Source organism: Pantoea sp. EEL5 (assembly GCF_049892805.1).
Taxonomy (GTDB): domain Bacteria; phylum Pseudomonadota; class Gammaproteobacteria; order Enterobacterales; family Enterobacteriaceae; genus Pantoea; species Pantoea ananatis.
Genome location: NZ_JBNDNJ010000001.1, coordinates 1,478,336 through 1,535,225, shown reverse-complemented (window position 1 = coordinate 1,535,225; position 56,890 = coordinate 1,478,336). Strand labels below are relative to the sequence as shown.

The following is a 56,890-nucleotide window of genomic DNA, read 5'->3' as shown; positions in this document are numbered from 1 at the left end:
AGCATCCCAAAGTGCGCGAAGCGGCTGCGATTGGCGTGCCCAGCGAACTGTCGGGCGAGGCGGTGAAGGTCTGTGTGGTGAAGAAAGATCCCTCGCTGACCAAAGAAGAGTTGCTCGATCACTGTCGTCGTCAGCTCACCGGCTACAAAGTGCCGAAAATCGTTGAGTTCCGCGATGAACTACCCAAAACGAATGTAGGAAAAATTCTGCGTCGTGAACTGCGCGACGAGGTGAAAACCCACACGGGTTGATTCACCGTCAGGATTCAGGTTGAACGCCGGCTCTGTCCGGCGTTTTTATTGCTTTTAACATGGAGCACCGCACGTTGTCGGCTGCGGTGAAAACTGAACGTGAACTATTCCCTGATCGATAACGATGATCGCCTGGCCGAGGTGTGCAACAAAGCACGCCAGCATACGGCCGTCGCCCTGGATACGGAATTTGTCCGTACCCGTACCTACTATCCACAGCTGGGACTGATTCAGCTGTTTGATGGCGAACAGCTGGTGTTGATCGATCCGTTACCTGTCCGTGACTGGTCACCGTTTATCGAACTGTTAACGGATACCCGCGTCACGAAATTTTTGCACGCGGGCGGCGAAGATTTGGAAGTCTTCCTGCACCGTTTTGCGGTACTGCCACAGCCGATGATTGATACACAGATTCTGGCGGCCTTTAGCGGTCAACCGCTTTCCTGGGGATTTGCCTCCATGGTGGCGCACTTTACCCAGGTCGAATTAGATAAGAGTGAGGCGCGCACGGACTGGCTGGCGCGTCCGCTGACGGAACGGCAGTGCCAGTATGCCGCTGCCGACGTGCATTACCTGTTGCCGATTGCTCATCAACTCATGCAACAGGTTGAGCAGGCAGGGAACATGGCGGCGGCGCTGAGCGAATGTGAAAACCTGTGCCAGCGTCGGCTGGATAGCTTAGCGCCGGAAGATGCCTGGCGCGATATCACCAATGCCTGGCAGCTGCGTCCGCGCCAGCTGGCGGCGCTGCAACGTCTGGCGGCCTGGCGGCTCAAGGTTGCCCGAGAAAAAGACATGGCAGTGAATTTTGTGGTGCGGGAAGAGAATCTGTGGAAAGTCGCCCGTTTCATGCCGGGCTCGCAGGGTGAGTTAGATCACCTGGGCTTATCTGGCCATGAGATTCGTTTTCACGGCAGGGCGATGCTGGCGCAGGTCGCAGACGCAGCCGGACTGGCTGAAAGCGAGCTGCCGCCGCCGTTAAGCAATCTGGTCGATCATGTGAACTATAAGCGGGCGTTTAAAGCGATCAAAGCACTGGTGCAGCAGGTAAGTGAGCAGAGCGGGTTTAGTCAGGAGCTGCTGGCATCGCGCCGACAGATCAATCAGGTACTGAGTCAGCACTGGGGGCTGAAGCCACAAAACCGCGAACCTGAACTGTTAACAGGCTGGCGAGGCGACGTGCTGAAACCCGGCATTATGACCATCCTTGCCGAGATGTAAGAAATTTCCCCTGCCAGTACAGCGCAGGGGAAAATCAGGAAACGGTCGACGTCATTTAGGCACGTCTTCCGTTTCAGGTAGCGTGACGTTCAGTTCCAGAATGGAGATATCATCCCCTTTCTGGTCGAGTTGAACCGTCACCATGTCCGGATCAATCTTCACGTACTTGCAAATCACTTCGAGAATGTCGCGCTTAAGTTGCGGAAGATAGTGGGGCTCACTGTCGCCCCTTCTCCGTTCTGCCACAATAATCTGTAGCCTTTCCTTGGCTATGTTGGCAGTGTTCTTCTTCCGGGATAAAAAGAAATCAAGTAATGCCATGGTTTATCCCCCGAACAGGCGTTTCAGGAAACCCTTCTTCTCTTCTTCAATAAAGCGGAAGGGGCGACTTTCACCGAGTAACCGGTCAACGGTATCGGCATAGGCTTTACCAGCATCAGACTCACCATCGAGAATTACCGGCTCACCCTGGTTAGAGGCACGAAGAACCGACTGGTCTTCCGGGATGACGCCGACCAGAGGAATACGCAGGATTTCCAGAACATCTTCCATGCTCAGCATATCGCCACGATTCACGCGGCCAGGATTGTAACGGGTCAGCAGCAGATGCTCTTTAACCGGTTCCTGGCTGGTTTCCGCACGGCGGGATTTGGAAGAAATAATACCGAGAATACGGTCAGAGTCGCGTACAGAGGAAACTTCCGGGTTCGTGGTGATGATGGCTTCGTCGGCAAAATAGAGCGCCATTAACGCACCGGTTTCGATGCCGGCCGGCGAGTCACAAACGATGAAGTCAAACGCCATCTCTGCCAGATCGTTCAGCACCTTCTCAACACCTTCGCGGGTAAGGGCGTCTTTGTCGCGGGTCTGCGAGGCAGGCAGAATATAAAGTTGTTCTGTGCGCTTATCACGAATCAATGCCTGGTTCAGCGTGGCATCACCCTGAATGACATTAACAAAATCATAAACCACACGGCGTTCGCAGCCCATGATTAAATCAAGGTTACGCAGGCCGATATCAAAGTCGATGACAACCGTTTTTTTGCCTTTCTGCGCTAAACCGGTGGCGATGGCCGCGCTTGACGTGGTCTTACCAACGCCCCCTTTACCGGATGTAACTACAATAATGCGTGCCATAAATGTTGATTTCCTTAACGAAAGAAAAGGGGCCTAATTAAGTGTCTGGATAGTCAGCGCGCCGTCCTGAAGGCAGAGGCGTGCCGCTTTAGCAAAAAACGCTTCGGGGATTTGATCCATGATCCAGTACTCCCCGGCGATAGAAACCAACTCTGCTGCCAGGTTGGTGCAAAAAATCTGGCAATCTCTGTCACCGCTGGCACCCGCCAGCGCGCGGCCGCGCATCATGCCATAGATATGAATATTGCCATCGGCAACCAGTTCCGCGCCGGCGCTGACGCTGCTGGTGACAATCAAATCCGCATTGCGGGCATAGATTTGCTGACCAGAACGCACCGGCGTGTTAACGATGCGTGTTTTCGCCACCAGCGCTTCCGTCGCAACGGGTTTTGACTCCGGCTCCGGCGCTTCGCGCTTGTGGCTCTCTTTACCTTCGGCCAGCACCGGAAGACCGACGCGGGCGATCATTTTTTTCAGCGCCTCGTCTTTGCATCCACTGACGCCGACGATACGGAGCCCCGTTGCGCTGACGGCCTGCTGCATCTGTTTCCAGTTTACGGCCGCATCAAGGGCCGCAACATTCAGCACCACGGGTGCGTTTTTCAGGAAATCTGGAGCCTGGTCAATTTTGTCCTGTAGCGCTTTGCGGATCACCTCTGGCTCATGGTGATGCAAATGAACAACGGACAAGGTAAAACTGCTTCCCTTAAATTCGATTGGCGATTGCGGCATCTGTCCCGACTCAGTCCTGTTTTACTACCCTGTGCTAAGCGATCATAAAAGCATCGTTAAAGCGCGATCGGCGAATATTCGAAGTACTGCAAGCATGTTATAGTTACCGCTATATTCAAACAAGCCTCACGGCTGGTTAATTCGAGTAAAAAATATGTTTTGTGTGATCTACAGAAGTCCCGTCCGCGACCAGACTTATCTCTACGTTGAAAAAAAAGACGATTTTTCGCGCGTTCCTGAGGCCCTGCTAAAAGGCTTTGGTAAGCCTCAGTTAGCGATGGTGGTGAACCTGGCCCAGCGCGACAAACTGGCCAATGCGGACATCAATAAAGTGAAGCAGGGGTTAAGCGAGCAGGGATATTATTTGCAAATTCCACCACCCATCGAAAGTTTGTTAAAAACGCATCTCGAACTGGATAGAAAAGATTAACTCGGATTGTTCCTTTAATATAAATTTTGCAGGGCCGTCATCAGCAAATTTATATTCCCGTGAGGCTGAATAATAATTGCACAGTCGCGCCGCTGCGGCGCGCTGTTTGCAACCTGACCGGTCAGATGAAGGCGGCGACGCACAAATAGCCTGGCTGACTTATTGACAATTCTCGCGCATCTGTCAGGTTTATGCATCTCAGTGATAGCTGGCAGGCTGGCTTTAGGTGTTGTCTGTCAGTAACGTCAATCCGCCGACATGACTGGCATTTCGGCACTCTAAGCAGGGGATTAGCATGTATCAGCATCGTAACTGGCAAGGCGCTTTGTTAGATTATCCCGTGAGCAAAGTGGTTTGCGTGGGCAGCAACTATGCGAAACACATCAAAGAAATGGGCAGTGCGACACCGACCGAGCCGGTTATTTTTATTAAGCCGCAAACGGCCTTGTGCGATCTGCGCCAGCCTTTATCTGTTCCCGATGCGTTTGGTGAAGTGCACCACGAAGTTGAGCTGGCCGTACTGATAGGCACCACCCTGAAGCAGGCTTCAGAAGCGCACGTGGCGCAAGCGATCGCCGGTTACGGTGTGGCGCTGGATTTAACCCTGCGTGACCTGCAGGCAGGCTTAAAAAAAGCCGGGCAGCCGTGGGAAAAAGCGAAAGCCTTTGATAACGCCTGTCCGGTGTCGGGATTTATTCCGGTCGCTGAGTTCTCAGGCGACCCGCAGAATACCGAGCTGAAGCTGGTGGTCAACGGTGAGGTTCGCCAGCAGGGCAACACCGCCGATATGATCCACAAAATTCTGCCACTGATTGCACATATGAGTCAGTATTTTACCCTGCATGCGGGTGATGTCATCCTGACCGGCACGCCTGAAGGCGTGGGGCCGATGCGCTCGGGCGATACGCTTGAGGTTTCTGTTGCGGGCCACGGCATCAGCACGCGCGTACTCTAAAACTTGCATCATCGCGTCAATATCTTTATAAGGTGCGGTTTAGGCTAAATCTGGACAATCATCATGACTGAAACCCCTTTCTGGCAACATAAGCGCCTGGCACAAATGAGCGATGAGGAATGGGAATCCTTGTGTGATGGTTGTGGCCAGTGCTGCCTGAACAAATTACAGGACGCCGATACGGATGAAATCTATTTCACCAACGTCGCCTGTAATCAGCTCAATATAAAGACCTGTCAGTGTCGCAATTACGAACGTCGGTTTGAATTTGAAGAAGACTGTATCAAGCTGACGCGCGAAAACCTGACCACCTTCAACTGGCTGCCCCGTACCTGCGCCTACCGGCTGCTGGGCGAGGGGAAGCCGCTCCCGGCCTGGCATCCGCTGCGCGCGGGCTCCAAAACCGAGATGCATGCTCAACGTATTTCGGTGCGTTATATTGCGGTGCGGGAAAGCGAAGTGCGTGACTGGGAAGATCACATTATTGATCGGCCGGATCGTAACGGCTGATGCACATACATTAAAGGCTGCCAGTGGCAGCCTTTTTAACGTTAGCGGCCAAATAGATCCCGGCGCTTAGGTTTTAACGGCTGCGCGATCAGAACCAAAATGCCGACCAACAGATAGGCAGCGAAAACACCGATCATCCACTGTGGCATGCTGAGCGACAGGAATTCCCACCCACGATCTGAGCAGTCTCCGCTGGCGACGAACACCGACGGTAGCCATTTATCCAGCGGCAGCCACGTTGGAAAACGGGCCGCGAAATCACAGGTCACAAAAGGATTGGGATGCAGCAGGATCATCGTGTGTTCGTAAGACAGCCGCAGGCCTTCCCAGGCGCTGTAGATCCAGACCAGAATGGCCACCAGCCGTAACAGTGAACGTGGTAGAAGTAACCCGATAAGCCCTGCAGCCACTACGCCAAACAGCGCACAGCGCACATAAATACACATTACACAGGGTTTGAAGCCCAAACCATACTGGAACCACAACGCCGTAAGCTCCAAGGCCAGTGCAGAGAGGGCCAGTAATAACCAGGCCCCGCGACCACGCGAACATTGGTTTAAATATCGCAACATATTGCATTCCCTGTAAACGTTAATGCCCCGCAGTGTAAACCAAAAGTCGCTGCGCGCCATCCTGCGTTGGGTAAAAATTATGTACAAACATGACCTGGCACTGATCCAGATTAATGACTTAACAAAAATTCTGATAACCGCGTGATATTGATGTTCTTTTGCGCGTCACATCCCGCAAGCAAGGGAACCGCGTGGTGGCAATGCGCCCGCCCAAAACGCTGAGGTAAGGCTGGCGTAAATACGGCCATAATGATCGCGGTAATCTGTCTTAATTTTGTGCTAAACCGCGCTTTTAATCGTTGTGCAGTCTGTATCCGCTATAGGGCGTCTGGTATGATGAGTCCCCATTACGATCCAGAAAGCAATGAGAACACACAGTTATGGTTATTAAGGCGCAGAGTCCAGCCGGATTTGCTGAAGAGTATATAATTGAAAGCATCTGGAACAGCCGTTTTCCGCCTGGATCTATTCTTCCTGCTGAACGTGAGCTTTCTGAACTGATTGGTGTAACACGTACCACATTGCGCGAAGTGCTGCAGCGTCTGGCGCGTGACGGCTGGCTGACGATTCAGCACGGCAAACCTACTCGCGTGAATAATTTTTGGGAAACCTCGGGTCTTAATATTCTTGAAACCCTGGCGCGTCTCGATCATGACAGCGTACCCGCCCTGATCGATAACCTGTTATCTGTCCGAACCAATATTTCTTCGATCTTTATCAGTCGCGCCTTACGCCATTATCCAGAGAAGGCACGCGAGGTGCTGGAAGCCGTAAACAGTGCTGAAGACCAGGTAGACAGCTATACCGAACTGGATTACCGGGTGTTTCGCGGGCTGGCGTTCGCATCAGGCAACCCAATTTATGGCCTGATCCTGAATGGGCTGAAAGGGCTTTACACCCGCGTTGGACGCCACTACTTTTCTAACCCGGAAGCGCGTAAGGTGGCACGCGATTTTTATCAAACGCTGCTCAACCTGTGTGACAAAGAGCCTACCCAGGACGAAATCGTTGAATGTGTCCGTCGCTATGGTCGTCAGAGTGGCGATATCTGGCATTCGATGCAAAAAACGTTGCCGGACGATTTAGGCAGCAAACGTTAATAAAAAACCGGACATGGCGTCCGGTTTTTTTTATTCCGCTTAAAGCGGGGCGTTGCGCGGTGGATTACGGTCCAGTAGCTCAACGCTCCCGTCTTCGTTTTGCTGTTCCAGAATAACGTCAAATCCCCATAGTCGTTGCACGTGTTTAAGAACTTCCCGGCGGCTTTTGTCCAGCGGCGCACGGCTCTGCGGGACATAGCGCAGCGTCAGGGAACGATCGCCGCGCAGGTCGACGTTGTAAACCTGAATGTTGGGCTCCAGGTTACTCAGGTTGTACTGAGCGGAGAGCTGTTGACGAATCGCACGGTAGCCCGCCTCATCGTGGATGGCAGCGATCTCCAGAAAGTTATTACGATCGTCATCCAGTACGGTAAACAGGCGGAAATCGCGCATAACCTTTGGCGACAGGAACTGACTGATAAAACTTTCATCCTTGAATTCCCGCATCGCGAAATGCAGGGTTTTTAGCCAGTCAGAACCGGCAATATCCGGGAACCAGTAACGATCTTCTTCGGTTGGCGACTGGCAAATGCGCTTGATGTCCTGGAACATCGCAAAACCTAATGCATAGGGGTTAATCCCGCTATACCACTGGCTGTTATACGGTGGCTGATAGATGACGTTGGTATGGCTGTGGAGAAACTCCATCATGAAGCGCTCGGACACTTTGCCTTCATCGTACAGGTGGTTCAGGATGGTGTAGTGCCAGAAGGTGGCCCAGCCTTCATTCATGACCTGGGTTTGTTTCTGGGGATAGAAATACTGGCTCACTTTACGCACTATGCGCAGAATCTCCCGCTGCCAGGATTCGAGCAGGGGTGCGTTCTTTTCCATAAAGTAGAGCAGGTTTTCCTGCGGCTCTGAAGGGTAACGCGCGGCCTCAACCAGCGTGGCTTCTTTCTCTTTGCGCGGCAGCGTACGCCAGAGCGTGTTCACCTGACTCTGCAGATACTCTTCACGGCTTTTTTGCCGCGCTTTCTCTTCCTGCAACGAAATTTTCTGGGGACGCTTGTAGCGATCAACGCCGTAGTTCATCAACGCGTGGCAGGAATCAAGCAGGCGTTCCACTTCTTCAACCCCGTAACGCTCCTCGCAGTCAGAAATATAATTCTTTGCAAACAACAGATAATCCACGATGGAGCTGGCATCGGTCCAGCTACGAAACAGGTAGTTATTCTTGAAGAAGGAGTTGTGCCCGTAGCAGGCGTGCGCCATCACCAGCGCCTGCATGGTCATCGTGTTCTCTTCCATCAGATAGGCGATGCAGGGATTGGAATTGATCACGATTTCGTAAGCCAGGCCCTGCTGGCCGTGCTTGTAGCGCTGCTCGGTCTCAATAAATTTTTTGCCAAAAGACCAGTGCGAGTAGTTAATGGGCATCCCTACGCTTGAGTAGGCGTCCATCATTTGCTCTGAGGTGATCACTTCTATTTGGTGCGGGTAGGTATCCAGACCGTAGTGTTTGGCTACGCGGTCGATTTCAGCGAGATAGACATCGAGCAGGTCGAAGGTCCAGTCGGGTCCATCGCTGATGCGTTTGCTGTCCATGAGTGAATCGTCAAAGATTGTTGTCATAGCGCACCTCTGTTTTGGCGAACGGACTCACGCGGTGGGGTTGCCCGTTGCGATTTATTTAAGGCTCTTCCTGAGAAAGGGAACCCAAAAAAACTGAGTGAACATATCAATGATAGTTCACTGTCGCTTATCCGATCCGGGAACTCAAACGAATTCTTTGGCAGAAAAATCATTTCAGGTTTAAGGGGTTGGGATTAAATAGCTCTACCGACTACATTGCAGGTATTTATTAGCACAATATTCTGGAATTGGGCCAAAAGGCGCGCTTTGAATGATTCTCCTGAAAGTGGTGGAATTAACTATAGACAATGTCATTTATGCCTGATTTTTTCACTATTGGCGCATAACTCTCTGAATTTAAGTGGGTCAAATGATTTTAGTTACCTACGGATGAAAAAAGAGGTGAAATAGTTGAATTGTTTAGAGGATGTTTCCACTTTGTGATCACACTGAATGTAAACCATTGCACAGTGGATTATGCTTTTTAATTTCGCGGGGGACTTATGCACGTAGTGATTCTTGGGAGTGGCGTAGTAGGGGTAACGAGCGCATGGTATCTGGCGCGTGCCGGACACCAGGTCACCGTGATCGATCGTCAGCCTCAGCCTGCGATGGAAACCAGTGCCGCCAATGCCGGGCAAATCTCCCCCGGTTATGCTGCCCCCTGGGCGGCGCCGGGCGTGCCGCTTAAAGCGATGAAGTGGATGTTTCAGCGCCATGCGCCGCTGGCTATCCGTCTGGACGGCAGTCGCTTCCAGCTCGAATGGATGTGGAACATGCTGCGCAATTGCGATATGCGTCACTACCAGCAAAATAAAAGCCGTATGGTCCGCCTGGCCGAATACAGCCGTGACTGTCTCAAAGCGTTGCGTGCGGAAACCGGCATCGCCTATGAAGGTCGTCAGGGCGGCACGCTGCAGCTGTTTCGAACCCAGCAGCAGTTCGACAGCGCCAGCAAAGATATTGCGGTGCTACGCGAGGCCGGTGTGCCCTATGAATTGCTGGAGGCGCACCAGCTGGCCAGCGTGGAACCGGCACTGGCAGCAACACAGCATAAACTCACTGGCGGCTTGCGCCTGCCTAACGATGAAACCGGCGATTGCCAGCTTTTCACGCAGCGTCTGGCCAAAATGGCTGAAGAGGCTGGCGTTGTCTTCCGGTTTAATACGCCGATCGATCAGCTCCTGCGTGACGGTAATCGTATTTATGGGGTGAAGTGCGGTGAGGAAGTGATCAAAGGTGACAGCTATGTGGTCGCGCTGGGATCCTACTCAACCTCATTGATGAAAAACATCGTCGATATTCCTGTTTACCCGCTCAAAGGCTATTCCCTGACCATACCGGTGACCAATCCCGATGCCGCCCCGGTTTCAACGATCCTCGATGAAACCTATAAAGTGGCGGTGACACGCTTCGATAACCGTATTCGCGTCGGCGGTATGGCGGAGATTGTGGGTTTTAACACCAAACTGCTGGAGGCGCGTCGCGAAACGCTGGAGATGGTGGTCACAGATCTTTATCCTGAGGGAGGAGATGTCAGTCAGGCCAGCTTCTGGACCGGTCTGCGTCCCATGACGCCAGACGGGACGCCGGTAGTCGGTGCCACGCCGCTTTCGAATCTTTTCCTGAATACCGGCCACGGCACGTTGGGATGGACAATGGCGTGCGGCTCCGGTCAGTTACTGGCTGACGTCATATCCGGTACCTCATCCGCGATAGCCGCGGACGATCTTACCGTCTTTCGTTATTTACCCGGTTTTGCGGCGACCCGATCGCCGCTTCGTAACGTTAACGCAGTACGTTAAGCCTTCAGGGAGAGGAATATGTCACGTCCAATTGTCGCGACCATCGATCAACAGGCGTTGCGACATAATCTGGCGATTGTGCGCCGGGCGGCCCCGACGTCACGCGTCTGGTCAGTGGTAAAAGCCAACGCTTACGGTCACGGCATCGCCCGCGTATGGGAAAGCCTGTCCGCCACGGATGGTTTCGCGCTACTCAACATGGAAGAGGCCATTTTGCTGCGCGAGCAGGGTTGGAAGAAGCCGATATTGCTGCTTGAAGGCTTTTTTCACCCTGACGATCTGGCATTGATTGATCGCTACCGGCTGACGACCAGCGTGCACAGCAACTGGCAAATTCACGCCCTGGCAAACGCCACGCTCTCTGCGCCCGTTGATCTCTATCTCAAGATCAACAGCGGCATGAACCGGCTGGGGTTTCGTCCTGAACAGGTCAACGGAATCTGGCATAAGCTGCGTGCGCTCGAAAATGTCGGAGACATTACCCTGATGGCGCACTTTGCCGATGCGGAAAATCCTGACGGGCTCGTCGAGCCGCTTAAACGCATCGCACAGGCTACGGAAGGGCTGGACAGTCCGGTGTCATTATCCAATTCGGCCTGCACGTTGTGGCATCCTGAAGCGCATTACGACTGGGTACGTCCGGGCATCATCTTGTATGGCGCTTCGCCAAGCGGGAACTGGCAGGATATCGCCAGCAGCGGACTAAAACCGGTCATGACGCTGAGCAGCGAGATTATCGGCGTACAGCAGTTGCAGGCCGGTGATGGCGTCGGCTATGGCTATCGCTATCATGCAACCCAGCCGCAGCGTATCGGCGTGGTTGCCTGCGGTTATGCGGACGGCTATCCACGTCATGCGCCGACAGGAACCCCGGTTGCCGTTGACGGGATAATGACGCAGGTTGTCGGCGCGGTTTCGATGGATATGATAACGGTGGATCTCACGCCGTGCCCGCAGGCTGGCATTGGTTCGTCCGTGGAGTTATGGGGGGAAAATGTCAAAATCGATCAGGTGGCGAAAGCAGCCGGAACGGTGGGCTATGAGCTGATGTGCGCGCTGGCCCCACGCGTTCCGGTTAAAATCAGTTAACGGCGGTAATCCGGCTTTGCATTTTCTTACTGCAGCGCCAGGCCAGGAAGGCCAGCGCTGCGCCCAGCAGCATCATCAACGTTAATGACAGTTTCTCCGCTACCGGCAGAGCCACCACGATCAGGCTGCCTGCTGCGCCTCCCGCCATCTGGATAAATCCCTGCAGCGCCGAGGCCACGCCTGCCTGCTGCTGATAGGGTTCCAGCGCATAGCTGGTGGCTGGCCCAACGGTGAAAGCCAGCCCGGCTACGGCGACCGCCACTGGGAACATATACAGCGCCCAATGGAACTGCAGGCTGTCAGGCAACAAGGTCATTCCCGCCACAAGCAGAACGGCACCCGTCAACATGGTGATAAAACCGATGGCAAGGCAAAATGGTCGGCCCGCTTTGCGAATCGCTTTATTCACCACCACGCTGACCAGCATGATCCAAAAACCATTTGCACCAAAGGCAAACGAGAAGGCCAGAGGCGAAAGTCCCCCTTCGGTCATTAATACCTGCGGGGCCAGCGAGACATAGGTCAGCACCATCCCCAGCGCGCCGGCATTGGCAAAGGCAAACGCCAAAAAGCGCGGCTGGCGGAGAATCGCGGCGTACTGGTTTATCGGAAGGCCCTTCACGCGCAGCGTATCCGCCGGACGCGTTTCAGGCAGCCAGATGATGACCATTAGCATCACGACTGCCGCATAGGCACACAGGAACCAGAACGGCGCGCGCCAGTCGAAGGCGCTGGCCAGAATGCCACCCAGCAACGGCGCCAGAGCAGGCACAATATTCAGTGCCCCGTTCAGGAAGCCGTAAGCCCGGGCGGCGTCATCACCACTGAGTCGGTCACGCACGCCGCTAAAAGCCACCACCGCGCTGCAGCAGACCGCGCAGCCCTGAACCAGTCGGGCAATTAAAAATAGCGGGAAAGTGGTCGCCGTCGCGGCAATGACGCTGCCGGCGATGTACAGCGCCAGGCCCAGTAAGGCGATGGGCTTACGGCCATAGTTGTCCACCAGCGGGCCACTGACCAACTGTCCCAGCCCCATAATCAGTAAGAAAAGCGGGATCGTGGTTTGTACCAGGGCGACGGGCGTCGATAAGCCTTCAGCAATCTGCGGCAGCGTGGGTAAATAGAGATCAATGCCTAAAGGTGCCAGCAGCACCAGGCTCAATAGCAATAAGGTATATTTTTGCATAGCAACCAGAGGGTAAACGTTCGATAAAGCGAGGAAAGAGGGTAATGATTAACAGCGAAAAAGGAAAGCAAATTACCGGGAGCAAATGGCGATGCCTGCTGAAACAGGCATCGCATGCTAAATCAGTAGGCGCCGTCGCGGCGGAAAACCACACCGGCCGTTTTAAACAGGATGGCGATGTCTGTCCATAACGCCCAGTTTTTAACATACCAGGAGTCGAAATAGACGCGGGTGTCGTAATCGATATCGTTACGTCCGCTGACCTGCCATAGCCCAGTCATACCCGGTTTCGCCATCAGGTAGTAATCCACATCGCCGGCGTAGCGCTCTAGTTCAGCCTCAATTACCGGACGCGGTCCCACCAGGCTCATCTCCCCGCGGATCACGTTCCACAGCTGCGGCAGCTCATCCAGGCTGGTTTTACGCAGGAAGCCGCCGATGCGGGTAATACGCGGATCCTTCTTGAGCTTAAAGTCTTTGTCCCATTCCCGACGCGCTTCTTCACTGGTTGCCAGCAAGCTTTCCAGCACCTCTTTGGAATTGGTCACCATTGAGCGGAACTTCAGACACTTGAACTTTCTGCCATCCTGCCCGATACGTTCGTGACCATAGATGGCATTGCCCCCATCACGCTTGACCATATAGCAGAGCAGGGCAAAGACCGGCGCCAGGAACAGCAGCAGTAACGACGCCACAACAATATCGAAACTGCGCTTCAGGAAACGTGACGAATGCTTTGCCAGGTTATTACTGACGCGCAAAATCATCACTTCATGGCTAAAGATAAACGACATATCCGTGCCGTAAAGCGGGACGCCACGCAGGGTTGGGATCACCGATACTGACCGGCAGTTCATTTTTGACAGAAACTTCAACCAGCGATCGCGCTCCGGCTGCTGCTCGTACTCCATCGCGACAATAAACTGCACGTTGTCGCGATCGATGGTGCTCCAGTTAATATCGTTGGCAGAAATGACCGGTACGCCATTCACGCTCTGCTGCAGCGGCGCATCTTCTACGGAAATAAATGCCTGAACGTTATATCCCAGGATTTCTTCACTTTGTAAGGCCGCATAGGCTTCGGTAGCGTTACGGCCAGAGCCAATAATGATGGTTTCTTTTTGCCACTGACCGGCTTTATTAATGGCACTTTTAACGCCTGCGCGCAGCAGCGGCAGCAGTAGCAGGGCATAGCTCCAGCTGAACACCCACACCATGCGGGAGAAGTCCCATTTAGAAAACGCGATTAATGCCAGATCGAGCAGGGAGAAAACAACCAGTGTTTTCACAATTTCTTTCAGTTCGAACCAAAAGGGTTTGCGGTAGGTGTAGTGACGCAGGCGCATCCAAAACCAGCCGGTACATAATACCGACATAATAAACTGCGCAATAAAACGGTTTTCAATTTGATGCGGCGGAATAAACGCATCCAAATCTCCCCAAATACCCTGCACGGTAGCGGCAGAGAGAAACAGCGCCAGGTTCAGCGCAATAAGGTCTGAAAAACTCAGTGCAAACTTTACCAGAATATTCTTACGAAGACCGCTCCATGAGCGACTCGCATTGTTTATTACCATTGTACTTGCCATAAAACCTGCTCTCTTAATTAAGTAAAAGATGGCCTGACCAGAATCAAGTACGCGTTCAGGGGTTAACGACTGAAAACCCGAAACCGGGATGTTTTCAGTTTGTTACAGTCATTAGAGCCATTGATGCTACAAATAAACCGTTACTAAGCGTGATTTGAGTCACGTAAAATTGCAGCACTGAAAGAGAGTATGCAGGAGATATTTGACGGAGTTAATACGGAAGAATTCTTAAAAAACCAGGTGAAAATTGCGCAGAATTGGCTTAAATGGCTGATTTGGAAAATAATATTTTAAAAGTATAACCTATAAGCCGTGCGGCCAGGGCCACTTTTTAGGAATTACCGCCAAATCAACTGACTGGCGGTAATACTCAGGCTCAGGCCGGTTCTTTTAATACCCACCGGTCTTGCTGCTTATCGTAGTGAGCGATATGTAAAATGACCTCTTTATCGTCGATCCATGCCGGAACGCTGGTGTCGTGATCCCAGCCGTCGAGCTGATAGCTCAGTCCGGGGTTGGTGTGGCAGGGAATACTCACTGTCAGCGGTTTTTCGCTGCTGAATTCTGCATCGACAATTTCGTAGCGACCAATTTTAACCACGTGACCCATGGATAACTCCCGTTTTCACTGAATGTTATAAAAGCGTAGTGCAATTCAGCCCATTTAACGCGCCAGCGAAGTAAGATTATTCTTTGTCTTCACTTGGGCGCACACCAATTTTCACAATCTGATTATCTTCTTTTTCCGCCACGGTCCAGGTCAGTTGATTCCATTCAACCTGATCGCCCACGACGGGCGTGCCACCCAGCATGCCAAGCATCAGCTGCCCGAGCGATTGTTGAGCATTGGTCTGTTCGTCCAGTTCAAGGCCGTAAATTTGCGCCACGTCGTTCAGGCGCGCGTCGGCATCCAGAATAAAGTCACCAAAGAAACGCTGATCCAGCGCGACGGGCGGCGACTGACTGAACATTTTTCCTAGCGCAGGCAGGTCACGCTCGCGTCCAATCACGCAGATAACGTCGTTTTCTTTTAATCGTGTCGCCCCGTTGGGATGCATCAGCACATTATCCCGAAACAGGGCAGCAATGCGGGTTTCACGCGGCATCTGTAAATCACGCAGCGCAGCGCCCACGCACCATTTGTCGGCACTGAGCTGGTAAACAAACTGCTCCCAGGGATTTTCCGGGTGGATATCTAACCCAATTCGGCTGACAGGCGATGCCGTGGGCGGTACCACCACTTTGGCTTTTTTTGCCGCATAGCCCAGCGAGGTGCCCTGCAGCATCAGGGAGACCAGCACGACAAAGAAGGCGATGTTGAAATAGAGTGATGCGTTTTCGAGTCCGGCCATCATCGGGAATACCGCCAGGATGATCGGAACCGCGCCCCGCAGGCCTACCCAGCTGATAAAAATCCGTTCACGGCCTGTAAAACCGCGGAAGGGCAACAGGCCGATAAACACGGAGAGGGGGCGCGCAACCAAAATCAACCACAGGGAGAGGATCATTGCCGGAACCGCAATATGCCAGAGATCGGAAGGTGTGACCAACAGGCCCAGCACGATAAACATCCCTATCTGACTGAGCCACGCCATACCGTCAAAGGTTTGCAGAATGCCAAATCGGTTACGGATGGGGCTGTTACCCAGTAAAAAGCCGCACAGATACACGGCCAGAATGCCGCTGCCTTCCAGCACCGTTGTCAGGGCGAACACCAGAATCCCGCCGCTGAGTGCCAACAAGGGATACAGGCCGGGTGCCAGGTTGATGCGGTTTATGAGCTGCTGCAGGGCCCAGCCGCCGCCCAGTCCAAGTACGATGCCCAGGCCGAACTGTTGGATGAGATGCACGAGAAACATCCAGTCAAGACCGGTTTTGCCCTGCTCGATCATTTCAATCAGCGTGATAGTGAGAAACACGGCCATGGGATCGTTGCTGCCTGACTCAATTTCCAGCGTTGAGCTGACGCGTTCGTTCAGGCCTTTATCCCCAAGCAGTGAAAAAACGGCTGCCGCATCGGTAGAGCCAATAATGGCACCGATCAGAAAGCCCTGCATCATATCCAGCCTGAAGAGCCAGGCCGCGGCCACGCCGGTCAGGCCAGCCGTAATCATTACGCCTACCGTTGCCAGTGACAGGGCCGGCCCCAGCGCCACCTTGAAGGAGCTGGCTTTGGTACGCATCCCACCGTCCAGCAGGATAATCGCCAGAGCAAGGTTAGAGATAAGGTAAGCGGCGGGATAGTTATCGAAGGCGATGCCGCCAATGCCATCCACGCCGGCCAGCATGCCCAGTGCCAGAAATATCACCAGAATAGGAATGCCAAGACGGGATGAAAAAGAGCTGAGTAAGATACTCGACGCAACCAGCACGGAGCCAATAATAAAAAGACTATAAACAATAGTGTGGTTCAAACGCGGTCTCCTGAGATTCGGCAGTCAATGTCAGCTAATGTGTAGAAACATCCATGCTATCTCTGCAAGATAATGTTTTATCAATGAGTTGTCATGGTCATTTTGCAATTTATATCAATTGCTAATGCCTTGGTTAATCCGGTTAAACGATATTAATAGAGGAGTTGGAGGAGTTGTTGCAGGAAAGGCCATGTTTTAACAGGTTATTACGCAAAAAAAAAGCCGACAGAGCGTCGGCTTGATGTGTCAGGCTTCCATCGCCTGCTTGTGAAACAGTTCACGGAAGACCGGATAGATATCCTCCGGCTCGCGAATGTGCTGGATCGCAAAGTTATCAAATACAGACTGCAGATGTTCATATTCGCGCCACAGTGTCTGATGCGCGCGACGCGTGATTTCAATGTAGGTGTAGTAACGGACGACCGGTAAAATGTTCTTTGCCAGAATCTCATGGCACAGGGGGGAATCGTCGGCCCAGTTGTCGCCATCGGAGGCCTGCGCGGCATAGATATTCCACTGTGCCGGATCGTAACGCTCTTTCACCACGTCATCCATGAGCTTAAGGGCACTCGACACGATAGTGCCGCCGGTTTCCTGTGAGTAGAAAAACTCCTGCTCATCAACTTCTTTCGCCTGAGTATGGTGGCGAATGTAGACCACCTCGACATTTTTATAGGTTCGACTCAGGAACAGATAGAGCAAAATATAAAAACGTTTTGCCATGTCCTTGGTGGCCTGGTCCATTGAACCCGAAACGTCCATCAGACAGAACATCACGGCCTGGCTGGACGGCTCAGGGCGTTTTTCAAAATTTTTATAGCGTAAATCAAACGTATCAATGAAGGGCACCCGATCGATACGTGCTCGCAGCTCGGCAATTTCTTTGCGTAAGCGCTCCTCTTCGAGCAACTGAGCCGGTTCAGATTTTTCAACCGTCGTCAGCGCATCCTCAAGCTCATGCAACTGGCGGCGCTTACCTGCGGTCATCGCCGTACGGCGCGCCAGCGAGTTCTGTAGCGAGCGTACCACGCTGATGTTGGCCGGTACACCATTAGACGTAAAACCGGCGCGGTGGGTTTTATACTCATTCAGCTGGCGATGCTGGTTTTTACGCAGGTTGGGCAGGGCCAGGTCTTCAAACAGCAGGTCCAGATATTCGTCTTTAGAAATCTGAAAAACAAACTCGTCCTGACCTTCACCGTCCTGACCGGCGTTGCCCTGGCCTGAACCGCTGCCACCGCCGCCCTGCGGCCGCTCCACGCGGTCATTTTGCACAAAGTGGTCGTTGCCGGGATGGACGCGATGGCGCTGCCCGCCGCGTCCCTGATGGAAAATCGGTTCGTTGATGTCATCAATCGGAATAGAAACGGATTCGCCACTGCTGACGTCGGTGACCGAGCGTTTGTTAATGGCCTCGGAGATCGACTGCTTAATCTGAGACTTGTAACGACGCAAGAAGCGCTGGCGGTTGACCGCGCTCTTGTTTTTACCGTTTAGTCGGCGATCGATAAAATAGGCCATGATGTTCCCCCAAACTACATTGCAAGCAGGCCGGGTTGTCCCGACCTTAAGAGACCGGTGCTATCCCGCACCGGTTTGCTTACAGACTCTGATCAGGACGATTTACGCACGCGCAGATACCATTCACACAGCAGGCGAACCTGTTTGCGGGTATAGCCTTTTTCCATCATGCGATCGACAAAATCATCGTGTTTCTTCTGCTCATCCGTAGAGGTTTTCGTGTTAAACGAAATAACCGGCAACAGCTCCTCGGTATTCGAGAACATTTTTTTCTCAATCACCGTACGCAGTTTCTCATAACTGGTCCAGTTTGGATTGCGACCGTTATTGTGCGCACGCGCACGCAGCACAAAATTGACAATTTCATTACGGAAGTCTTTAGGATTACTAATCCCGGCAGGCTTCTCGATTTTCTCCAGTTCCGCATTGAGCGACTCGCGGTCAAAAAGCTGTCCGGTGTCAGGGTCACGATATTCCTGATCCTGGATCCAGAAGTCGGCATAGGTAACATAGCGATCGAAAATATTCTGACCGTATTCGGAATAGGATTCCAGATAAGCCGTCTGAATCTCTTTGCCAATAAACTCAGCGTATTTCGGAATTAAATAACCTTTTAGGTGCTCAAGGTATTTTTCCGCCTGCTCCTGTGGGAACTGCTCGCGTTCAATTTGCTGCTCCAGCACATAAAACAGGTGAACAGGGTTGGCTGCCACTTCAGTGTGATCGAAGTTGAAGACGCGGGACAGAATCTTAAAGGCGAAACGCGTTGACAGCCCGTTCATCCCTTCGTCGACGCCGGCGTAATCATGATACTCCTGCCAGGACTTCGCCTTAGGATCGGTATCTTTCAGACTTTCACCGTCATACACACGCATTTTTGAGTAGATACTGGAGTTATCCGGGTCTTTAAGTCGCGAAAGGATAGAGAATCTCGCCAGCGTTTCCAGGGTGCCTGGTGCGCAAGGCGCGGTAGACAACTCACTGTGGTTCAGCAGCTTCTCGTAAATCTTAATCTCTTCGGACACGCGCAGGCAGTAAGGCACCTTAACAATATACACACGGTCAAGGAACGCCTCGTTGTTTTTGTTGTTGCGGAACGTCACCCACTCCGATTCGTTCGAGTGGGCCAGAATGATACCGTTAAACGGCAGGGCGGAAATGCCTTCGGTACCGTTGTAGTTACCTTCCTGGGTGGCGGTCAACAGGGGATGTAGCACTTTAATCGGTGCTTTAAACATCTCCACAAATTCCATGATGCCCTGGTTAGCCCGGCACAGCGCGCCCGAGTAGCCGTAAGCATCGGGATCGTTCTGCGCATGGTTTTCCAGTTTACGAATGTCCACCTTGCCGACCAGCGCGGAGATATCCTGGTTGTTTTCGTCGCCCGGCTCTGTTTTAGCAATAGCTAACTGCTCCAGAATCGACGGCCACACTTTCACCACTTTAAAGCGGGTGATATCCCCGCCGAAATCATGGAGGCGTTTAGCCGCCCATGGCGACATAATGGTGCCAAGGTAGCGGCGCGGCACGCCGTACTCTTTCTCCAGAATATGGGCGTCTTCCTGAGGATTGAACAGGCACAGTGGATGATCGTTAACCGGGCTCCGTTCGCCATCGGCGCTCAACACATAGATAGGAACGCGTTGCATCAAAGATTTGAGACGTTCCGCCAGCGAGGATTTACCGCCCCCGACCGGACCCAGCAGATAGAGAATTTGTTTCTTCTCTTCAAGGCCTTGTGCCGCGTGTTTCAAATAAGAGACGATCTGTTCAATCGCTTCTTCCATACCGTAAAACTCTTCGAACGCCGGGTAACGGCCCATTACCCGGTTAGAAAAGATTCTGGAAAGACGTGGCTCCTGAGCGGTGTCCACCATCACGGGTTCACCGATTGCCATTAACAGTCGCTCTGCGGCGTTGGCGTATGCACTGCGATCCTGTTTACAGATTGTCAGAAATTCCTGCAGTGTGAACTCTTCGTCCTTGGCAGCTTCATAACGCTGACGATAATGATCGAATATATTCATAGCGATGCCCGTCCTTTCGTTTTTAGCACAGGTAAAGGAGCAATAATCAGTGCTCGTACAGCTCCCGGAAGATATTATCTGTTAGTACAGCAACCCTTATGCCAACCTGATCATTGTTATCGGGATGCACAACATTTATGACGACACTCTTGCAACAAAACCTCGGGTATTAAGTTTAACTGTAGAAGGCATTCAGAAAATTTCATCATAGATTTTTGATTAGTGAGCCACATATCAATAACAAAATCATTTTGTTGCGAAACCTTTTTGACAGGGTAATGGCGAATTTGTGATGCCTCCAACCCGGTTATGCCACATTCCGCCATAAATGCGGTAGATGATTTTCATATAAGGTTAATTCAGTCTGTAAAAAGCGTTAGACTGTATGAGTGATTGTTATATTTATGGAATGAATAAATTGTGAACCAATTCAAACTTAACACGCTTATCGCGCTTATCCCTTGTTATTTTCTGGGGCATTCAGTACAGGCCGCACCTTTATCGCTTGGCGCATCAGTGATTTATGCCCAGTCGCCTTACCGGGGTGGGCAGGACCGCTATTTGCCGGTGCCCATCATCAATTATGAAGGAGAAAACTTCTGGTTTAACACGCTGCAGGGCGGCTATTACCTGTGGAAAGACCCGCAGGATCAGCTGTCTCTGACCCTGCTCGGCTCGCCCCAGGAGTATGACCCCGGTGATAACGATCTGGGGGATATGAAAGGGCTGGATAAGCGCCGTATGACGCTGATGGGCGGGGCAACCTACCGACATACTGCAGACTGGGGGATTATCCGTACCTCACTGCTGGGCGACCTGCTCAACAACAGCAACGGGATCATCTGGGACCTGACCTATCTCTACCGCTTCAACTTCGGTGACTTTACCCTGACACCGGGCATCGGGGCGATGTGGAACAGCGCGAACCAAAACCGCTACTACTATGGTGTTTCCGGCAATGAGAGCGATCGCACCGGCATCAGCCGCTACCATCCTGATGACAGCTGGTCGCCCTATGCTGAGCTGAACGCCAGCTACAGTATTACGCCGCAGTGGAATGCCAACCTGTCCGGTCGCTATACGCGTTTTGCCAGTGAAATCAAAGACAGCCCTATGGTCGATAAAAGTGGGCAGTTCACAATCTGGACCGGTGTTAGTTACAGCTTCTGATTTGCACCCTAAGAGGGCAGGCGTTGCCCTCTGATCGTTTGTCTGCTCTAAAACAGTGCAGGAGAGTCAAATGGCACAACGTCTCGATGTTGCGGGTCACCAGGGCATCCCGGCTATTGGCCTCGGAACCTGGTACATGGGCGAGGACAGCGCTCGCCGTCAGCAGGAAGTCACAGCGCTTCAGGCGGGTCTGGATGCAGGCCTGAAAATTATCGATACGGCAGAAATGTATGCCGATGGCAGAGCGGAAGAGGTGGTCGGCGAGGCATTAAAAGGGCGCCGCGATAGCGCGCTGCTGGTATCGAAAGTCTACCCATGGAATGCCGGTGAAGATGATGCGATAGCGGCCTGCGAAGCCAGCCTGCGCCGTTTGCAAACCGACCGTATTGATCTCTATCTGCTGCACTGGCGCGGCAGCGTCCCGTTGGAAGAGACGATTCGCGCCATGCAAAGGCTCCAGCAGCAGGGGAAGATTGTTCACTGGGGCGTTTCAAATTTTGACAGCGATGACATGGACGAGCTCTGGGCGGAACCCGGTGGCGAAGCATGTGCGACGAATCAGGTCCTTTACCATCTCGCCTCTCGCGGTATTGAGTACGACCTGTTACCGCAGTGTCAGCAGCGTGCTGTGCCGATCATGGCATACTGTCCGTTGGCACAGGCAGGGCGGCTGCGCAGCCATTTGTTTTCTGAGCCCACGCTGGTCGCTTTGGCTCAGCAGAAAGGCGTGACGGTTGCACAGCTGCTTCTGGCGTGGGTAATCCGCGCTCCCGGCGTGATGGCTATTCCTAAAGCCAGTTCCCTTCAGCACGTCCGGGAAAATGCCGCGGCACTGGATATCACCCTGAGTGATGAGGCGTGTTTCCTGATCGACAAGGCTTTCCCGCCACCGCGGCATAAAATGCCCCTGGACGTGGTGTGAATTAAGCGTTAATTCACTTTCCCTTTCAGACGGATCGTGGTGGCCAGCCGGGCCGGTTTTTCGCCCGCGCTGCGTAACGGCTTGCTGATTCGCGCCGTTTCCACGCACACCATGGTTTTATACCCTTCGTTGGGCATGTCCGTCATACTGCAGGAGAGTTCGACGCCGGGGTTCCACGTGACAACGTCACTATGATGGTGGTGATAGACTTCAATCTGGCGCTTTCCAGCCTGATCGTTAATCACCGAACAGTCATTGGCCGAGGTGAAAATACGGTCAACCCGGGTGGTAAAGCGCTGTTTGCCGTCGCCCGTGCCTGGCTGATTGTCGTTAACCTTGTCGATATAGTGCTCACCCAGACCCGACACCCCTACGCCGTTGATATCCGCCACGTTAAAGTAGCTGTGCAGGGCGGCGGTGGACGTGTAGTCGCCATAGGCTTCCAGTTCGATCTCACAGTGCTGCCCCAGGCGGAAACGGGCGATTAACGTGAATTCATGTGGCCACAGCTTTAAGGTTTGCGGATTACTTTCCAGCACCAGCGTCAAGATAACGCCATCTTCGTTTTCGTCATGGGCGGAAAGCGTCCACGACTGGTTACGGGCAAAACCGTGTGCGGGTTCACCTGCGGGGCCAAACCAGGGCCAGCAAATGGGAATGCCGCCTCGAATCGCTTTGCCTGGTGAGAAGGGGCTTTTGTCACTTAGCCACAGGACAGGTTTCTCCCCGCTGGGCTGCCAGGCGATGAGATGCGCGCCCTGTAACGTGATGGCGGCCCGCACGCGGGGATGACTGACGACGATAGCCGGAAGTTCGCCCACCTGACGCTGTGACAGGTAAGGCGTAATCTGTTTAATGACGGGAAGAGAAAAAAGTTTGTCTTGCATGCCCGACTCCTTACGAAAGGGATCAAAAAAAGGGTGACCGAAGTCACCCTTATTCTCTAGTGTCTGGCTGCCTTATTTAGCAGAAACCAGCGCAATCAGGTCGAGAACTTTGTTTGAATAACCGGTCTCGTTATCGTACCAGGAAACCAGTTTAACGAAGTTGTCATTCAGCGCGATACCCGCTTTCGCATCAAATACTGAAGTCAGCACTTCGCCGTTGAAGTCGGTAGAAACCACGTCGTCTTCAACGTAGCCCAGCACGTCTTTCATTTCGCCCTCTGCTGCTGCTTTGATGGCTGCACAGATTTCTTTGTAAGATGCGGCTTTTTCCAGACGAACGGTCAGGTCAACAACGGAAACGTTTGGCGTCGGAACGCGGAACGCCATACCTGTCAGCTTGCCATTCAGTTCTGGCAGCACTTTACCTACGGCTTTGGCCGCACCGGTAGAAGAAGGGATGATGTTCTGAGACGCGCCACGACCGCCACGCCAGTCTTTGTGAGACGGGCCATCAACGGTTTTCTGCGTTGCAGTCGTTGCGTGAACGGTGGTCATCAGACCTTCCACGATACCGAACTTGTCATTGATCACTTTAGCCAGTGGTGCCAGGCAGTTAGTGGTACAAGAGGCGTTAGACACGATGTCCTGACCCTGGTATTTGTCGAAGTTTGCACCACGAACAAACATTGGGGTGTCATCTTTAGACGGACCGGTCAGAACGACTTTCTTAGCACCCGCAGTGATGTGCTTACGTGCAGTCTCGTCGGTCAGGAAGATACCGGTTGCTTCAGCAACAACGTCAACGCCGACTTCATCCCACTTCAGGTTAGCCGGATCTCTCTCAGCAGTAACGCGGATTTTCTTACCGTTAACAACCAGAGCGCCGTCCTGTACTTCAACGGTGCCGTCGAAGCGGCCGTGAGTAGAGTCGTACTTCAGCATGTACGCCATGTAATCAGCGTCCAGCAGGTCGTTGATAGCAACGATTTCGATGTCAGAGCGCTGTTGAGCAGCACGGAAAACGATGCGACCGATACGGCCAAAACCGTTGATACCTACTTTGATAGTCATATATTCCACCAGCTAGTTGTTAGTGAATAAAAGGTTGGCTGTAAAATTACAAAAACCTTACCAGGCGTCAAGCGGAATCGTGTCAATTGTTGCGACAGGTCAATCCACCAGACAGGAATTATTGGGGCCGCAACCGCTTGCGCTCAGCGGTAAACGGCGTGCTCTGTTGAATCCTTCGCCGAATATATAGGGATATACCAGAGAAAAGGTGATCGAGTTCACAAATCCACCTTGTGAGATACTGACTGAAGGGTTGAGCACAAAAAAAGACCCGATTAATGTTGATCGTTTGTTAGAATACTAGTCGATTTTTACAGAATGACATCCCGGAATTGCTCAAATGCCTAAAGAAACCGCACCCGAAGCAAAAATTGCCCAACTGACTGAGATGCAACGCTATGTGACTCAACAGCGAGGAACGGAGCCGCCTTACAGCGGTGCCCTGCTGCATAACAAGCAGGAAGGGATTTATCACTGCCTGGTCTGCAATGCGCCGTTGTTTTTGTCTGATACCAAGTACGATTCAGGTTGTGGCTGGCCGAGTTTTTATCAGCCGGTAAGCGATGAGGCCATTCGCTATCTGGAAGATAATTCCCATGGTATGCAGCGCATCGAAATCCGCTGTGGCAGCTGTGATGCGCACCTGGGGCATGTTTTCCCGGATGGCCCCCAGCCGACAGGCGAGCGTTACTGCGTCAATTCTGCCTCGCTGAACTTTACAGATCAGCAAGGTGAGGAGACCCAAGGATAATCATGAAACAGCAACTTGAAGCCATGCTTGAAGCCCTGACGCCTGAAATTTATGAGCGTCTGGTTGTGGCCGTGGAAACCGGAAAATGGCCGGACGGCGTAGCGCTTACCCAGCAGCAGCGTGATAACAGCCTGCAACTGGTGATGATGTGGCAGGCACGTCATAACGATGCACCTCAGCATATGACCATCGGAAAAGACGGTGAGATGGTCACCAAATCGAAAAGGCAGCTGAAAGAAGAGTTTGGTATCGAACCAGACGTCACGCGTATCAACCTGCATTAAGTCTGATAAAGTGCTTCTGTCAGGGTGCTGACAGAAGCGTTTAGCGTGGATGACGGGCTGGCACGCTGCCAGCCCGGAGCACGTCAGACAATGACCGCACCCTGGGCGGCCATCTGGGCCAGTGCGATGTCGCTGTCTTCAGGATTCAAATTCACCCCGCGGCAGCCTTCGGCGACCACGTCCACCTGATAGCCCAGTTCCAGTGCATCCAGAACGCTGTATTTCACACAGTAATCCGTTGCCAGCCCCAGCATAACCAGATGGCTGATGCCGCGTTCACGCAACCAGCTGTCCAGCTCCGTTTTACGGCGATGGCCGTTATCAAAAAAAGCGCTGTAGCTGTCGACATCCTGATCCTGGCCCTTGTGAAAAACAGCATCAAACAGGCTGCGATCGAGACCAGGATGAAAATCAGCGCCCGCCGAATGCTGAACACCATGATCGGGCCACCAGATTTGAGGCAAACCGTTGAGCTCACCCAGGGTATAAACCGGCTCGCCCGAGACAGAAGCAAAGCTGCCATGATTGGCCGGGTGCCAGTCCTGCAAGGCCACTACGCATTCGCCTTTCTCATGAAAGGCACGGGCATAGCGATTTGCTACCGCGACGGTGTGATCGCCTTCTCTCACGGCCATTGGGCCGCCGGGGCAGAAGTCGTTCTGAATATCGATAATGATCAGTGCCCGTTTCATTCCCGTTTGCTCCGTTTTAGTCTTCTGTCAGTTCGCCACGCAGGTTTTGCTGCATTTTGGCACGGATTTGCTCGCTTGAAAGATCCTGACTTAACAGATAGTGAAGTTTGGTCAGGGCCGCTTCTACCGTCAGATCAAAACCGCTGATCACGCCTGCATGCTCCAGCGCATTGCCCGTCGCGTAGCCGCCCATGTTAACTTTGCCGGAAATACACTGCGTCAGGTTAACGACCACAATGCCGCGCTCGCTGGCCTGCTGCAGTTCAGAGAGAAACTCAGCGTTCTGCGGCGCATTACCCACGCCATAAGAGCGCAGAATAAGGGCTTTAACCGGCTGGCGCAGGAAGTTGCGCACCACATCGGCGGAAATGCCGGGGTAAATGGTAACCACGCCAATAGGCTGTGGCGTAATGGTATGAACGATGAGTTCACCTTTCCCCTGTGGCGCGGGTGGCGTGTTCAGACGACGAATGTGGATGCCGGCTTCCAGCAGCGCAGAAAGGTTGGGTGAGGCAAAGGCATTAAACCCGTCAGCATGCGCTTTTGTGGTGCGGTTACCGCGATAGAGCGTGTTATTGAAAAACAGCGTCACTTCATTAACCGGATAGTTAGCGGCGACATAGAGTGAATTTAGCAGGTTTTGCTGACCGTCCGAGCGCAGTTCTGCCAGGGGGATTTGCGAGCCGGTTACGATGACAGGCTTGGCCAGGTTCTCCAACATAAACGACAGGGCAGAGGCGGTAAAAGCCATGGTATCTGTACCATGCAGAATCACAAAACCGTCGTAGCGATCGTAATTACGCCGGATATCTTCGGCAATTGACTGCCAGTCCTGAGGCGTCATATCGGACGAGTCGATCAGGGGCTGATATTCGTGAATCGTAAAGTCAGGCATTTCCGGGCGATGGAATTCCGGCATTTTTGCCAGCTCTTGCTGCAGGTGACCTGAAACCGGAATATAACCTTGAGCGGAACGTTGCATACCGATAGTACCGCCCGTATAGGCAACGTAAATGTTTTTCTTTTGCATAGGTGTACTCAGACTTGCCGTAAAACGCGCAGTATAAGGGCAATGGCAGGGAAAAGCAGCCCGACCAGCGGTCGGGCTGAGAGGTTTATCGCACTTCGCCGCAGGTCAGGCAGAAGGCATAGCGGTTTTGTGGATCGTTAAGATGGTCGAACAGGCCAGGCTGACGTCGCATTGCACTCATTACGTCGAACATCGGCGCAGGCAGCCAGGCTTTGATCGGGTCAGGCAGAACAGCCTGCACGGAGGCATTCATTTGATTGAGCATCAAATCAATAAAGCCGGGATCTTCCTGGTACCAGTCAAGCTGCGGCTGGGAAACCTTCGCCAGTTCAGCGGCTTTTTTCACTGCGTCATCAAAATCCCCCAGCGCATCGACCAGGCCATTGGCTTTCGCATCACTGCCGGTCCACACATGTCCCTGGGCGATGGCGTCAATTTGCTCCGGCGTTTTGTGACGCGAGGCGGCAACCAGACCAACAAAGTTGTGATAGCCGTTTTCGATGGTCAACTGCATAAGCTGTTGAACTTCGGGGGGCAGCGCCTTAGTGCTGGCGACGTCCGCCAGAGGCGATGTCGCCACGCCGTCCGTGTGCACACCAATACTGGCCAGACTGTTCTCCAGGGTATTAATTACGCCGAAGATGCCAATAGAGCCCGTCAGGGTACTCGGGCTGGCGATGATGTAGCTGGCTGGCGTTGAAATCCAGTATCCACCGGATGCCGCCATGCCGCCCATTGAGACCACTATCGGTTTCCCGGCCGCTTTCGCTGCAGCCAGTTCGGCACGGATGGCCTCCGAGGCCGTCACGCTACCGCCCGGGCTGTTGACCCGAAGAATGATCGCTTTGATTTTCGGATCCAGGCGTGCATCACGAATCTGCGCCGCCGTGGTATCGCCCCCGACGTTGCCCGGCGTTTCATCGCCATCCATGATGGCGCCGCTGGCCATGATCACGGCAATATTGCCTTTCTGCTGAGTGGCGTCCGGTTTCACGTTGTAGTCATAAATACTGACGCTGCGATAATCGCTACTCTGCTTATCGAAACCAAAGGTCTTGATTAACATCTGATCGGCATCGGCCCGTGAACCCAGAACGTCGACCAGTTTGTTATCCAGCGCGTATTGACCCGTATCACCTTTAACGGCCTGCAGGCCGGCGATAATGGCCGTTGCACCAGGGAACAGCTGCTCAGGCGTAATCTGACGGTTAGCCGATACGGTGTTCAGGTAATTTTGCCAGAGTTGGCCAACCCAACGGGTATCCGCATCGCGCGCTGCAGGTGACATATCGTCGCGCAGGAAAGGCTCAACGGCAGACTTATAGGTTCCAACACGGAAGACGTGTGAATTGACTTTCAGCTTTTCAAGCAGCGTTTTGTAGTACAACCCGTTGGTGGCGAAACCATGCAGGTCAACCGTACCCTGAGGCGAGAGGTAGATTTTTGTTGCATAGCTTGCAAGGTAGTACTGAGCCTGGCTGTAGCTGTCGCCCAACGCATAAATCGGCTTACCGCTTTCCCTGAATTCGCGCAGCGCTTTGCCCACATACTGCAGCGAGGGCTGATCGCCACCGGCAAAGTCACGCAGGTCCAGCACCATGCCTTTGATATTACTGTCATCCTTTGCCTGACGAATCGCATCGACCACGTCAAACAGGGAGTTTTCCTGCAGTCGGTCGCTGCTGGTGCCTAACAGCTGACGGCCAATTTTGCTCAGGCGATTACTGACGGAAGGCTTATCGACCAGCACACCGGTCAGGTCAACTTTTAACGCACCTTGCTGTATGGGAGCAGAATGACTGCCTGAACCACTGACCTGAAGCCAGATCCCGACACACACGACAATTAAAAAAATCAGGAACAAATTAAGAATTAATTCCCTGATAAAGTTCAGCACTCGCCAGATCCCGCGGAACAGGCCAGCAATTATTCGCCACAATGTGCGCATCACACTCTCCATATTAATATAACCGGAAATCGCCGCTTAGCGGTCCAGGTCTCCGTTGACGACCTCATCCTAAAGAGCGGCGAAACAAAAGTCAGCAGGAAATCACCCTGGACTGTTACAAAAAATCCACCTGTGCCAGGATTACGCATGCTTTTACCCCACTGGAGAAAAACATGGATGCACTTGAATTACTGGTTAATCGCCGTTCGGCTTCCCGTCTGGCGGATCCGGCTCCCGGCGGCGAGGCGCTGGATAACATTCTGCGCGCAGCCATGCGCGCGCCCGATCACGGCACCTTACAACCGTGGCGCTTTATCATAGTTGAAAACAGTGGACGCGATCGCTTAAGCCAGCTTCTGGAAAAAGCGGCACGTGACAATCAACTGGATGATAAGGCCATCAATAAAGCCAGCCAGGCCCCGTATCGTGCCCCAATGATCATTACGGTTGTGGCCCATTGTGAACTGAACCACAAGGTGCCACGCTGGGAGCAAATTGCATCTGCAAGCTGTGCCGTGATGGCTATGCAAATGGCCGCGGTCGCACAGGGGTTTAATGGTATCTGGCGAAGTGGGGCCTGGACTGACGATCCCCAGGTACGCGAGGCCTTTGGCTGCCGTGAGCAGGACGCGATTGTGGGCTTTCTCTATTTAGGCACGCCCCAGCTGAAATCCAGCACCACCGTGATACATCCCGACACTGCGCCGTTCGTGCGCTATTTCTGATCGCCCCTGAGCGGGTTTGCGCGGTTATTGTGCGAATAGTTCAGCATTGAACCCGGCGCGCTTATCAGCCGCGCGCCGCCAGGCTACCATAGCGCTGCTTCATCTGGCAGCGCATACTCTCTTCCAGCCTGTGCGCATGATGTAACCGTTCTTTGGACTGAGGCGCAGGCATCATGTTGCCGACTGTTTGTTGACCGGTAGTGCGTTGTCATCATTGTTGTTTGCTGACGTTAAGGATTACCCGATTTAATGCGTTTGTTTATTGCAGAGAAACCCAGCCTTGGACGGGCCATTGCCGATGTACTGCCTAAACCGCACCGGCGTGGTGAGGGCTTTATCGCCTGCGGCAATGACCAGATAGTCACCTGGTGCGTGGGGCATTTACTGGAGCAGGCGCAGCCTGATGTGTACGACAGCCGCTATGCGCGCTGGTCGCTGGTCGATCTGCCGATTATTCCTGAAAAATGGCGTTTGCAGCCGCGTCCTTCGGTGGCAAAACAACTCAAAGTGGTGGAAGGCTTACTGGCCCAGGCCGATGAAGTGGTGCACGCCGGCGACCCGGACAGGGAAGGCCAGCTGCTTGTGGATGAAGTGCTGGATTACCTTCAGCTTCCCGCTGAGAAACGCAGTAAAGTGCAGCGCTGTCTGATTAACGATCTCAACCCACAGGCTGTGGAGCGGGCTATCAACCGGCTGCGTGAGAATCGCGAATTTATTCCCCTCTGCGTGTCCGCGCTGGCGCGAGCACGTGCCGACTGGCTTTACGGTATTAATATGACCCGCGCCTGGACGCTGCTGGGCCGGAATGCGGGCTATGATGGCGTGTTGTCCGTTGGACGCGTACAAACGCCGGTGTTGGGGCTGGTGGTGCGACGGGATGAAGAGATCGCGAATTTCGTCCCGAAGGATTACTTTGAAGTGAAAGCGCACATCGTCACGCCGGATGAGAGCCGGTTTACCGCGAACTGGATCCCCAGTGAAGCCTGTGAACCCTGGCAGGATGAAGAAGGTCGCCTGCTGAAACGCTCACTGGCGGAACATGTGGTGGCGCGCATCAGCGGTCAGCCCGCTATCGTTACCGCCTACAGTGACAAGCGAGAAAACGACATTGCGCCGTTGCCGTTTTCACTCTCCAGCCTGCAAATCGAGGCGGCAAAGCGCTTTGGTTTGAGTGCACAGGCGGTGCTGGACATCTGCCAGCGGTTATATGAAACCCACAAGCTGATCACCTATCCACGTTCTGATAGTCGCTACTTACCCGATGAGCATTTTGCCGGCCGTCATGCGGTGCTCAATGCGATCCAGTCCCATCAACCCGGTCTTACTCCACCAGCAGACTTTGATGCAGATCGAAAAAATCGCTGTTGGGATGACAAAAAAGTGGATGCGCACCACGCCATTATTCCTACCGCGCGCGCCAGCGCAGTGAAACTTAATGAAAACGAACAGCAGATTTATGGACTGGTTGCGCGTCAGTATTTGATGCAATTTTGTCCGGATGCCGTGTTCCGCAAATGCACCATCGATCTGGATATCGCGGGCGGTAAATTTGTGGCTAAAGCGCGCTTTCTGGCGGAGGCGGGCTGGCGTGCGCTGTTGGGTGGCAAAGAGCGCGATGAAGAAAACGATGGCATGCCGCTGCCTGTTGTAGCGAAAGACGATGAGCTGCTGTGCGAGCGGGGTGAGGTGCTGGCGAAACAGACACAACCGCCACGCCATTTTACCGACGCGACCTTACTCTCGGCCATGACCGGCATTGCGCGCTTTGTGCAGGATAAAGAATTAAAGAAAGTGCTGCGTGCGACCGATGGTTTAGGAACGGAAGCCACGCGCGCAGGCATTATTGAATTACTGTTCCGTCGTTCGTTTTTGCATAAGAAAGGGCGCTATATTCATTCTACTGATGCAGGCAAAGCGCTGATCCACTCGCTACCGGATCTCGCCGCCAGGCCGGACATGACGGCGCAATGGGAATCAACCCTGACGCGTATCAGTGAAAAGGCCTGTCGCTATGATGAATTTATGCAACCCCTGGTGCAGACGCTGAGCGGGCTTATTCAGCAGGCGCGACAGCAGCCCTCGGGACAGGCGTTTCGTGGTTTACCGTCCACCGGCCAAAAACGTCCACCGCGTAAAGCAGGGCGTAAAACGAAGGAAACTGAATAATGAGTAAATCAGCCTGGCTAATTCTGGTTGCAATGGCTGCCTGCAGCCCCGCGCATGCTAACTATCATCAGCAGGGCGCGGCAGGTGGCACCAATACCGATGTGATCGTGGATATGCCACCGGAAGTCTGGACGCAGGGGCAAAACCGTCAGCAAAACTGTCTGCAGTGCTGTATTTTTGAAAACCGAAATTACACAGAAGGCGCTGTGGTGAAATCGGAAGGTGTCCTGCTACAGTGCGCGCGCGATGAGAAGTCGTTGGGAACCAATAATCTGATTTGGAAAATAGTGAAATAAGGACGCGTGGCATTTCACCACGCGTCAGGATCCTGTCAGAAGTGGAAGGTTGACCAGACCGGCGCATGATCGGACGGTTTTTCCATACCGCGAATCTCGTAATCGATGCCTGTTTCAATACAGTGTGAGGCCAGCCCGGTGCTGGCCAGCAGCAAATCGATACGCAGACCGCGATTGTCATCAAAGCCTTTTGAACGGTAGTCGAACCACGAAAAGCGATCGTTAATCTCAGGGTTTTGTGCCCGCCAGGTATCAACAAGGCCCCAGCTGAGCAGGCGATCCATCCATTCACGTTCTTCCGGCAGGAAAGAGCATTTACCGGTACGCAACCAGCGCTTGCGACTGTCTTCTCCAATACCGATATCGAGATCGGTGCTGCTGATATTCATATCACCCATGATCAGCACCGGCTTATCGGCCGCCAGGCTGTCGCTCAGGTAGCTTTGCAAATCGCGATAAAACTTCTCTTTCGCCGGAAATTTTGTCGGATGGTCACGGCTCTCGCCTTGGGGGAAATAGCCGTTAATTACCGTAATATCGCCAATCGGGCTGGGGATCTCCGCCATGATTAACCGACGCTGAGCATCGTCGTCATCGCCCGGGAAGCCGCGTCGCACGGATACCGGCTGGACTTTTGTCAGCAGCGCCACGCCGTAGTGCCCTTTTTGACCATGGTAAAACACGTTGTAGCCCAGCTTAGCCACGTCTTCTAAGGGGAACATATCGTCATGAACTTTGGTCTCCTGCAGTCCGATGACGTCCGGCTGATGTTTTTCTACCAGCGCTTCAAGTTGGTGAGGGCGAGCCCGCAAGCCGTTAATGTTGAATGAAATAAATTTCATGAGATGACCTTCAGCGAATGATAGGCAGGATGGTAGCGATTTTTACAGGAAAAGTCATGGCAGAGCAGGGCAATTTCAGCGAGTGGTGGACAGGCTCAGTCAGAAAGCGGGAAGCGGGTTCAAGAGGATGATTTCACCCTGCGGGCCGCGCTGACGCGCGTTGCCCGACTCGAACCTTAGTCGAAGGTTCTCATCCCTCTCCCCGAAGAATATGGTGATTGAGATTATCTTGGGCAGATCAGGAGAATATTTAAGATGGTGGTGGGAGAAGGATTATTCGGCGCGTTGCGCCTCACCCTGCGGGCCGCGCTGACGCGCGTTGTCTCGCGATGCTCGACTCGAACCTTAGTCGAAGGTTCTCATCCCTCTCCCCGAAGAAGATGGTAATACATGTCTTTATTTGGGAGGGAGTGCAATATACGAGATGGTGGTGGGAGAAGGATTATTCGGCGCGTTGCGCCTCACCCTGCGGGCCGCGCTGATGCGCGTTGTCTCGCGATGCTCGACCCGAACCTTAGTCGAAGGTTCTCATCCCTCTCCCCGAAGAAGATGGTAATAAATGTCTTTATTTGGGAGGGAGTGCAATATACGTGATGGTGGTGGGAGAAGGATTATTCGGCGCGTTGCGCCTCACCCTGCGGGCCGCGCTGACGCGCGTTGTCTCGCGATGCTCGACTCGAACCTTAGTCGAAGGTTCTCATCCCTCTCCCCGAAGAAGATGGTAATAAATGTCTTTATTTGGGAGGGCGTGCAATATACGAGATGGTGGTGGGAGAAGGATTCGAACCTTCGAAGTCTGTGACGGCAGATTTACAGTCTGCTCCCTTTGGCCGCTCGGGAATCCCACCGGGGATGATATGTGTGTTCAGGCAGCAGGTTCAGATGGTGGTGGGAGAAGGATTCGAACCTTCGAAGTCTGTGACGGCAGATTTACAGTCTGCTCCCTTTGGCCGCTCGGGAATCCCACCAGGGACTGAATTGTTGTGCTCTGAAGCGGGGCGCATCATACCAAATGCGCCATGACTGTAAAGCGACGACTGGCAAAAGGTGAATCGTTTGCCCACTTTTTGCCCGTAGCGCTGGAATGTCAGCCAATCCAGCGCCGTTTACGCTTAAAGAATAATCGTGCGGTTACCATAAACAAAAACACGCTGGCCCAATACTTTATCCAGCGCGCGGCTCAGCACGTTTTTTTCGACGTCGCGTCCGGCCCGCATCATCTCTTCGGCGGTGTAACTGTGATCGACATTAATCACGTCCTGCATGATGATCGGACCTTCATCAAGGTTATCGTTAACGTAGTGTGCCGTTGCACCAATGATTTTCACACCACGTTCGTAAGCCTGATGGTAAGGCCGTGCGCCGATAAAGGCCGGCAGGAAAGAGTGGTGAATGTTAATAATCTGATTTGGGTAGCGCTGCACAAAGCCCGGCGTCAGCACGCGCATGTATTTGGCAAGCACCACATAATCGGGCTGATAACGATCAATCTCGTCCGCCATGCGGTTGTCATGCTCTTCGCGCGACAAGCCTTCGTGGCTGACCAGAACAAACGGAATATCGAAACGCTCTACCAGCGAACGCAACGTGTCGTGATTACCTATAACGGCGGCGATTTCCATATCGAGGCCGCCAAACGCACTCTTCATCAGCAGGTCGCCAAGGCAGTGTGCTTCTTTGGTAATGAGAATAACAACACGGCGACGGCCTGCGCTATGCAGTTCACGCACGGAACCTTGCGGAAGGGCACTATCGAGATCGGCCAGCAGGGTGGTGTCGTTAAAAATCCCCTCCAGCTCTGTGCGCATAAAAAAACGCCCGGTGCGATGGTCAACAAACTCATTGTTTTGCACGATATTCAGTTCGTGCTTGTAACAAATATTGGTGATTTTGGCGATCAGACCTTTTGCATCGGGACAAATGGTTCGTAAAACTTTTCTTTGCATGGTTTGCGCTTGCATCTCAATCAGAGTCCTGTCAAAGCATTAAGGGTAAAACCGTTACGCAGGCAACTGCCTTAGCCGCAACATTTTTTGTATTTTTTATCGGCGCCACAAGGACAGCGATCGTTACGCCCAATAGCGGGCGTCACTCCGTCTACATAGTACCAGCGTTGATCCTCGCGAAGAAAGCGTGAACGTTCGTACATTGCCCGATCGGCGCCGTTTTCACGATAACGGGCGAAAAAAGTCACAAACGATTCGTCATCATCGCGCCCCGGTTCACGCTGCGTGATGTTCAGGCTCAGCCATTCAGTACCAGCAAAACTTTCAGACAACAGTCCCGCAAGTGCCGGATCGCGCCGGGTAGGATGCCAGGTAGACACCAGGTAGTTGACGTCATGTTTGACATAAGCGCAGTAGCGAGAGCGCATAAGTTGTTCAGCTGATAAGGGAATTTCTGCTCCTTTAACAAAGGGCTGACAACATAGGCTATACTGCTTGCCGCTACAGCAAGGGCAAGATTCGGACACACTTTCTCCTGTTAATCACAGTCGTTGTTGATGATATCGTTTACTTTATCTGACCCATGCTTATGACGCTACGTATTGACGCCAGGAACCGAGCAAGATGAGAAAGCAAAAGATTGGATTGGCTCTGGGTTCCGGTGCCGCCAAAGGATGGGCGCATATCGGCGTCATCGAAGCGTTGGAAAGCGCAGGCATTGAAATTGATGTAGTCGCCGGGTGTTCAATCGGTGCCCTGGTCGGTGCGGCTTATGTCAATCACCGGTTGCCCCACATGAAAAAATGGGTCAGCGCTTTTAGCTACTGGGATGTGATCCGCCTGATGGATCTCTCCTGGCAGCGCGGCGGACTCCTGCGCGGTGAACGCGTATTTAACCATGTCCGCCAGCTCATCACGAATGATGCGCTTGAGTCATGCCATAAGCCCTTTGGCGTAGTGGCGACCAACCTGAGCACCGGGCGTGAATTATGGCTCACTGAGGGAGAATTGCATCAGGCGGTTCGCGCTTCCTGCAGTATGCCAGGTTTATTACCACCGGTCGGCTACAATGGATATTGGCTGGTAGACGGTGCCGTGGTGAATCCGGTGCCGGTTTCGCTAACGCGCGCACTGGGCGCTGATGTGGTTATTGCCGTCGATCTTCAACACGATGCGCACCTGATGCAGCCTGATTCAATGGTGCTGACGCCGCAAAGTTCTGAAGAACATGCCGCGGCTGTCGCACTGAATCTTGACTGGCGCGGAAAGCTGCGCCAGAGGCTGGTCAGTTTTACCCAGCGACGGGCATCACAAGTGCCGGGCGCGATGGAGATCATGGCAACATCCATTCAGGTCCTGGAAAATCGCCTGAAGCGAAACAGGATGGCAGGCGATCCGCCCGATGTGCTCATCCAGCCGTTTTGTCCACAAATATCCACGTTGGATTTTCATCGTGCAGAAGAAGCTATTGCGGCTGGGAAGGTTGCCGTTGAGAAACAAATGGATGAATTATTACCGCTGGTCCGTAGAAGATAATCTGGTTGTTCACGCACAGATGTTACTTCGGTCTATTCTGAAAGGCGCAACTGCGTTTTATGAACCACTATTGAATTATCGGGTACGCAGGGGGATGGAATGGAAAAACCACTGATCGGCAAAAAGATACTCATTGTCGAAGATGAGGCCGTTTTCCGTTCGCTTTTAAACCAATTTCTGTCATCAATGGGGGCTGTCACAGTTGAGGCAGAAGATGGCCTCGAGGCTATTGAGCAACTGAAGCAGCATGCCGTGGAGCTGGTGATTTGTGATCTTGAGATGCCGCGCATGAGCGGTATCGAATTCGTTGAACATGTGCGCAGCCGCGGTAACAGCGTCCCGATTTTGATTATTTCCGCCACAGAAAATATGTCCGATATTGCTCAGGTTTTGCGTCTTGGCGTACAGGATGTGCTGCTTAAGCCGCTAAAAAACTTTGAGCGTTTTCGTGAAGCGGTTTACGAATGCCTCTATCCCTCCATGTTTACCTCAAAGGTGGAGGAAGACGAGCAGCTGTTTCAGGACTGGGACGCTCTGGTTCGCGATCCCTCTGCGGCGGCAAAACTCCTTAAAGAACTTCAGCCACCCGTACAACAACGCATTGCTAATTGTCGGATCAACTATCGGCAACTGACGATGGCCGAGCAGCCGGGTCTGGTGCTGGATATCGCGGCGCTTTCAGACAAAGATCTCGCCTTTTATTGTCTTGACGTTACTCGCGCTGGCGACAACGGCGTACTGGCCGCCTTGCTTTTGCGCGCCTTATTTAACGGACTCCTTCAGGAACAGTTATCTGGCCAAAAACAACGCTTACCTGAGCTGAGCAGTCTGCTCAGACAGGTTAATTTGCTGCTGCGCCAGGCAAATCTGACCGGTCAGTTCCCGTTGCTGGTGGGCTACTATCACCGCGGATTAAAAAATCTGGTACTGGTTTCAGCCGGATTAAATGCAACGCTGCACGTTCAGGCCCATCAAATACAACTCAGTAACGGTGTGCCACTTGGCACTATGGGCAGTACACATACTAACCAAATAAGCCAGCGCGCTGATGACTGGCAATGCCATATTTGGGGGGCCGGAGGCCGCATACGACTGATGTTATCGTCTGACCAGTAAACCCGAATGGATAGTTTATTATCTGATGGGAGACAGGGCCAGAAGTTAGCTTTACACTTGGGTAATAGTCTTAAATTCTACGGATAGCGGTCTTCCAGGATAAATCCGTTCACGACTAACTGATATACTCATTTCCGAATTTAAACCGACATATCAAGCATTAAAACTTGAACGGCCTATAAGAGAGGTATTTTGATGTCTGCCTATAAGACCAAAGTAAAAAAAGCGGTAATTCCAGTAGCGGGTTTGGGTACACGTATGTTGCCTGCTACCAAAGCGATTCCAAAAGAAATGTTGCCGCTGGTTGATAAGCCGTTAATTCAGTATGTCGTTAACGAGTGTATTGCTGCGGGTATTAATGAGATTGTGCTGGTTACTCACTCCTCTAAAAACGCCATTGAGAACCATTTTGATACCAGTTTTGAACTGGAGTCTATGCTGGAAAAACGCGTCAAGCGCCAGCTGCTGGACGAAATTCAGTCCATCTGTCCTCCTCACGTGACCATCATGCAGGTCCGTCAGGGCATCGCGAAAGGTCTGGGCCATGCGGTCATGTGTGCACATCCTCTGGTCGGCGATGAACCTGTTGCGGTCATCCTGCCTGACGTGATCATCGACGAATACGAATCTAACCCAACCAAAGATAACCTGGCAGAAATGCTGAGCCGTTACGAAGAGTCTGGCCGTAGTCAGATCATGGTTGAGCCCGTCAGCGATGTGACGGCATACGGTGTTGTCGATTGTCAGGGTGCAGAACTGAATCCTGGTGACAGCGCGCCTATGGTCGGGGTTGTTGAGAAACCTAAAGCGTCTGAAGCGCCATCCAACCTTGCGGTTGTCGGTCGTTACGTTCTGTCTGCGGATATCTGGCCACTGCTGGCGAAAACGCCTCCAGGTGCCGGTGGCGAAGTTCAGCTCACCGACTCCATTGCCATGCTGATGGATAAAGAAACCGTCGAAGCCTATCACCTGAAAGGGGTAAGCCACGACTGTGGTAATAAACTGGGTTATATGCAGGCTTTCGTTGAATATGGTGTCCGCCATCCGGTATTGGGTAAAGAGTTCACTGAATGGCTCAACAATACTGTTAGCGATAAAAAGTAATTTTAAACACAGGATAGCTCAATGAAAGTCACTGTATTTGGTATCGGCTATGTCGGTCTGGTTCAGGCTGCGGTGTTGGCCGAAGTCGGACATGACGTTCTCTGCATTGATGTGGATGAAAACAAGGTCGAGAACCTTAAAAAAGGCAAGATCCCAATTTTTGAGCCGGGTCTGACGCCGCTGGTTATGTCGAATTACGAATCGGGTCGCCTGAAGTTCAGCACTGATGCTGCTCAGGGCGTGAACCACGGTGTAATGCAGTTTATCGCCGTCGGCACGCCGCCTGATGAGGACGGCTCGGCCGATCTGAAATATGTTACTGCCGTAGCGCGTACCATTGCTCAGCACATGACCGATCACAAAGTCGTGATTGATAAGTCAACGGTACCGGTCGGAACGGCTGACAGAGTCCGTGCTGTCATGACAGAAACGCTGCAGGCGCGCGATGCCAACATCAGCTTTGATGTGGTATCCAACCCAGAGTTCCTGAAAGAAGGCGCGGCCGTTAACGACTGTATGCGCCCTGAGCGTATCGTTGTCGGCACCGACAATGATGACGTGGTGGAGCTGTTGCGTGAGCTGTATGAGCCATTCAACCGTAACCACGATCGTATGATTTTGATGGATATTCGCAGTGCAGAACTGACGAAGTACGCCGCTAACTGCATGCTGGCGACGAAAATCAGCTTTATGAACGAAATTTCCAATCTCGCAGAACGTTTAGGTGCGGATATCGAAAAAGTGCGCCAGGGGATTGGTTCTGACTCACGTATCGGCTATCACTTTATCTACCCAGGCTGCGGCTATGGCGGTTCCTGCTTCCCGAAAGACGTTCAGGCGCTGATCCGCACAGCGGAGTCTATTGGTTATACACCGCGCCTGTTGAAGGCGGTGGAAGACGTCAACGACAGCCAAAAGACAAAGCTGCCCACCTTCATTAAACGCCACTTCGGTGACGATCTGAAAGGTAAAACGTTTGCGCTGTGGGGCCTGTCATTCAAGCCCAACACAGATGATATGCGCGAAGCATCCAGTCGCGTGTTGATGGAAACGTTATGGGAAGCGGGTGCCTCTGTTCAGGCGTTCGATCCGGAAGCCATGGACGAAGCGCAGCGCATCTATGGTCATCGCGACGATCTGAAGCTGATGGGAACCAAAGAAGCGGCGCTGCACGGTGCAGACGGCCTGGTGATTTGTACGGAATGGCAAAATTTCCGTGCACCTGACTTTGACGTGATTAAGAGCGCACTGAAAGAACCCGTGATTTTTGATGGACGTAACCTGTATGATCCAGAGCGTATCAGCAAACGCGGCTTCGTTTATTATGCAATCGGCCGCGGAGCATCTATCCAGGCTGTGTGATTAACGAGGGATTTATGAATTTTCTGGTAACCGGCGCAGCAGGCTTTATTGGCTTTCATGTCAGTCAACGCCTGCTGGCCGCCGGTCACCAGGTTGTCGGTCTTGACAACCTGAATGACTACTATGATGTAAACCTTAAACAAGCTCGCCTTGATATCATCGGTGACAATCCATCCTTTACCTTTATTAAAGCCAATTTGGCCGATCGTCAGGCTATTGCCACACTTTTTGAACAGCACAATTTTCAGCGCGTTATTCATCTGGCCGCTCAGGCAGGGGTGCGTTACTCACTCGAAAACCCCCATGCGTATGCCGATGCAAACGTCATTGGGCACCTGAATATTCTTGAAGGCTGCCGCCACCATAAAATCGAGCATCTGCTTTATGCTTCATCCAGTTCGGTTTATGGCCTGAATAACAAGATGCCATTTTCAACAGAAGACAGCGTCGATCATCCCGTGTCATTGTATGCCGCGACGAAAAAAGCCAATGAGCTGATGTCGCATACCTATTCACATCTCTATCAATTGCCTACCACTGGCTTACGTTTTTTCACGGTCTATGGCCCGTGGGGACGTCCGGACATGGCGTTGTTTAAATTCACCCGCGCAATGCTTGCAGGCGAGGCGATAGATGTTTATAACCAGGGGCAAATGAAGCGCGACTTTACTTATATCGATGATGTTGCAGAGGCGGTTATTCGCTTGCAGGATGTTATCCCGCAGGCGGACGCAGACTGGACCGTGGAAACGGGTTCTGCCGCGTCAAGCTCTGCCCCTTATCGCATATATAACCTTGGCAATAGCCAGCCGGTGAGCCTGATTCACTATATTGAAGCGATTGAGAAAGCGTTGGGTGTGAAGGCAAATAAAAATCTGATGCCCATGCAACCGGGGGACGTGCTGGCAACCAGCGCGGACACAACCGCATTATTTAATACCATTGGATTTAAACCCCAAACCGGTGTTGATGAAGGCGTAAGGCGCTTTGTAGACTGGTATCGAAATTTCTATTCAATCTGAAAATAAAAAAAGGAAGCGATCGCTTCCTTTTTTTTCTGGTGCGGATAATCGTAAAACTAAAGTAAAGCCAACAATAAGCGAAACAGGCTATGCATTACAGCAGGAAGTCGTCTAACTGCTTACCTTGTTCTTCCATGGCTTTCTTGATTGCTGCTGGCGTACGGCCCTGACCCGTCCAGGTTTTGGTTTCGCCATTTTCATCTACAAACTGATATTTAGCCGGGCGGGCAGCACGTTTGGCTTTGCCAGCCGTTTTTGATTCTGACAGGGTATTGAATAATTCGTTGGGATCGATACCATCCGCTAACAGCATCTCGCGATATTGCTCAAGTTTACGCGCACGCTCTTCGTTTTCAGCTTTAGAGTTTGACTCTTCGTCGCGACGTTCATTTACCACGACGTCCAGTTTTTCCAGCATTTCTTCCAGCGTTTCCAAAGAACACTCTCTGGCCTGGGCACGCAGCGTGCGGATATTATTAAGATTTTTAAGTGCTTCGCTCATTGTCCTGATCTCTGAATAATTAATAGGAGAGTTGTTCTGCCCGCTAATAGTAGTGGTGGAGAAAAATAAGTTCAACATTAAATTAATTTTTAGCTTAAAAAGAGTAAGCGAGGAATTTAATAAATTATTAATTCACCCCGATGAAGTGTGATGTCAGGTGGGTTGAATCAATGAAAAGATTAAGATCTTAGCTGAAAATGCGCTGATACATTATCGGTATAAAAATAATGTTTAATCACACATGTGCTTTAATATTTATCCTGACTTGAAGACCCAATGCCGCATCATATTAACCGCTGCATCATCAATGAGTGATGCTAATCTGAACAGCATAAGGTGAAAATCCCCCCAGCAGCAACCTGTAGATATGATAAAATCGGCCCTGTTTTTTCATCGTATCCGAGAATCGGCGCAAATGGCTCAACTCTATTTCTACTATTCGGCAATGAACGCCGGTAAATCAACCGCATTATTGCAGTCATCCTACAATTATCAGGAACGCGGGATGCGCACGCTCGTCTATACCGCTGAGATCGACAATCGCTTCGGCGCAGGCAAGGTGAGCTCGCGTATTGGATTATCTTCTCCTGCGGTGCTTTATAATGCAGCCAGCCAGCTTGATGTGGAAATTGCCCAGGAACATGCGCGACAACCCGTTCACTGTGTACTGGTGGACGAAAGCCAGTTTCTGACGCGTGAGCAGGTTAAGGCCTTGTCTGACGTGGTAGATAATCTGGATATTCCCGTACTCTGCTACGGGCTGCGTACCGATTTTCTTGGTGAACTCTTCACCGGTAGCCAGTATCTTCTGGCATGGGCGGATAAGCTGGTAGAGCTGAAAACGGTCTGTCATTGTGGACGTAAAGCGGGCATGGTGCTGCGTCTGGACAGTGACGGTAAACCTTTCAGAGAGGGGGAGCAGGTCGTCATCGGCGGCAACGAACGTTATATCTCCGTATGCCGTAAGCATTATAAAAAGGCGATAGAGCAGGGTTGTTTGCAGGCCATCCATGGGGCGCAAACCCCCGTGGGGGACTAAATAGCCCTCAACCAGCGCCAGGCTGCTTTTCCATGGCGCTCGTTAAGGGCGCAAGGCGATGTGATCACGGACTTTATCCCTTTTCCCGTCCGGCTCAGGTCGATATTCTCTTCACTACGCTGATGCACCAGGCAGCAGTGTTTATCAAAGCGATAAATCCGCCATAAAAAACCCCTTGAGGCACGGGCCAGACAAGGGGTTTCGGCAGCCCGTTCATCGGGCGCGGAGCGGATTAGGCTTTTTTAGCTTTCTTCGCCGCTTTGCTGTCACTGACAGGCTGAGCCTGGGCAGCCTCGGCGGCACTGGCGAACGGCTCGACAAATTTGCGTCCGTAGTAGCTGTCCAGCATCAGCTGTTTGAGTTCGGCAATCAGCGGATAACGTGGATTCGCGCCAGTACACTGGTCATCAAAGGCATCATCCGCCAGTTTATCGACTTTCGCCAGGAAGTCAGCCTCCTGCACACCGGCTTCACGAATTGAGGCCGGAATACCCAGTTCCGTTTTGATTTCATCCAGCCATACCAGCAGCTTCTCAATTTTCTGGGCAGTGCGGTCGCCCGGCGCGGTGAGACCAAGATGATCCGCAATTTCAGCATAACGACGCCGCGCCTGGGGACGATCGTACTGGCTGAATGCGGTTTGCTTAGTAGGGTTGTCATTGGCGTTATAGCGAATAACGTTGGAAATCAGCAGCGAGTTAGCCAGTCCATGAGGAATATGGAACTCAGAGCCAAGCTTATGCGCCATTGAGTGACAAACCCCGAGGAAGGCGTTCGCAAAGGCGATACCGGCGATGGTGGCGGCATTATGTACACGTTCACGGGCAACCGGATTTTTTGCACCTTCTGCATAGCTCGCCGGTAAGTTCTCTTTAAGCAGCTTAAGCGCCTGCAGGGCCTGACCATCGGAGTATTCATTGGCCAGGACCGACACATAGGCTTCCAGCGCGTGCGTCACCGCATCCAGACCGCCGAAAGCACAAAGTGAACGTGGCATATCCATGACCAGGTTGGCATCAACGATAGCCATATCCGGCGTCAGCGCATAATCGGCCAGCGGGTATTTCTGTCCGGTCGCGTCATCCGTTACCACGGCAAAAGGCGTCACTTCTGAACCTGTGCCTGAGGTTGTCGTAATGGCCACCATGCGCGCTTTCACGCCCATTTTAGGGAACTTATAGATACGTTTGCGAATATCCATAAACCGCAGTGCCAGCTCTTCAAAATGGGTTTCTGGATGCTCATACATGACCCACATGATTTTGGCTGCATCCATCGGCGAACCGCCGCCCAGGGCGATGATCACGTCTGGCTTAAAGCTGTTCATCTGTTCTGCACCTTTACGCACGATGCTTAAGGTGGGATCCGCTTCAACCTCAAAGAAAACTTCGGTTTCGATGCCGTGAGATTTTAAAACGCGGGTGACCTGATCGGCATAACCGTTGTTAAACAGGAAGCGGTCAGTCACCACAAACGCGCGTTTGGCACCGTCAGTGGCGATCTCTTCAAGCGCAATGGGTAAAGAGCCGCGACGGAAGTAAATGGACTTCGGAAGTTTATGCCACAACATATTTTCAGCTCGCTTAGCGACGGTTTTCTTGTTGATGAGATGTTTGGGCCCCACGTTTTCAGAAATGGAGTTACCGCCCCAGGAACCACAACCCAGTGTCAGAGAAGGGGCGAGTTTGAAGTTATATAAATCACCAATACCGCCCTGAGAAGCTGGCGTGTTGATCAGAATGCGGGCTGTTTTCATCTTGTCGCCAAAATAGTGCACGCGCGCTGTCTGATTGTCCTGGTCGGTATACAGGCATGACGTATGACCAATACCGCCCATCGCCACCAGTTTCTCCGCTTTGCTGACGGCATCCTGATAATCTTTAGCACGGTACATCGCCAGTGTCGGCGACAGTTTTTCATGAGCGAAAGGCTCTGATTCATCGACCCGTTCAACTTCGCCAATCAGGATTTTGGTTTCACCAGGTACGCTGATGCCGGCCATCTCCGCAATCTTCACCGCAGGCTGGCCCACAATGGCGGCGTTAAGCCCACCGTTTTTTAGAATGATATTTTGTACCGCACTCAGCTCCTGTCCCTGAAGCAGATAGCCACCATGGCTGGCGAAGCGCTCGCGCACGGCGTCGTAGACGGCATCTACCACGATAACCGACTGTTCAGAGGCACAGATCACACCGTTATCAAACGTTTTTGACATCAGGATGGAGGCAACGGCGCGTTTAACATCAGCTGTTTCATCGATGACAACGGGCGTGTTACCGGCCCCCACGCCAATCGCCGGCTTACCTGAGCTGTAGGCGGCTTTGACCATGCCGGGGCCACCCGTCGCCAGAATCAGGTTAATATCAGGATGGTGCATCAACTGATTGGACAGTTCCACAGAAGGTGCATCAATCCAGCCTATAATGTCTTTGGGCGCGCCAGCGGCAATCGCTGCCTGCAGGACAATATCCGCCGCTTTGTTCGTCGCATCTTTGGCTCGAGGATGGGGGGAGAAGATAATCCCGTTGCGGGTTTTAAGGCTGATAAGTGCCTTGAAAATCGCGGTGGAGGTAGGGTTAGTGGTGGGGACGATACCGCAAATCAGGCCGATGGGTTCAGCGATTGTGATGGTGCCAAACGTATCATCGGTGTCCAGTACGCCGCAGGTTTTCTCATCCTTATAGGCGTTGTAGATGTATTCAGAAGCGAAGTGATTTTTAATGACTTTGTCTTCAACAATGCCCATGCCCGATTCTGCCACCGCCATTTTAGCGAGTGGAATTCGGGCATCCGCGGCGGCCAGTGCGGCTGCGCGGAAGATGGCATCGACCTGTTGTTGAGAAAAATTGGCGAATTCTTGCTGGGCTTTTTTTACACGTTCAACCAGTGCATTGAGTTCAGCGACATTAGTAACGGCCATTGTGCTCTCCTGAGGAAGTTAAACTTTTTTTAGTAAACAAGCCTGAATCCCTGAGTATAGCCATGGTGCAAACGGCACGGTTTACGGGAATAAAGCAGCGGTTTTTCAATTGTTTACTAAAAGAGCTTCTCTCTGTTTCGAAATAATGAGACCTGCGTTACTGACAGAGAAAGAGTATCGGGTTTGGGAGAGAACAATGATGATTTAGATCAATTTAAACCCAAGCTGACTCCTTTCAGCTCTGCATTCAGGGGGGCCGGGCTGGGGGATAATAAACGGGGCGTAAAAGTAACATCTTCCACAAGATAGTTAATGCGTGGTTAAAGCCACTAAATTGTAAGTAAAATAACAGCATAAATAACTGCTTAGGCATCTGGCGCCCACGGCTTTTTTCACTTACATTAGGCGCGTTTTTCATCTGGGATGGGGAGTTAACCGTGAATCCTGCGTTATTAGATCTGTCTGGCTATATCAAGTTTTTCGTAGGCCTGTTTGCACTGGTTAATCCCATCGGCATCATTCCGGTATTTATTAGCATGACCCGCTATCAGGGCGTGGCAGAACGCAATAAAACCAACCTGACGGCCAACCTCGCGGTGGCGATTATTCTCTGGACCTCGCTGTTTCTGGGCGATGCAATCCTGCATGTCTTCGGTATCTCTATCGACTCGTTTCGCATTGCGGGCGGGATTCTGGTGGTGACCATCGCTATGTCGATGATTAGCGGCAAGCTGGGCGAGGATAAGCAAAATAAGCAGGAAAAAACGGAAACGGCAATTCGGGAAAGTATTGGCGTGGTTCCCCTTGCGCTGCCGCTCATGGCGGGTCCAGGCGCCATCAGTTCGACTATCGTCTGGAGCACGCGTTATAACAACTGGCTCAACCTTCTGGGTTTTACCGTTGCGATTGCTGTTTTCGCCTTTAGCTGTTGGCTGCTGTTCCGCGCTGCGCCTTTAATGGTCAGGCTGTTAGGGCAGACAGGGATTAACGTGATTACCCGTATCATGGGATTGCTGTTAATGGCGCTAGGTATTGAATTTGTGGTGACCGGCATCAAGGCAATTTTTCCCGGTCTGGTTGGGTAAACCGACTTATTTAATCGCATTTAACAAGAAATGAACCAATAGGGTGCAAAAGACGATTTTTTTGCACCGTATTGATGCAATTATTTATCTCTCTTCACATCCTTCTTCAGTTATCACTTCCGCTAATAACCTTCGCTGCAGCGCCAGTGCTGGCATCGCGGCATGTCACTATATTCACACTATATTCTGCTTTCGCAGCGGAAGTTGGCATGATTAATGCTGGTCTACGTCGTTTAAACCGTTTTTTAAATGATGTGACGGTGTGTATTAACACTACAACAACGCAACGCCAGGGTCTAAATGTTGTTTTTTGGTTAAATTGACATCAAAGTGATGAGATTGTTTATTAATCAGTCTGTTAAGCTATTTTTAGGGCAAAAATTAACACTTCCACTGGGAAAAATCTCATGATAAAAGAGAAACAGGTAACATTTTAGCGATTTAGTTTTGGCGCCCCTCTGCAGCATCTGCTAATTTTCGGCGCATTAATAATGTTTTCCCAAACGTCAAAAGCAAAAGATTTATTCCTTATTGATGCTGGGATATCAGAATAAAAATTGGCATTTAACAAGGGTGTGGGAAATGAACGCGCAGCACTACCTGGCTTGTCTGGCACTAACCTTAACCGCATTGCCCACCTGTGCTGCCACCGTGCCATCAGACGTGACGCTCTCCGCCGTCCAGCAAATCGTGATTAATAACGGTTCGGAAGTTGCCTCGCTCGATCCGCATAAAGTCGAAGGTGTACCGGAGTCAAACATCATCCTCAACCTGCTGGATGGGCTGGTTAACACGGACAATAACGGTAATGTGGTGCCGGGTGTGGCTGAGCGCTGGGAAAACCAGCAAGGTAAAATCTGGACATTCACCCTGCGCGGCAATGCCAAATGGAGCAATGGGGAGCCGGTTACGGCACAGGACTTCGTTTACAGCTGGCGTCGTCTTGCCGATCCTAAAACTGCGTCGCCCTATGCCAGCTATCTGCAGGCTGTCCATATTGCGAATGTCGATGCGATTCTTGCCGGTAAAGTTGCCCCCGATCAACTGGGCGTGAAAGCCCTGGACAATCGCCATCTGCAAATTACCCTGACCGAACCGGTGCCTTATTTAGTGGCCATGCTGGCGCACACCGCGATGAAACCCGTTTACGCACCTGCCATCGAAAAGTGGGGTGAGGGCTGGACCCAACCCGGTCACTATATCGGTAACGGCGCCTATACGCTGAATGACTGGGTGGTGAATGAGAAAATTGTTCTGAAGCGTAATCCTCTTTACTGGAACAATGCTCAGACCGTTATTGAGCAGGGAACGTTTCTGGCCATCAGCTCGGAAAACAGTGATATCAATCGCTATCGCAGCGGTGGCATTGATATGACCAACAGCGCGGTTCCGCCCGACCTGTTTGCTAAATTGCGCAAAGATATGGGTGATGAGGTTAAAGTCAGTCCGCTGCTCTGCACCTTCTATTACGAAATTAATAACAAAAAACCGCCGTTCACCGATGCCCGCGTGCGCGCTGCGATCAAAATGACGCTGGATCGCGATATCATCGCTCGTAAGATCATGGGGCAAGGGCAAATTCCGGCCTACAGCTTTACGCCGCCTTACATCGCAGGCGCTGCGTTATCTTCCCCAGACTGGATGGCGTGGACACAGCCGCAGCGAAACGCGGCTGCGAAAAAACTGCTGGCCGAGGCGGGTTACAACGATAAAAATCCGCTGCGCTTTACGCTGCTCTATAACACATCCGATCAAAACAAAACCCAGGCCATCGCCGCCGCGTCCATGTGGCAACGCAATTTGGGCGCGCAGGTTACGTTGCAGAATCAGGAATGGAAAACCCTGCTGGAAACCCGGCATCAGGCACAATATGACGTTGTGCGCGCCACCTGGTGTGCGGATTACAATGAGCCCTCAACATTCCTGAATATGTTCCAGAGCCAGTCGTCGACCAATACCGCGTTTTACCACAGTGCGGAATACGACCGTCTGTTAGCCGCAACATTAACGGCTGAAAATGAAGCGGACCGCGCATCATTGTATCAGCAGGCAGAAACACAACTCGACAAAGACTCAGCAATTGTGCCAGTTTACTATCGCGTCAGCGTGCGCCTGGTTAAACCCTGGGTTGGCGGTTTTACTGGCCACGATCCGCAGGACATGACAGACCTGAAATACTATTTCATTAAAAAACACTGAGTCACGCGCTTAACCGGCGGCACAGTCGGGAAGGGCGTGGCCGTGCAGACCACACAACAGGGTCAATACGCCCCAGGTGGCAAACACCGGGGACCCGAATACGGGGAACGCTGAGGTCGCAAACACCCTCAGTGAAAATAAAAAACTGGAGTTAAGAATGAACAACATCACGAAAAAAACCTTGATTGCTGCCAGCGTCTTTGCAGCGATGAGTGCGCTCGCAGCGAACAGCGTTATGGCAGCCACAGTACCTGCCGGCGTAGAACTGGCCGCGAAGCAGGAGCTGGTTAAAGGAAACGGTAGCGAGGTTCAGTCACTGGATCCGCATAAAATCGAAGGCGTTCCGGAATCTAACGTGAGTCGTGATCTGCTGGAAGGTCTGGTCATCAGCGATACGGATGGTCATCCCATTCCTGGTGTGGCTGAAAGCTGGGATAACAAAGACTTTAAAGTCTGGACTTTCCACTTGCGTAAAAATGCAAAATGGTCAAATGGTGAACCTGTCACTGCTCAGGATTTCGTCTACAGCTGGGAGCGTTTGGCCGATCCGAAAACCGCATCGCCTTATGCCAGCTATCTGCAATACGGCCATCTGGCTAACGTTGATGATATTATCGCTGGCAAGAAGCCCCCAACAGACCTGGGCGTAAAGGCGATTGACGATCATACACTGCAAGTGACCTTAAGCGAGCCGGTGCCTTATTTCTATAAATTACTCATTCACCCCTCAATGTCGCCAGTTAATAAAGCTGCAATCGAAAAATTCGGTGACAAGTGGACTCAGCCAGAAAACTGGGTGGGTAACGGTGCGTTTAAGTTGGAATCACACGTCATCAACGAACGTATCACCGTTGTGCGTAACCCTGAATACTGGGATAACGCGCATACCGTGCTGAACAAAGTCACTTTCCTGCCAATCTCGTCGGAAGTCAGCGATGTAAACCGTTACTTCTCTGATAACGGCAGCGACATGACCTATAACAACCTGCCTATTGAGCTGTTTAAAAAATTGCAGCGTGACAATGGTAAAGAGCTGCATGTTGATCCGTATCTGTGTACCTACTACTACGAAATCAACAACCAGAAAGCGCCATTTAACGATCCGCGCGTTCGCGCTGCGCTTAAGCTCGGCATCGATCGCGACATTATCGTAGACAAAGTCCTGGCGCAGGGCCAGAAACCGGCTTACAGCTACACGCCGCCAGCGACAGATGGTATGGAATTGGCGAAGCCTGAGTGGTTTACCTGGTCACAGGAAAAACGTAATGCCGAAGCGAAAAAGCTGCTGGCCGAAGCCGGTTATACGCCAGAAAAACCGCTGACCTTTAATCTGCTGTACAACACCTCTGACCTGCATAAGAAACTGGCCATTGCCGCGTCGTCTATCTGGACGAAAAACCTGGGTGTGAAAGTCAAGCTGGAGAACCAGGAGTGGAAAACCTTCCTGGATACCCGCCACCAGGGCAACTTTGACGTTGCGCGTGCAGGCTGGTGTGCAGACTACAACGAACCGACATCGTTCCTGAACACCATGCTGTCTGACAGCAGCAACAATACCGCGCACTATAAGAGCCCAGCTTTCGACAAGCTGATGAAAGATGCGTTGGCCACTACAGACGATAAAGCGCGTTCGGCTGATTACGAGAAGGCAGAGCAGCAGTTGGATAAAGACTCTGTGATCGTGCCGCTTTACTACTACGTTAACACGCGCCTGGTGAAACCTTATGTTGGCGGTTATACCGGTAAGGATCCGCTGGATAACGTAGCAGACAGAAACCTGTACATCATCAAGCACTAATAAAACACCAAGAACAGCGGCGGCGCGTTACGCGCCGCCAGTACTTTTTTTAATGCAATGTGAAGCACCAGCCTGGTAGGTACGGCAATGTTAAAATTCATTCTGCGTCGGTTGCTTGAAGCAATTCCGACGCTTTTCGTTCTGATTACCATTTCCTTCTTTATGATGCGACTGGCGCCCGGCAGCCCTTTTACCAGCGAGCGCACCCTGTCGCCAGAGGTCATGGCAAATATCGAGGCGAAATATCACCTCAACGATCCTATCGGTAAGCAATACGTTGATTATCTGATTCAACTGGCGCATGGCGATTTCGGGCCCTCGTTCAAGTACAAAGACTATTCGGTCAATTACCTGGTCGGCCATGCCTTCCCGGTTTCAGCCAAACTCGGCCTTGCTGCCTTTATCCTGGCAGTCGTTCTGGGCGTCACGGCGGGCGTTATTGCTGCGCTGAAGCAGAACAGCCTGTGGGATTACGTTGTGATGGGGGTGGCAATGACCGGCGTGGTGATACCGAGTTTTGTGGTAGCACCGCTATTGGTTCTGGTGTTCGCAATCACGCTTAAGTGGCTGCCGGGTGGCGGCTGGAATGGCGGTCAATGGAATTACATGCTGCTGCCGATGGTGGCGCTCTCACTGGCCTACATTGCCAGTATTGCGCGCATCACCCGCGGCTCAATGATTGAAGTTATGCACTCCAACTTTATCCGTACCGCGCGTGCGAAAGGGCTGCCGCTGCGTCGTATCGTGTTACGTCATGCACTGAAGCCTGCGCTGCTGCCGGTCATTTCCTATATGGGGCCGGCCTTTGTGGGCATCATTACCGGTTCTATGGTCATCGAGTCGATTTACGGACTGCCGGGTATTGGTCAGCTGTTCGTGAACGGTGCACTTAACCGTGACTATTCACTGGTGCTGAGCCTGACCATCCTGGTGGGGCTGTTGACCATCCTGTTTAATGCGATCGTCGATGTGCTGTATGCCGTTATCGACCCGAAAATCCGCTACTGATTCTGGAGTTCGCCATGATGTTAAGTAAGAAAAATAGCGAAGCTCTTGATGCATTCAGTGAAAAACTGGAAGTTGAAGGGCGAAGCCTGTGGCAGGATGCCCGTCGTCGTTTCATTCATAACCGCGCCGCATTAATCAGCTTGATGGTGCTGATGCTCATCACGCTGTTTGTGATTTTCGCGCCTATGCTGTCGCAATTCTCCTATTTCGATACCGACTGGGGAATGATGTCATCACCGCCCGATACCACGTCGGGACACTGGTTTGGCACCGACTCCTCGGGGCGCGATTTGCTGGTGCGCGTAGCCATTGGCGGGCGCATTTCACTGATGGTCGGGATTGCTGCCGCGCTGATCGCCGTGATCGTGGGAACCTTGTACGGTTCAATCGCGGGTTATCTGGGCGGGAAAACCGATTCCGTGATGATGCGTATTCTGGAAATCCTTAACTCCTTCCCGTTTATGTTCTTCGTTATCCTGCTGGTGACCTTCTTTGGCCGCAATATTCTGCTGATCTTTGCCGCTATCGGCATGGTGTCCTGGCTGGACATGGCGCGTATCGTGCGCGGGCAGACATTAAGCCTGAAGCGCAAAGAGTTTATTGAAGCTGCACACGTTGGCGGTGTTTCCACCTGGAAAATTGTGACGCGCCATATCGTCCCCAACGTTCTGGGCGTCGTGGTGGTTTACGCTTCGCTGCTGGTGCCCAGTATGATTCTGTTTGAATCTTTCCTGAGCTTTCTGGGGCTGGGAACGCAGGAGCCACTGAGTAGCTGGGGCGCACTGCTCAGCGATGGTGCGAACTCCATGGAAGTCTCGCCGTGGCTGTTACTGTTTCCGGCGACGTTCCTGGTCGTCACCTTGTTTTGTTTCAACTTTATTGGCGATGGCCTGCGTGATGCCCTCGACCCCAAAGATCGTTAAGGAGTTTCCCGATGACTATTCATGAATTTCAGCCTGCTCAGGCTGCGCGCGCGGGAAGCGAACTGCTGCTTGAAGTGAAAGATTTACGCGTAACCTTTGGCACGCACGACGGTGACGTCACCGCCGTTAACGATCTCAACTTTTCACTGCGGGCAGGTGAAACCTTAGGGATTGTGGGCGAGTCGGGTTCGGGTAAATCCCAGACCGCCTTTGCGTTAATGGGGCTGCTGGCCAGCAACGGGCGCATCGGTGGTTCGGCGTTATTCAACGGTAAAGAGATCCTGAATCTGCCCGAGAAACAGCTGAACCGACTGCGTGCCGAGCAAATCGCCATGATCTTCCAGGATCCCATGACGTCACTGAACCCCTATATGCGGGTCGGCGAGCAACTGATGGAAGTGCTGAAGCTGCATAAAGGGATGAGCAATGCACAGGCATTTGAAGAGTCAGTAAGAATGCTGGATGCGGTTAAAATGCCGGAAGCGCGTAAACGTATGAAAATGTATCCCCACGAGTTTTCGGGTGGGATGCGTCAACGTGTGATGATTGCGATGGCCCTGATGTGTCGGCCTAAGCTGCTGATTGCCGATGAGCCGACAACCGCACTGGACGTCACGGTTCAGGCGCAGATCATGACCTTGCTGAATGAGCTTAAGCGCGAGTTTAACACCGCGATCATTATGATCACCCACGATTTGGGTGTGGTTGCGGGCATTTGCGATAAAGTTCTGGTGATGTATGCCGGACGCACCATGGAGTATGGCCGCGCCCGTGATGTGTTTTATCAGCCCGCACATCCCTATTCTATTGGTTTACTGAACGCTGTACCCAGACTGGATGCGGAAGGGGAAAGTCTGACGACGATACCGGGTAATCCGCCTAACCTGCTGCGTTTGCCGCAGGGTTGTCCTTTCCAGCCGCGCTGCCCTCACGCCATGGATATCTGCTCCAACGCACCGCCGCTGTTACCTTTTGCAGAAGGGCGTTTGCGCGCCTGCTTTAAGCCGGTGGAGGAACTCGTATGAGCAGCCTGGCAGAAAAGAAAGTGTTACTCGAAATCGCCGATCTGAAAGTCCATTTTGATATCAGGGATGGCAAGCAGTGGTTCTGGCAGCCGCCAAAATCTCTCAAGGCGGTGGACGGTGTCAGCCTGCGCCTGTATGAAGGTGAAACCCTGGGCGTCGTCGGGGAATCCGGCTGCGGCAAGTCTACGCTGGCGCGGGCCATTATTGGCCTGGTAAAAGCCACCGAGGGCCGCGTTTCATGGCTCGGGCGTAACCTGCTGGGGCAGAGTGAAGAAGAGTGGCGTAAGGCGCGAAGCGATATCCAGATGATTTTCCAGGATCCGCTGGCCTCGCTGAATCCGCGTATGACAATCGGCGACATCATTGCAGAGCCGTTACGCACTTATCATCCGGAGCTGTCGCGTCAGGATGTCAAAGATCGCGTCAAGACCATGATGATGAAGGTAGGGCTCCTGCCTAACCTGATCAACCGCTATCCACACGAGTTCTCGGGTGGACAGTGCCAGCGTATCGGTATTGCGCGCGCATTGATACTTGAGCCTAAGCTGATTATCTGCGACGAGCCGGTGTCGGCCCTGGACGTGTCCATTCAGGCTCAGGTCGTGAACTTGCTGCAGCAACTGCAACGTGAAATGGGCCTGTCGCTGATTTTTATCGCCCATGACCTCGCGGTGGTTAAACACATTTCCGACCGCGTGCTGGTGATGTATCTGGGGCACGCCGTGGAGCTGGGCACCTACGACGAGGTGTATACCAATCCGCAGCATCCCTATACCAAAGCGCTGATGTCGGCGGTGCCGATTCCCGATCCGGACCTGGAGAAGAATAAGCAAATCCAGCTCCTGGAAGGGGAATTACCCTCACCGATTAATCCGCCCTCCGGCTGTGTGTTCCGGACGCGCTGTCCGATTGCCGGCCCTGAGTGTGCGAAAACCCGACCGCTGCTTGAAGGCAGTTTCCGCCATGCGGTGTCCTGCCTGAAGGTGGATCCGCTGTAAAACAAAAAGCCGGGCAATCGCCCGGCTTTATATTCATGGTGTTACGCTATTCACGCCACAAAATATGGCACAGCTTGTGATCTTTTTCGCGACACAACAGCACGCGCGCAAAAACATCAGTAATAGGTTCGCCATCCGCTTCGCCCAGACCGATCACCACTTCTGAGAAAAAATCTGGATTCAAATCGAAATCCACATGATCCTGCCAGTCATCGGAAGGGTCAAACAGCTCTGCGCCACCACGCTCTTCAAACTGCAGGTTGAAAAGAATGATATCGGCCGGATCAAGATTATCGCCAGCCAGTTCAAGAAAAATGTCATAGGCCTGTTCCAGCGTTTCGTCTTCTGTCAGGCGGTTATTCAGATCCATGCTCAGTCCCGTTTATCTAAGGGCAGTTCGTAATTTCGCTCGTTTTACAGTAAAGGGCTGAAGAAGTAAAACAGTCGTTCGACAATCCGCTGCCACCAGGCACGTTTTGCCCAGCGTTTGGGATCGAGCAGACGCGAACGGGCAATATAGTCATCCTGCACGCAGGCCAAATCGCTGCCGAATCCGGCATCATCGACAGCCAGGGTAATTTCGAAATTCAGCCACAGGCTACGCATGTCCAGGTTAACGGTTCCCACCAGGCTCAGTTGACCGTCCACCAGCACGCTTTTGGTATGCAGCAGGCCATCTTCAAACTGGTAGATTTTTACTCCTGCCTCAAGCAGCTCGCCAAAGAAGGAGCGGCTGGCCCAGCCGACCAGCAAAGAGTCATTGTGAAGGGGAACCACAAGACTCACGTTAACGCCCCGCATGGCCGCCGTGCAAATGGCATGAAGCAGATCGTCACTCGGCACCAGATAGGGCGTGGTCATGATAAGCTGCTCACGCGCTGAATACACCGCCGTGAGCAGGGCCTGATGAATCAAATCCTCCGGAAAACCGGGACCGGAGGCGATAACCTGCACCGTGTGCCCACTTTCCTGTTCAAACGGCATGATATTGCGGTCTGGCGGCGGCGGCAAAATACGCTTACCGGTCTCAATTTCCCAGTCACAGCTGTAGACAATTCCCATGGCGGTGGAAACCGGACCTTCCATGCGCGCCATCAGGTCAACCCACTGGCCTACGCCGGCCTCTTGTTTAAAAAAGCGCGGATCAACCAGGTTCATGCTGCCGGTGTAGGCAATATAGTTGTCGATCAGCACCATTTTACGATGTTGACGCAGGTCCATACGGCGCAAGAATACGCGCAGCAGGCTCACCTGGAGCGCCTCAACGACGTCAATGCCTGCATTGCGCATCATGCCCACCCAGGGGCTTCTGAAAAACGCCACGCTGCCCGCTGAATCCAGCATGAGGCGGCAGTGAACGCCGCGGCGTGACGCGGCCATTAACGACTCGGCGACCTCATCCGCCAGACCGCCCGGATTCCAGATATAGAACACCATCTCGACATTGTGGCGAGCCAGCTGGATATCGCGAATCAAGGCTTTCATGACGTCATCAGAGCTGGTCAGAAGCTGCAACTGATTGCCTTTTACGCCCGCAATGCCCTGGCGGTTGTTGCACAGTTGAAACAGCGATCGTGCGACGTCGCTGTAATCTGTCGCAAAAATTTCGCTGCGTTTCTTTAAATCATTTAACCAGCGAGCGGTGGAAGGCCACATGGTACGTGCGCGTTCAGCGCGGCGCTTACCCAAATGTAATTCGCCAAAGGACAAGTACGCGATGATGCCAACCAGCGGCAGAATAAAGATAATCAGCAGCCATGCCATCGCTGAGGTAACGGCCCGTCGCTTCATCAGGATGCGCAGCGTGATCCCGGCAATCAGTAACCAGTAACCAAACAACAGCAACCAACTGATAAGCGTGTAAAACGTGGTCATTAAGTGGACATCCTGTTCGCGCTTGAGTCAGAGAAGTTTACGTGGAGATGAGGGGGAGCGAAACCCTTAATAATAGCGGCGTTTCGATGAGAGATCCGATTTGGCATTCGCTCAGAGATCTTTATAATGCGTGCGCGTGAGTTTGATGCCAGAGAGGAAGTGATGAGACGAAGCAGAAACGAAGTGGCCCGCTGGAGAATGTTACGTCAGGTACAGCGCAGACGTTCACGCTGGCTCGAGGGGCAGTCACGTCGCTATAAACGGATTCACGGAATTCGTCATCAACTGGCGCAGCAGCAGCGTCGTTCGATTCTGTTTATCACACAAAATCTGTAATCGATCAGCCGCCCGGCGCGGCTGAGACATTAATGCCCGGTCATCAATAACTTGACGTTCACCAGCTGTACCGCAGCGGCCAGGACGATCAGCATGACGATCAGGTGCTTTTTATTCCGCCAGCCGTGTTTTCGCCACAGATAAAGCGCCGCACCTACTAACAGCATAATCACCAGCAACAGGGTGATAATAATCGAT

At 52.4% G+C, this 56,890-nt stretch carries 53 protein-coding genes, 2 tRNA genes and 4 other RNA genes (2 of these 59 cut by a window edge); 29 read left to right on the top strand and 30 right to left on the bottom strand.

The genetic code is table 11. The features are described 5' to 3' along the window. Positions 1–251: the 3' portion of a long-chain-fatty-acid--CoA ligase FadD gene (fadD, locus tag ACPXSQ_RS07340; RefSeq protein ID WP_128392486.1), read on the top strand. 1,426 nt of this gene lie to the left of the window's left edge; the window shows 251 of its 1,677 coding nt (coding positions 1,427–1,677); the start codon falls outside the window, past its left edge; the stop codon is at positions 249–251. Between the two features lie 99 nt (positions 252–350). After that, the gene (gene rnd, locus ACPXSQ_RS07335) at positions 351–1,472 is read left to right on the top strand and encodes a ribonuclease D (protein WP_013026009.1); all 1,122 of its coding nucleotides are present in this window, start codon (positions 351–353) and stop codon (positions 1,470–1,472) included. 51 nt (positions 1,473–1,523) lie between these two features. On the opposite strand, the gene minE is transcribed toward rnd, so the two are convergent. The 3 genes from minE to minC are packed head-to-tail and all read right to left on the bottom strand — an operon-like array spanning position 1,524 to position 3,341. Further along, a complete protein-coding gene (gene minE, locus ACPXSQ_RS07330; RefSeq protein ID WP_010616394.1) occupies positions 1,524–1,793 on the bottom strand; it encodes a cell division topological specificity factor MinE in 270 nt (89 codons plus the stop codon). A gap of 3 nt (positions 1,794–1,796) precedes the next feature. Beyond that, entirely contained in the window at positions 1,797–2,609 is an 813-nt protein-coding gene (minD, locus tag ACPXSQ_RS07325; protein WP_014593844.1) for a septum site-determining protein MinD, read from the bottom strand. A gap of 33 nt (positions 2,610–2,642) precedes the next feature. Next, entirely contained in the window at positions 2,643–3,341 is a 699-nt protein-coding gene (gene minC / locus ACPXSQ_RS07320; RefSeq protein ID WP_013026006.1) for a septum site-determining protein MinC, read from the bottom strand. Positions 3,342–3,495: 154 nt separating this feature from the next. On the opposite strand from minC, the gene ACPXSQ_RS07315 reads away from it, so the two are divergent. From ACPXSQ_RS07315 to ACPXSQ_RS07305, 3 genes are all read left to right on the top strand, one after another. Then, a complete protein-coding gene (locus ACPXSQ_RS07315; protein ID WP_013026005.1) occupies positions 3,496–3,771 on the top strand; it encodes a YcgL domain-containing protein in 276 nt (91 codons plus the stop codon). 295 nt (positions 3,772–4,066) lie between these two features. Beyond that, positions 4,067–4,726 (top strand): fumarylacetoacetate hydrolase family protein, encoded by a 660-nt coding sequence (locus ACPXSQ_RS07310; protein WP_014593843.1) that lies wholly within the window; start codon positions 4,067–4,069, stop codon positions 4,724–4,726. 63 nt (positions 4,727–4,789) lie between these two features. Continuing rightward, positions 4,790–5,236: a YcgN family cysteine cluster protein gene (locus tag ACPXSQ_RS07305; RefSeq protein ID WP_013026002.1), complete on the top strand. Its 447-nt coding sequence runs from the start codon at positions 4,790–4,792 to the stop codon at positions 5,234–5,236. A 41-nt stretch (positions 5,237–5,277) separates the two neighbouring features. Here ACPXSQ_RS07305 and dsbB read toward each other — a convergent pair whose 3' ends face one another. Further along, positions 5,278–5,808 (bottom strand): disulfide bond formation protein DsbB, encoded by a 531-nt coding sequence (gene dsbB / locus ACPXSQ_RS07300; protein ID WP_014605709.1) that lies wholly within the window; start codon positions 5,806–5,808, stop codon positions 5,278–5,280. Between the two features lie 380 nt (positions 5,809–6,188). Here dsbB and fadR point away from each other — a divergent pair, with 380 nt between their 5' ends. Beyond that, a complete protein-coding gene (fadR, locus tag ACPXSQ_RS07295; protein ID WP_013026000.1) occupies positions 6,189–6,908 on the top strand; it encodes a fatty acid metabolism transcriptional regulator FadR in 720 nt (239 codons plus the stop codon). 39 nt (positions 6,909–6,947) lie between these two features. Here the strand turns inward: fadR and ACPXSQ_RS07290 are convergent, their stop codons facing one another. Then, positions 6,948–8,483, bottom strand: a complete 1,536-nt coding sequence (locus tag ACPXSQ_RS07290; RefSeq protein ID WP_013025999.1) for a SpoVR family protein — start codon at positions 8,481–8,483, stop codon at positions 6,948–6,950. Positions 8,484–8,986: 503 nt separating this feature from the next. Here ACPXSQ_RS07290 and ACPXSQ_RS07285 point away from each other — a divergent pair. Further along, positions 8,987–10,288, top strand: coding sequence for a D-amino acid dehydrogenase (locus ACPXSQ_RS07285; RefSeq protein WP_013025998.1), 1,302 nt, complete (start codon positions 8,987–8,989; stop codon positions 10,286–10,288). Between the two features lie 18 nt (positions 10,289–10,306). Continuing rightward, a complete protein-coding gene (dadX, locus tag ACPXSQ_RS07280; protein ID WP_426143260.1) occupies positions 10,307–11,377 on the top strand; it encodes a catabolic alanine racemase DadX in 1,071 nt (356 codons plus the stop codon). Here dadX and ACPXSQ_RS07275 read toward each other — a convergent pair. From ACPXSQ_RS07275 to yeaG, 6 genes are all read right to left on the bottom strand, one after another. After that, the gene (locus ACPXSQ_RS07275; RefSeq protein WP_013025996.1) at positions 11,370–12,563 is read right to left on the bottom strand and encodes a multidrug effflux MFS transporter; all 1,194 of its coding nucleotides are present in this window, start codon (positions 12,561–12,563) and stop codon (positions 11,370–11,372) included. The genes dadX and ACPXSQ_RS07275 overlap by 8 nt on opposite strands. Positions 12,564–12,685: 122 nt before the next feature. After that, positions 12,686–14,152, bottom strand: a complete 1,467-nt coding sequence (gene wbaP, locus ACPXSQ_RS07270; RefSeq protein WP_014605710.1) for an undecaprenyl-phosphate galactose phosphotransferase WbaP — start codon at positions 14,150–14,152, stop codon at positions 12,686–12,688. Positions 14,153–14,528: 376 nt separating this feature from the next. Next, the gene (locus ACPXSQ_RS07265; protein ID WP_013025994.1) at positions 14,529–14,762 is read right to left on the bottom strand and encodes a DUF1480 family protein; all 234 of its coding nucleotides are present in this window, start codon (positions 14,760–14,762) and stop codon (positions 14,529–14,531) included. 76 nt (positions 14,763–14,838) lie between these two features. Beyond that, on the bottom strand, positions 14,839–16,566 hold the full coding sequence (locus ACPXSQ_RS07260; protein WP_013025993.1) for a potassium/proton antiporter: 1,728 nt from the start codon (positions 16,564–16,566) through the stop codon (positions 14,839–14,841). Between the two features lie 246 nt (positions 16,567–16,812). Continuing rightward, positions 16,813–18,087 (bottom strand): YeaH/YhbH family protein, encoded by a 1,275-nt coding sequence (locus ACPXSQ_RS07255; RefSeq protein ID WP_013025992.1) that lies wholly within the window; start codon positions 18,085–18,087, stop codon positions 16,813–16,815. A gap of 92 nt (positions 18,088–18,179) precedes the next feature. After that, positions 18,180–20,114 (bottom strand): protein kinase YeaG, encoded by a 1,935-nt coding sequence (gene yeaG / locus ACPXSQ_RS07250; RefSeq protein WP_078828711.1) that lies wholly within the window; start codon positions 20,112–20,114, stop codon positions 18,180–18,182. Between the two features lie 420 nt (positions 20,115–20,534). Here yeaG and ACPXSQ_RS07245 point away from each other — a divergent pair, with 420 nt between their 5' ends. Both ACPXSQ_RS07245 and ACPXSQ_RS07240 read left to right on the top strand, forming a co-directional pair. Then, positions 20,535–21,284: a MipA/OmpV family protein gene (locus tag ACPXSQ_RS07245; RefSeq protein WP_013025990.1), complete on the top strand. Its 750-nt coding sequence runs from the start codon at positions 20,535–20,537 to the stop codon at positions 21,282–21,284. A 70-nt stretch (positions 21,285–21,354) separates the two neighbouring features. Beyond that, positions 21,355–22,206: an aldo/keto reductase gene (locus tag ACPXSQ_RS07240; protein WP_105080275.1), complete on the top strand. Its 852-nt coding sequence runs from the start codon at positions 21,355–21,357 to the stop codon at positions 22,204–22,206. An 8-nt stretch (positions 22,207–22,214) separates the two neighbouring features. On the opposite strand, the gene ACPXSQ_RS07235 is transcribed toward ACPXSQ_RS07240, so the two are convergent. Together ACPXSQ_RS07235 and gapA are read right to left on the bottom strand one after the other, a co-directional pair. Continuing rightward, entirely contained in the window at positions 22,215–23,093 is an 879-nt protein-coding gene (locus ACPXSQ_RS07235) for a D-hexose-6-phosphate mutarotase (protein ID WP_426143256.1), read from the bottom strand. Between the two features lie 72 nt (positions 23,094–23,165). Beyond that, a complete protein-coding gene (gene gapA, locus ACPXSQ_RS07230) occupies positions 23,166–24,164 on the bottom strand; it encodes a glyceraldehyde-3-phosphate dehydrogenase (RefSeq protein WP_014593833.1) in 999 nt (332 codons plus the stop codon). 340 nt (positions 24,165–24,504) lie between these two features. Between gapA and msrB the strand changes: the two genes are divergently transcribed. Together msrB and ACPXSQ_RS07220 are read left to right on the top strand one after the other, a co-directional pair. Next, positions 24,505–24,915, top strand: coding sequence for a peptide-methionine (R)-S-oxide reductase MsrB (gene msrB / locus ACPXSQ_RS07225; RefSeq protein WP_013025986.1), 411 nt, complete (start codon positions 24,505–24,507; stop codon positions 24,913–24,915). A gap of 2 nt (positions 24,916–24,917) precedes the next feature. Next, complete coding sequence (locus ACPXSQ_RS07220; protein ID WP_013025984.1) at positions 24,918–25,199, top strand: YeaC family protein; 282 nt, start codon at positions 24,918–24,920, stop codon at positions 25,197–25,199. Between the two features lie 83 nt (positions 25,200–25,282). Here ACPXSQ_RS07220 and pncA read toward each other — a convergent pair whose 3' ends face one another. The 3 genes from pncA to sppA form a co-directional block, all read right to left on the bottom strand. Then, positions 25,283–25,891, bottom strand: coding sequence for a bifunctional nicotinamidase/pyrazinamidase (gene pncA, locus ACPXSQ_RS07215; protein WP_013025983.1), 609 nt, complete (start codon positions 25,889–25,891; stop codon positions 25,283–25,285). Between the two features lie 16 nt (positions 25,892–25,907). After that, positions 25,908–26,921, bottom strand: a complete 1,014-nt coding sequence (gene ansA, locus ACPXSQ_RS07210; protein ID WP_013025982.1) for an asparaginase — start codon at positions 26,919–26,921, stop codon at positions 25,908–25,910. An 85-nt stretch (positions 26,922–27,006) separates the two neighbouring features. Next, on the bottom strand, positions 27,007–28,869 hold the full coding sequence (gene sppA, locus ACPXSQ_RS07205) for a signal peptide peptidase SppA (protein ID WP_014605713.1): 1,863 nt from the start codon (positions 28,867–28,869) through the stop codon (positions 27,007–27,009). Between the two features lie 173 nt (positions 28,870–29,042). On the opposite strand from sppA, the gene ACPXSQ_RS07200 reads away from it, so the two are divergent. From ACPXSQ_RS07200 to ACPXSQ_RS07190, 3 genes are all read left to right on the top strand, one after another. After that, a complete protein-coding gene (locus ACPXSQ_RS07200) occupies positions 29,043–29,594 on the top strand; it encodes an NAD(P)H nitroreductase (protein ID WP_112900350.1) in 552 nt (183 codons plus the stop codon). Between the two features lie 249 nt (positions 29,595–29,843). Then, positions 29,844–31,760, top strand: coding sequence for a DNA topoisomerase III (locus ACPXSQ_RS07195; protein ID WP_176017636.1), 1,917 nt, complete (start codon positions 29,844–29,846; stop codon positions 31,758–31,760). Next, positions 31,760–32,056 carry a YnjH family protein gene (locus ACPXSQ_RS07190; RefSeq protein ID WP_013025978.1) on the top strand — a complete coding sequence of 99 codons (297 nt, stop codon included), beginning with the start codon at positions 31,760–31,762 and terminating at the stop codon, positions 32,054–32,056. The genes ACPXSQ_RS07195 and ACPXSQ_RS07190 overlap by 1 nt, the downstream gene beginning before the upstream one ends. Before the next feature lie 35 nt (positions 32,057–32,091). Here ACPXSQ_RS07190 and xthA read toward each other — a convergent pair whose 3' ends face one another. The 9 genes from xthA to ACPXSQ_RS07145 all read right to left on the bottom strand — a co-directional run bounded on the left by xthA (position 32,092) and on the right by ACPXSQ_RS07145 (position 35,371). Continuing rightward, positions 32,092–32,898, bottom strand: a complete 807-nt coding sequence (gene xthA, locus ACPXSQ_RS07185; protein ID WP_013025977.1) for an exodeoxyribonuclease III — start codon at positions 32,896–32,898, stop codon at positions 32,092–32,094. Positions 32,899–33,010: 112 nt separating this feature from the next. Beyond that, a non-coding RNA gene (locus tag ACPXSQ_RS07180) (RtT sRNA) lies at positions 33,011–33,113 on the bottom strand. A 41-nt stretch (positions 33,114–33,154) separates the two neighbouring features. Then, positions 33,155–33,282, bottom strand: a non-coding RNA gene (locus ACPXSQ_RS07175) — RtT sRNA. Positions 33,283–33,323: 41 nt separating this feature from the next. Further along, positions 33,324–33,451, bottom strand: a non-coding RNA gene (locus ACPXSQ_RS07170) — RtT sRNA. Positions 33,452–33,492: 41 nt separating this feature from the next. Continuing rightward, a non-coding RNA gene (locus ACPXSQ_RS07165) (RtT sRNA) lies at positions 33,493–33,620 on the bottom strand. A 41-nt stretch (positions 33,621–33,661) separates the two neighbouring features. After that, a tRNA-Tyr gene (locus tag ACPXSQ_RS07160) sits at positions 33,662–33,746 on the bottom strand. Positions 33,747–33,781: 35 nt separating this feature from the next. Beyond that, positions 33,782–33,866 (bottom strand) — tRNA-Tyr (locus ACPXSQ_RS07155). 144 nt (positions 33,867–34,010) lie between these two features. Then, entirely contained in the window at positions 34,011–34,859 is an 849-nt protein-coding gene (purU, locus tag ACPXSQ_RS07150) for a formyltetrahydrofolate deformylase (RefSeq protein ID WP_013025975.1), read from the bottom strand. Positions 34,860–34,915: 56 nt separating this feature from the next. Then, positions 34,916–35,371, bottom strand: coding sequence for a YchJ family protein (locus ACPXSQ_RS07145; RefSeq protein WP_014593829.1), 456 nt, complete (start codon positions 35,369–35,371; stop codon positions 34,916–34,918). Positions 35,372–35,468: 97 nt separating this feature from the next. Between ACPXSQ_RS07145 and rssA the strand changes: the two genes are divergently transcribed. The 5 genes from rssA to ACPXSQ_RS07120 all read left to right on the top strand — a co-directional run bounded on the left by rssA (position 35,469) and on the right by ACPXSQ_RS07120 (position 40,984). Further along, the gene (gene rssA, locus ACPXSQ_RS07140) at positions 35,469–36,380 is read left to right on the top strand and encodes a patatin-like phospholipase RssA (protein ID WP_014593828.1); all 912 of its coding nucleotides are present in this window, start codon (positions 35,469–35,471) and stop codon (positions 36,378–36,380) included. 99 nt (positions 36,381–36,479) lie between these two features. After that, on the top strand, positions 36,480–37,496 hold the full coding sequence (gene rssB, locus ACPXSQ_RS07135) for a two-component system response regulator RssB (protein WP_014605716.1): 1,017 nt from the start codon (positions 36,480–36,482) through the stop codon (positions 37,494–37,496). Positions 37,497–37,691: 195 nt separating this feature from the next. Continuing rightward, entirely contained in the window at positions 37,692–38,600 is a 909-nt protein-coding gene (gene galU, locus ACPXSQ_RS07130; protein ID WP_014593827.1) for a UTP--glucose-1-phosphate uridylyltransferase GalU, read from the top strand. A gap of 21 nt (positions 38,601–38,621) precedes the next feature. Continuing rightward, entirely contained in the window at positions 38,622–39,962 is a 1,341-nt protein-coding gene (locus ACPXSQ_RS07125) for a UDP-glucose dehydrogenase family protein (protein ID WP_013025970.1), read from the top strand. A 14-nt stretch (positions 39,963–39,976) separates the two neighbouring features. Beyond that, entirely contained in the window at positions 39,977–40,984 is a 1,008-nt protein-coding gene (locus ACPXSQ_RS07120) for an NAD-dependent epimerase (RefSeq protein ID WP_014593826.1), read from the top strand. A 94-nt stretch (positions 40,985–41,078) separates the two neighbouring features. On the opposite strand, the gene hns is transcribed toward ACPXSQ_RS07120, so the two are convergent. Continuing rightward, complete coding sequence (hns, locus tag ACPXSQ_RS07115; protein ID WP_014605719.1) at positions 41,079–41,486, bottom strand: histone-like nucleoid-structuring protein H-NS; 408 nt, start codon at positions 41,484–41,486, stop codon at positions 41,079–41,081. Between the two features lie 415 nt (positions 41,487–41,901). Here hns and tdk point away from each other — a divergent pair, with 415 nt between their 5' ends. Then, positions 41,902–42,525 carry a thymidine kinase gene (gene tdk, locus ACPXSQ_RS07110; protein ID WP_028715226.1) on the top strand — a complete coding sequence of 208 codons (624 nt, stop codon included), beginning with the start codon at positions 41,902–41,904 and terminating at the stop codon, positions 42,523–42,525. A gap of 232 nt (positions 42,526–42,757) precedes the next feature. On the opposite strand, the gene adhE is transcribed toward tdk, so the two are convergent. Then, a complete protein-coding gene (gene adhE / locus ACPXSQ_RS07105; protein ID WP_015700205.1) occupies positions 42,758–45,445 on the bottom strand; it encodes a bifunctional acetaldehyde-CoA/alcohol dehydrogenase in 2,688 nt (895 codons plus the stop codon). 437 nt (positions 45,446–45,882) lie between these two features. Between adhE and ACPXSQ_RS07100 the strand changes: the two genes are divergently transcribed. The 7 genes from ACPXSQ_RS07100 to oppF all read left to right on the top strand — a co-directional run bounded on the left by ACPXSQ_RS07100 (position 45,883) and on the right by oppF (position 54,481). Continuing rightward, complete coding sequence (locus tag ACPXSQ_RS07100) at positions 45,883–46,530, top strand: YchE family NAAT transporter (RefSeq protein ID WP_013025965.1); 648 nt, start codon at positions 45,883–45,885, stop codon at positions 46,528–46,530. Positions 46,531–47,112: 582 nt separating this feature from the next. Then, entirely contained in the window at positions 47,113–48,729 is a 1,617-nt protein-coding gene (locus ACPXSQ_RS07095) for an ABC transporter substrate-binding protein (RefSeq protein ID WP_426143247.1), read from the top strand. A gap of 157 nt (positions 48,730–48,886) precedes the next feature. Then, positions 48,887–50,527 carry an oligopeptide ABC transporter substrate-binding protein OppA gene (oppA, locus tag ACPXSQ_RS07090; RefSeq protein WP_029570076.1) on the top strand — a complete coding sequence of 547 codons (1,641 nt, stop codon included), beginning with the start codon at positions 48,887–48,889 and terminating at the stop codon, positions 50,525–50,527. Between the two features lie 87 nt (positions 50,528–50,614). Further along, a complete protein-coding gene (gene oppB, locus ACPXSQ_RS07085) occupies positions 50,615–51,535 on the top strand; it encodes an oligopeptide ABC transporter permease OppB (RefSeq protein WP_013025963.1) in 921 nt (306 codons plus the stop codon). 14 nt (positions 51,536–51,549) lie between these two features. Then, on the top strand, positions 51,550–52,458 hold the full coding sequence (gene oppC, locus ACPXSQ_RS07080) for an oligopeptide ABC transporter permease OppC (protein ID WP_013025962.1): 909 nt from the start codon (positions 51,550–51,552) through the stop codon (positions 52,456–52,458). Positions 52,459–52,469: 11 nt separating this feature from the next. Beyond that, positions 52,470–53,483 (top strand): ABC transporter ATP-binding protein, encoded by a 1,014-nt coding sequence (locus ACPXSQ_RS07075; protein WP_013025961.1) that lies wholly within the window; start codon positions 52,470–52,472, stop codon positions 53,481–53,483. Continuing rightward, positions 53,480–54,481 (top strand): murein tripeptide/oligopeptide ABC transporter ATP binding protein OppF, encoded by a 1,002-nt coding sequence (gene oppF, locus ACPXSQ_RS07070; RefSeq protein ID WP_013025960.1) that lies wholly within the window; start codon positions 53,480–53,482, stop codon positions 54,479–54,481. The genes ACPXSQ_RS07075 and oppF overlap by 4 nt, the downstream gene beginning before the upstream one ends. 46 nt (positions 54,482–54,527) lie before the next feature. Here the strand turns inward: oppF and ACPXSQ_RS07065 are convergent, their stop codons facing one another. Together ACPXSQ_RS07065 and cls are read right to left on the bottom strand one after the other, a co-directional pair. Next, the gene (locus ACPXSQ_RS07065; protein WP_196492568.1) at positions 54,528–54,857 is read right to left on the bottom strand and encodes an HI1450 family dsDNA-mimic protein; all 330 of its coding nucleotides are present in this window, start codon (positions 54,855–54,857) and stop codon (positions 54,528–54,530) included. 38 nt (positions 54,858–54,895) lie between these two features. Then, positions 54,896–56,356, bottom strand: coding sequence for a cardiolipin synthase (gene cls / locus ACPXSQ_RS07060; protein ID WP_013025958.1), 1,461 nt, complete (start codon positions 56,354–56,356; stop codon positions 54,896–54,898). A 162-nt stretch (positions 56,357–56,518) separates the two neighbouring features. Between cls and ACPXSQ_RS07055 the strand changes: the two genes are divergently transcribed. Further along, positions 56,519–56,692, top strand: coding sequence for a YciY family protein (locus ACPXSQ_RS07055; RefSeq protein WP_006119368.1), 174 nt, complete (start codon positions 56,519–56,521; stop codon positions 56,690–56,692). Positions 56,693–56,721: 29 nt separating this feature from the next. Here the strand turns inward: ACPXSQ_RS07055 and ACPXSQ_RS07050 are convergent, their stop codons facing one another. Next, on the bottom strand, positions 56,722–56,890 hold the 3' portion of the coding sequence (locus ACPXSQ_RS07050) for a hypothetical protein (RefSeq protein ID WP_013025956.1). It continues 5 nt past the right edge of the window; the window shows 169 of its 174 coding nt (coding positions 6–174); its start codon lies beyond the right edge, outside the window — the gene reads right to left on this strand; it ends in the stop codon at positions 56,722–56,724.

What these genes read in the sequence shown, in the direction of transcription:
- minE (WP_010616394.1), bottom strand. Translation starts at nt 1,793, where the DNA reads ATGGCATTACTTGATTTCTTTTTATCCCGGAAGAAGAACACTGCCAAC.
- minD (WP_014593844.1), bottom strand. Translation starts at nt 2,609, where the DNA reads ATGGCACGCATTATTGTAGTTACATCCGGTAAAGGGGGCGTTGGTAAG.
- minC (WP_013026006.1), bottom strand. Translation starts at nt 3,341, where the DNA reads ATGCCGCAATCGCCAATCGAATTTAAGGGAAGCAGTTTTACCTTGTCC.
- ACPXSQ_RS07315 (WP_013026005.1), top strand. Translation starts at nt 3,496, where the DNA reads ATGTTTTGTGTGATCTACAGAAGTCCCGTCCGCGACCAGACTTATCTC.
- ACPXSQ_RS07310 (WP_014593843.1), top strand. Translation starts at nt 4,067, where the DNA reads ATGTATCAGCATCGTAACTGGCAAGGCGCTTTGTTAGATTATCCCGTG.
- ACPXSQ_RS07305 (WP_013026002.1), top strand. Translation starts at nt 4,790, where the DNA reads ATGACTGAAACCCCTTTCTGGCAACATAAGCGCCTGGCACAAATGAGC.
- dsbB (WP_014605709.1), bottom strand. Translation starts at nt 5,808, where the DNA reads ATGTTGCGATATTTAAACCAATGTTCGCGTGGTCGCGGGGCCTGGTTA.
- fadR (WP_013026000.1), top strand. Translation starts at nt 6,189, where the DNA reads ATGGTTATTAAGGCGCAGAGTCCAGCCGGATTTGCTGAAGAGTATATA.
- ACPXSQ_RS07290 (WP_013025999.1), bottom strand. Translation starts at nt 8,483, where the DNA reads ATGACAACAATCTTTGACGATTCACTCATGGACAGCAAACGCATCAGC.
- ACPXSQ_RS07285 (WP_013025998.1), top strand. Translation starts at nt 8,987, where the DNA reads ATGCACGTAGTGATTCTTGGGAGTGGCGTAGTAGGGGTAACGAGCGCA.
- dadX (WP_426143260.1), top strand. Translation starts at nt 10,307, where the DNA reads ATGTCACGTCCAATTGTCGCGACCATCGATCAACAGGCGTTGCGACAT.
- ACPXSQ_RS07275 (WP_013025996.1), bottom strand. Translation starts at nt 12,563, where the DNA reads ATGCAAAAATATACCTTATTGCTATTGAGCCTGGTGCTGCTGGCACCT.
- wbaP (WP_014605710.1), bottom strand. Translation starts at nt 14,152, where the DNA reads ATGGCAAGTACAATGGTAATAAACAATGCGAGTCGCTCATGGAGCGGT.
- ACPXSQ_RS07265 (WP_013025994.1), bottom strand. Translation starts at nt 14,762, where the DNA reads ATGGGTCACGTGGTTAAAATTGGTCGCTACGAAATTGTCGATGCAGAA.
- ACPXSQ_RS07255 (WP_013025992.1), bottom strand. Translation starts at nt 18,087, where the DNA reads ATGGCCTATTTTATCGATCGCCGACTAAACGGTAAAAACAAGAGCGCG.
- yeaG (WP_078828711.1), bottom strand. Translation starts at nt 20,114, where the DNA reads ATGAATATATTCGATCATTATCGTCAGCGTTATGAAGCTGCCAAGGAC.
- ACPXSQ_RS07240 (WP_105080275.1), top strand. Translation starts at nt 21,355, where the DNA reads ATGGCACAACGTCTCGATGTTGCGGGTCACCAGGGCATCCCGGCTATT.
- ACPXSQ_RS07235 (WP_426143256.1), bottom strand. Translation starts at nt 23,093, where the DNA reads ATGCAAGACAAACTTTTTTCTCTTCCCGTCATTAAACAGATTACGCCT.
- gapA (WP_014593833.1), bottom strand. Translation starts at nt 24,164, where the DNA reads ATGACTATCAAAGTAGGTATCAACGGTTTTGGCCGTATCGGTCGCATC.
- msrB (WP_013025986.1), top strand. Translation starts at nt 24,505, where the DNA reads ATGCCTAAAGAAACCGCACCCGAAGCAAAAATTGCCCAACTGACTGAG.
- ACPXSQ_RS07220 (WP_013025984.1), top strand. Translation starts at nt 24,918, where the DNA reads ATGAAACAGCAACTTGAAGCCATGCTTGAAGCCCTGACGCCTGAAATT.
- pncA (WP_013025983.1), bottom strand. Translation starts at nt 25,891, where the DNA reads ATGAAACGGGCACTGATCATTATCGATATTCAGAACGACTTCTGCCCC.
- ansA (WP_013025982.1), bottom strand. Translation starts at nt 26,921, where the DNA reads ATGCAAAAGAAAAACATTTACGTTGCCTATACGGGCGGTACTATCGGT.
- sppA (WP_014605713.1), bottom strand. Translation starts at nt 28,869, where the DNA reads ATGCGCACATTGTGGCGAATAATTGCTGGCCTGTTCCGCGGGATCTGG.
- ACPXSQ_RS07200 (WP_112900350.1), top strand. Translation starts at nt 29,043, where the DNA reads ATGGATGCACTTGAATTACTGGTTAATCGCCGTTCGGCTTCCCGTCTG.
- ACPXSQ_RS07195 (WP_176017636.1), top strand. Translation starts at nt 29,844, where the DNA reads ATGCGTTTGTTTATTGCAGAGAAACCCAGCCTTGGACGGGCCATTGCC.
- ACPXSQ_RS07190 (WP_013025978.1), top strand. Translation starts at nt 31,760, where the DNA reads ATGAGTAAATCAGCCTGGCTAATTCTGGTTGCAATGGCTGCCTGCAGC.
- xthA (WP_013025977.1), bottom strand. Translation starts at nt 32,898, where the DNA reads ATGAAATTTATTTCATTCAACATTAACGGCTTGCGGGCTCGCCCTCAC.
- purU (WP_013025975.1), bottom strand. Translation starts at nt 34,859, where the DNA reads ATGCAAGCGCAAACCATGCAAAGAAAAGTTTTACGAACCATTTGTCCC.
- rssA (WP_014593828.1), top strand. Translation starts at nt 35,469, where the DNA reads ATGAGAAAGCAAAAGATTGGATTGGCTCTGGGTTCCGGTGCCGCCAAA.
- rssB (WP_014605716.1), top strand. Translation starts at nt 36,480, where the DNA reads ATGGAAAAACCACTGATCGGCAAAAAGATACTCATTGTCGAAGATGAG.
- galU (WP_014593827.1), top strand. Translation starts at nt 37,692, where the DNA reads ATGTCTGCCTATAAGACCAAAGTAAAAAAAGCGGTAATTCCAGTAGCG.
- ACPXSQ_RS07125 (WP_013025970.1), top strand. Translation starts at nt 38,622, where the DNA reads ATGAAAGTCACTGTATTTGGTATCGGCTATGTCGGTCTGGTTCAGGCT.
- ACPXSQ_RS07120 (WP_014593826.1), top strand. Translation starts at nt 39,977, where the DNA reads ATGAATTTTCTGGTAACCGGCGCAGCAGGCTTTATTGGCTTTCATGTC.
- hns (WP_014605719.1), bottom strand. Translation starts at nt 41,486, where the DNA reads ATGAGCGAAGCACTTAAAAATCTTAATAATATCCGCACGCTGCGTGCC.
- tdk (WP_028715226.1), top strand. Translation starts at nt 41,902, where the DNA reads ATGGCTCAACTCTATTTCTACTATTCGGCAATGAACGCCGGTAAATCA.
- adhE (WP_015700205.1), bottom strand. Translation starts at nt 45,445, where the DNA reads ATGGCCGTTACTAATGTCGCTGAACTCAATGCACTGGTTGAACGTGTA.
- ACPXSQ_RS07095 (WP_426143247.1), top strand. Translation starts at nt 47,113, where the DNA reads ATGAACGCGCAGCACTACCTGGCTTGTCTGGCACTAACCTTAACCGCA.
- oppA (WP_029570076.1), top strand. Translation starts at nt 48,887, where the DNA reads ATGAACAACATCACGAAAAAAACCTTGATTGCTGCCAGCGTCTTTGCA.
- oppB (WP_013025963.1), top strand. Translation starts at nt 50,615, where the DNA reads ATGTTAAAATTCATTCTGCGTCGGTTGCTTGAAGCAATTCCGACGCTT.
- oppC (WP_013025962.1), top strand. Translation starts at nt 51,550, where the DNA reads ATGATGTTAAGTAAGAAAAATAGCGAAGCTCTTGATGCATTCAGTGAA.
- ACPXSQ_RS07075 (WP_013025961.1), top strand. Translation starts at nt 52,470, where the DNA reads ATGACTATTCATGAATTTCAGCCTGCTCAGGCTGCGCGCGCGGGAAGC.
- oppF (WP_013025960.1), top strand. Translation starts at nt 53,480, where the DNA reads ATGAGCAGCCTGGCAGAAAAGAAAGTGTTACTCGAAATCGCCGATCTG.
- cls (WP_013025958.1), bottom strand. Translation starts at nt 56,356, where the DNA reads ATGACCACGTTTTACACGCTTATCAGTTGGTTGCTGTTGTTTGGTTAC.
- ACPXSQ_RS07055 (WP_006119368.1), top strand. Translation starts at nt 56,519, where the DNA reads ATGAGACGAAGCAGAAACGAAGTGGCCCGCTGGAGAATGTTACGTCAG.